This window comes from Castellaniella sp. FW104-7C03, assembly GCF_040276085.1.
Lineage (GTDB): Bacteria > Pseudomonadota > Gammaproteobacteria > Burkholderiales > Burkholderiaceae_B > Castellaniella.
In genome coordinates this window covers 56,813-113,851 of record NZ_JBELOK010000001.1, presented here as the reverse complement: position 1 = coordinate 113,851, position 57,039 = coordinate 56,813, and the positions used below count along the sequence as shown (strand labels likewise).

At 60.6% G+C, this 57,039-nt stretch carries 50 protein-coding genes and 2 riboswitches (2 of these 52 only partly in view); of the genes, 32 read left to right on the top strand and 18 right to left on the bottom strand.

Features of this window, described 5'->3' with window-relative positions; all coding sequences use genetic code 11:
- From ABS758_RS00510 to ABS758_RS00465, 10 genes are all read left to right on the top strand, one after another.
- Window positions 1-255: the 3' portion of an autotransporter assembly complex protein TamA gene (locus ABS758_RS00510; protein ID WP_417251826.1), read on the top strand. It extends 1,563 nt beyond the left edge of the window; the window shows 255 of its 1,818 coding nt (coding positions 1,564-1,818); its start codon lies off the left edge, out of view; its stop codon occupies window positions 253-255.
- Complete coding sequence (locus tag ABS758_RS00505) at window positions 252-3,887, top strand: translocation/assembly module TamB domain-containing protein (RefSeq protein ID WP_350379651.1); 3,636 nt, start codon at window positions 252-254, stop codon at window positions 3,885-3,887. Before ABS758_RS00510 ends, ABS758_RS00505 begins: the two co-directional genes overlap by 4 nt.
- Before the next feature lie 32 nt (window positions 3,888-3,919).
- Window positions 3,920-4,483, top strand: coding sequence for a dCTP deaminase (gene dcd / locus ABS758_RS00500; RefSeq protein WP_350379649.1), 564 nt, complete (start codon window positions 3,920-3,922; stop codon window positions 4,481-4,483).
- Between the two features lie 78 nt (window positions 4,484-4,561).
- Entirely contained in the window at window positions 4,562-6,826 is a 2,265-nt protein-coding gene (locus ABS758_RS00495; protein WP_350379648.1) for an Orn/Lys/Arg family decarboxylase, read from the top strand.
- Between the two features lie 52 nt (window positions 6,827-6,878).
- Window positions 6,879-8,285 carry a BaiN/RdsA family NAD(P)/FAD-dependent oxidoreductase gene (locus tag ABS758_RS00490; protein ID WP_350379645.1) on the top strand — a complete coding sequence of 469 codons (1,407 nt, stop codon included), beginning with the start codon at window positions 6,879-6,881 and terminating at the stop codon, window positions 8,283-8,285.
- 75 nt (window positions 8,286-8,360) lie between these two features.
- Window positions 8,361-9,578, top strand: a complete 1,218-nt coding sequence (locus tag ABS758_RS00485) for a CaiB/BaiF CoA transferase family protein (RefSeq protein WP_350379643.1) — start codon at window positions 8,361-8,363, stop codon at window positions 9,576-9,578.
- 113 nt (window positions 9,579-9,691) lie between these two features.
- A riboswitch (glycine riboswitch) is annotated at window positions 9,692-9,786 on the top strand.
- A 12-nt stretch (window positions 9,787-9,798) separates the two neighbouring features.
- A riboswitch (glycine riboswitch) is annotated at window positions 9,799-9,903 on the top strand.
- A gap of 42 nt (window positions 9,904-9,945) precedes the next feature.
- Entirely contained in the window at window positions 9,946-11,025 is a 1,080-nt protein-coding gene (gcvT, locus tag ABS758_RS00480; RefSeq protein ID WP_350379641.1) for a glycine cleavage system aminomethyltransferase GcvT, read from the top strand.
- A gap of 71 nt (window positions 11,026-11,096) precedes the next feature.
- Window positions 11,097-11,468, top strand: coding sequence for a glycine cleavage system protein GcvH (gene gcvH, locus ABS758_RS00475; protein ID WP_350379638.1), 372 nt, complete (start codon window positions 11,097-11,099; stop codon window positions 11,466-11,468).
- A 92-nt stretch (window positions 11,469-11,560) separates the two neighbouring features.
- Window positions 11,561-14,446: an aminomethyl-transferring glycine dehydrogenase gene (gene gcvP, locus ABS758_RS00470; RefSeq protein ID WP_350379636.1), complete on the top strand. Its 2,886-nt coding sequence runs from the start codon at window positions 11,561-11,563 to the stop codon at window positions 14,444-14,446.
- 17 nt (window positions 14,447-14,463) lie between these two features.
- Complete coding sequence (locus ABS758_RS00465; RefSeq protein WP_350379634.1) at window positions 14,464-14,676, top strand: tautomerase family protein; 213 nt, start codon at window positions 14,464-14,466, stop codon at window positions 14,674-14,676.
- A 77-nt stretch (window positions 14,677-14,753) separates the two neighbouring features.
- Here the strand turns inward: ABS758_RS00465 and ABS758_RS00460 are convergent, their stop codons facing one another.
- The 5 genes from ABS758_RS00460 to hda form a co-directional block, all read right to left on the bottom strand.
- Window positions 14,754-15,266, bottom strand: a complete 513-nt coding sequence (locus ABS758_RS00460; RefSeq protein ID WP_350379632.1) for a dihydrofolate reductase — start codon at window positions 15,264-15,266, stop codon at window positions 14,754-14,756.
- Between the two features lie 69 nt (window positions 15,267-15,335).
- On the bottom strand, window positions 15,336-15,809 hold the full coding sequence (folK, locus tag ABS758_RS00455) for a 2-amino-4-hydroxy-6-hydroxymethyldihydropteridine diphosphokinase (protein ID WP_350379630.1): 474 nt from the start codon (window positions 15,807-15,809) through the stop codon (window positions 15,336-15,338).
- Window positions 15,806-17,188: a polynucleotide adenylyltransferase PcnB gene (gene pcnB / locus ABS758_RS00450; protein WP_350379628.1), complete on the bottom strand. Its 1,383-nt coding sequence runs from the start codon at window positions 17,186-17,188 to the stop codon at window positions 15,806-15,808. The genes folK and pcnB overlap by 4 nt, the downstream gene beginning before the upstream one ends.
- Before the next feature lie 12 nt (window positions 17,189-17,200).
- A complete protein-coding gene (locus tag ABS758_RS00445) occupies window positions 17,201-17,905 on the bottom strand; it encodes an HAD family hydrolase (RefSeq protein ID WP_350379626.1) in 705 nt (234 codons plus the stop codon).
- Window positions 17,902-18,585, bottom strand: coding sequence for a DnaA regulatory inactivator Hda (hda, locus tag ABS758_RS00440; RefSeq protein ID WP_350380201.1), 684 nt, complete (start codon window positions 18,583-18,585; stop codon window positions 17,902-17,904). Before hda ends, ABS758_RS00445 begins: the two co-directional genes overlap by 4 nt.
- 83 nt (window positions 18,586-18,668) lie before the next feature.
- Here hda and purM point away from each other — a divergent pair, with 83 nt between their 5' ends.
- Complete coding sequence (gene purM / locus ABS758_RS00435; RefSeq protein WP_350379623.1) at window positions 18,669-19,718, top strand: phosphoribosylformylglycinamidine cyclo-ligase; 1,050 nt, start codon at window positions 18,669-18,671, stop codon at window positions 19,716-19,718.
- A gap of 124 nt (window positions 19,719-19,842) precedes the next feature.
- Here the strand turns inward: purM and miaA are convergent, their stop codons facing one another.
- Window positions 19,843-20,790 (bottom strand): tRNA (adenosine(37)-N6)-dimethylallyltransferase MiaA, encoded by a 948-nt coding sequence (gene miaA, locus ABS758_RS00430; protein ID WP_350379620.1) that lies wholly within the window; start codon window positions 20,788-20,790, stop codon window positions 19,843-19,845.
- Window positions 20,791-20,935: 145 nt separating this feature from the next.
- On the bottom strand, window positions 20,936-22,960 hold the full coding sequence (gene mutL, locus ABS758_RS00425) for a DNA mismatch repair endonuclease MutL (protein ID WP_350379618.1): 2,025 nt from the start codon (window positions 22,958-22,960) through the stop codon (window positions 20,936-20,938).
- A gap of 58 nt (window positions 22,961-23,018) precedes the next feature.
- On the opposite strand from mutL, the gene ABS758_RS00420 reads away from it, so the two are divergent.
- On the top strand, window positions 23,019-23,666 hold the full coding sequence (locus ABS758_RS00420) for a VTT domain-containing protein (RefSeq protein ID WP_350379616.1): 648 nt from the start codon (window positions 23,019-23,021) through the stop codon (window positions 23,664-23,666).
- On the opposite strand, the gene ABS758_RS00415 is transcribed toward ABS758_RS00420, so the two are convergent.
- Genes ABS758_RS00415 through ABS758_RS00405 form a run of 3 tightly spaced genes read right to left on the bottom strand, consistent with a single transcriptional unit; the run spans window position 23,663 to window position 26,478 of the window.
- The gene (locus ABS758_RS00415; protein WP_424299597.1) at window positions 23,663-24,958 is read right to left on the bottom strand and encodes an N-acetylmuramoyl-L-alanine amidase; all 1,296 of its coding nucleotides are present in this window, start codon (window positions 24,956-24,958) and stop codon (window positions 23,663-23,665) included. The two genes, ABS758_RS00420 and ABS758_RS00415, sit on opposite strands and share 4 nt — an antisense overlap.
- Before the next feature lie 44 nt (window positions 24,959-25,002).
- On the bottom strand, window positions 25,003-25,530 hold the full coding sequence (gene tsaE, locus ABS758_RS00410) for a tRNA (adenosine(37)-N6)-threonylcarbamoyltransferase complex ATPase subunit type 1 TsaE (RefSeq protein ID WP_350379614.1): 528 nt from the start codon (window positions 25,528-25,530) through the stop codon (window positions 25,003-25,005).
- Between the two features lie 54 nt (window positions 25,531-25,584).
- A complete protein-coding gene (locus tag ABS758_RS00405; RefSeq protein WP_350379611.1) occupies window positions 25,585-26,478 on the bottom strand; it encodes an AEC family transporter in 894 nt (297 codons plus the stop codon).
- Window positions 26,479-26,738: 260 nt separating this feature from the next.
- Here ABS758_RS00405 and ABS758_RS00400 point away from each other — a divergent pair, with 260 nt between their 5' ends.
- The 16 genes from ABS758_RS00400 to ABS758_RS00325 all read left to right on the top strand — a co-directional run bounded on the left by ABS758_RS00400 (window position 26,739) and on the right by ABS758_RS00325 (window position 43,484).
- On the top strand, window positions 26,739-27,941 hold the full coding sequence (locus ABS758_RS00400) for a porin (protein ID WP_350379609.1): 1,203 nt from the start codon (window positions 26,739-26,741) through the stop codon (window positions 27,939-27,941).
- 364 nt (window positions 27,942-28,305) lie between these two features.
- Complete coding sequence (locus ABS758_RS00395) at window positions 28,306-28,665, top strand: NADH-quinone oxidoreductase subunit A (protein ID WP_350379606.1); 360 nt, start codon at window positions 28,306-28,308, stop codon at window positions 28,663-28,665.
- A 15-nt stretch (window positions 28,666-28,680) separates the two neighbouring features.
- Entirely contained in the window at window positions 28,681-29,157 is a 477-nt protein-coding gene (locus ABS758_RS00390; protein ID WP_066457841.1) for a NuoB/complex I 20 kDa subunit family protein, read from the top strand.
- An 84-nt stretch (window positions 29,158-29,241) separates the two neighbouring features.
- Window positions 29,242-29,859: an NADH-quinone oxidoreductase subunit C gene (locus tag ABS758_RS00385; RefSeq protein WP_350379603.1), complete on the top strand. Its 618-nt coding sequence runs from the start codon at window positions 29,242-29,244 to the stop codon at window positions 29,857-29,859.
- A 1-nt stretch (window position 29,860) separates the two neighbouring features.
- The gene (locus tag ABS758_RS00380; protein ID WP_350379600.1) at window positions 29,861-31,114 is read left to right on the top strand and encodes an NADH-quinone oxidoreductase subunit D; all 1,254 of its coding nucleotides are present in this window, start codon (window positions 29,861-29,863) and stop codon (window positions 31,112-31,114) included.
- Between the two features lie 27 nt (window positions 31,115-31,141).
- A complete protein-coding gene (nuoE, locus tag ABS758_RS00375) occupies window positions 31,142-31,627 on the top strand; it encodes an NADH-quinone oxidoreductase subunit NuoE (protein WP_350380199.1) in 486 nt (161 codons plus the stop codon).
- On the top strand, window positions 31,624-32,994 hold the full coding sequence (gene nuoF, locus ABS758_RS00370) for an NADH-quinone oxidoreductase subunit NuoF (RefSeq protein WP_350379599.1): 1,371 nt from the start codon (window positions 31,624-31,626) through the stop codon (window positions 32,992-32,994). Before nuoE ends, nuoF begins: the two co-directional genes overlap by 4 nt.
- 14 nt (window positions 32,995-33,008) lie before the next feature.
- On the top strand, window positions 33,009-35,339 hold the full coding sequence (nuoG, locus tag ABS758_RS00365; RefSeq protein ID WP_350379596.1) for an NADH-quinone oxidoreductase subunit NuoG: 2,331 nt from the start codon (window positions 33,009-33,011) through the stop codon (window positions 35,337-35,339).
- The gene (gene nuoH / locus ABS758_RS00360) at window positions 35,339-36,412 is read left to right on the top strand and encodes an NADH-quinone oxidoreductase subunit NuoH (RefSeq protein WP_350379593.1); all 1,074 of its coding nucleotides are present in this window, start codon (window positions 35,339-35,341) and stop codon (window positions 36,410-36,412) included. Before nuoG ends, nuoH begins: the two co-directional genes overlap by 1 nt.
- A 10-nt stretch (window positions 36,413-36,422) precedes the next feature.
- On the top strand, window positions 36,423-36,911 hold the full coding sequence (gene nuoI / locus ABS758_RS00355; protein ID WP_350379591.1) for an NADH-quinone oxidoreductase subunit NuoI: 489 nt from the start codon (window positions 36,423-36,425) through the stop codon (window positions 36,909-36,911).
- Window positions 36,912-36,927: 16 nt separating this feature from the next.
- On the top strand, window positions 36,928-37,557 hold the full coding sequence (locus ABS758_RS00350; RefSeq protein ID WP_350379589.1) for an NADH-quinone oxidoreductase subunit J: 630 nt from the start codon (window positions 36,928-36,930) through the stop codon (window positions 37,555-37,557).
- A complete protein-coding gene (gene nuoK / locus ABS758_RS00345) occupies window positions 37,557-37,865 on the top strand; it encodes an NADH-quinone oxidoreductase subunit NuoK (protein ID WP_350380196.1) in 309 nt (102 codons plus the stop codon). Before ABS758_RS00350 ends, nuoK begins: the two co-directional genes overlap by 1 nt.
- Before the next feature lie 7 nt (window positions 37,866-37,872).
- Complete coding sequence (gene nuoL / locus ABS758_RS00340; RefSeq protein WP_350379586.1) at window positions 37,873-39,903, top strand: NADH-quinone oxidoreductase subunit L; 2,031 nt, start codon at window positions 37,873-37,875, stop codon at window positions 39,901-39,903.
- Between the two features lie 11 nt (window positions 39,904-39,914).
- Window positions 39,915-41,402 carry an NADH-quinone oxidoreductase subunit M gene (locus ABS758_RS00335; protein WP_350379584.1) on the top strand — a complete coding sequence of 496 codons (1,488 nt, stop codon included), beginning with the start codon at window positions 39,915-39,917 and terminating at the stop codon, window positions 41,400-41,402.
- A 12-nt stretch (window positions 41,403-41,414) separates the two neighbouring features.
- A complete protein-coding gene (nuoN, locus tag ABS758_RS00330) occupies window positions 41,415-42,899 on the top strand; it encodes an NADH-quinone oxidoreductase subunit NuoN (protein ID WP_350379582.1) in 1,485 nt (494 codons plus the stop codon).
- An 18-nt stretch (window positions 42,900-42,917) separates the two neighbouring features.
- On the top strand, window positions 42,918-43,484 hold the full coding sequence (locus ABS758_RS00325; RefSeq protein ID WP_350379581.1) for a DUF2818 family protein: 567 nt from the start codon (window positions 42,918-42,920) through the stop codon (window positions 43,482-43,484).
- Here ABS758_RS00325 and ABS758_RS00320 read toward each other — a convergent pair.
- Window positions 43,420-44,595, bottom strand: a complete 1,176-nt coding sequence (locus ABS758_RS00320) for an alpha-hydroxy acid oxidase (RefSeq protein ID WP_350379579.1) — start codon at window positions 44,593-44,595, stop codon at window positions 43,420-43,422. The two genes, ABS758_RS00325 and ABS758_RS00320, sit on opposite strands and share 65 nt — an antisense overlap.
- On the opposite strand from ABS758_RS00320, the gene serB reads away from it, so the two are divergent.
- Window positions 44,594-45,445, top strand: coding sequence for a phosphoserine phosphatase SerB (gene serB, locus ABS758_RS00315; protein WP_350379578.1), 852 nt, complete (start codon window positions 44,594-44,596; stop codon window positions 45,443-45,445). The two genes, ABS758_RS00320 and serB, sit on opposite strands and share 2 nt — an antisense overlap.
- Before the next feature lie 11 nt (window positions 45,446-45,456).
- On the opposite strand, the gene ABS758_RS00310 is transcribed toward serB, so the two are convergent.
- The 6 genes from ABS758_RS00310 to ABS758_RS00285 form a co-directional block, all read right to left on the bottom strand.
- Window positions 45,457-46,173 (bottom strand): Fe2+-dependent dioxygenase, encoded by a 717-nt coding sequence (locus tag ABS758_RS00310; protein ID WP_350379576.1) that lies wholly within the window; start codon window positions 46,171-46,173, stop codon window positions 45,457-45,459.
- Window positions 46,167-46,883 carry a tetratricopeptide repeat protein gene (locus ABS758_RS00305; RefSeq protein WP_350380194.1) on the bottom strand — a complete coding sequence of 239 codons (717 nt, stop codon included), beginning with the start codon at window positions 46,881-46,883 and terminating at the stop codon, window positions 46,167-46,169. Before ABS758_RS00305 ends, ABS758_RS00310 begins: the two co-directional genes overlap by 7 nt.
- A gap of 107 nt (window positions 46,884-46,990) precedes the next feature.
- Complete coding sequence (locus ABS758_RS00300; RefSeq protein ID WP_350379574.1) at window positions 46,991-49,210, bottom strand: TonB-dependent receptor; 2,220 nt, start codon at window positions 49,208-49,210, stop codon at window positions 46,991-46,993.
- A gap of 188 nt (window positions 49,211-49,398) precedes the next feature.
- Window positions 49,399-50,502, bottom strand: coding sequence for an NAD(P)/FAD-dependent oxidoreductase (locus tag ABS758_RS00295; protein ID WP_350379572.1), 1,104 nt, complete (start codon window positions 50,500-50,502; stop codon window positions 49,399-49,401).
- A gap of 14 nt (window positions 50,503-50,516) precedes the next feature.
- Window positions 50,517-51,197, bottom strand: a complete 681-nt coding sequence (locus ABS758_RS00290; RefSeq protein WP_350379569.1) for a GntR family transcriptional regulator — start codon at window positions 51,195-51,197, stop codon at window positions 50,517-50,519.
- A complete protein-coding gene (locus tag ABS758_RS00285; protein WP_350379566.1) occupies window positions 51,194-51,886 on the bottom strand; it encodes an MBL fold metallo-hydrolase in 693 nt (230 codons plus the stop codon). The genes ABS758_RS00290 and ABS758_RS00285 overlap by 4 nt, the downstream gene beginning before the upstream one ends.
- 246 nt (window positions 51,887-52,132) lie before the next feature.
- Between ABS758_RS00285 and ABS758_RS00280 the strand changes: the two genes are divergently transcribed.
- Genes ABS758_RS00280 through ABS758_RS00270 form a run of 3 tightly spaced genes read left to right on the top strand, consistent with a single transcriptional unit; the run spans window position 52,133 to window position 54,962 of the window.
- The gene (locus tag ABS758_RS00280; protein WP_350379564.1) at window positions 52,133-53,107 is read left to right on the top strand and encodes a TRAP transporter substrate-binding protein; all 975 of its coding nucleotides are present in this window, start codon (window positions 52,133-52,135) and stop codon (window positions 53,105-53,107) included.
- Window positions 53,104-53,658: a TRAP transporter small permease gene (locus ABS758_RS00275; RefSeq protein WP_350379563.1), complete on the top strand. Its 555-nt coding sequence runs from the start codon at window positions 53,104-53,106 to the stop codon at window positions 53,656-53,658. Before ABS758_RS00280 ends, ABS758_RS00275 begins: the two co-directional genes overlap by 4 nt.
- The gene (locus ABS758_RS00270) at window positions 53,658-54,962 is read left to right on the top strand and encodes a TRAP transporter large permease (RefSeq protein ID WP_350379561.1); all 1,305 of its coding nucleotides are present in this window, start codon (window positions 53,658-53,660) and stop codon (window positions 54,960-54,962) included. The genes ABS758_RS00275 and ABS758_RS00270 overlap by 1 nt, the downstream gene beginning before the upstream one ends.
- A gap of 103 nt (window positions 54,963-55,065) precedes the next feature.
- Here ABS758_RS00270 and mfd read toward each other — a convergent pair whose 3' ends face one another.
- Window positions 55,066-57,039: the 3' portion of a transcription-repair coupling factor gene (mfd, locus tag ABS758_RS00265; protein WP_350379560.1), read on the bottom strand. It continues 1,500 nt past the right edge of the window; the window shows 1,974 of its 3,474 coding nt (coding positions 1,501-3,474); the start codon falls outside the window, past its right edge; the stop codon is at window positions 55,066-55,068.

Genomic DNA, 57,039 nt, shown 5'->3' with positions numbered 1-57,039 from the left:
GACGCCGTGATCGGTGCACCGACACTGGGTGTGCTCAGTGTTGAATACACGCATTACTTTACCGAGGTGTTGGGGGCCAATGTGTTTGTAGATGCAGGGGATGCAGCGCCCGCCTTTGATCAGTTCGACTGGCACCTGGGTTATGGCGCCGGGCTGGCGGTGAGAACCCCGGCAGGCCCCTTCTTTGTCGATTTGGCTTGGGCACAAAAAGACCGGCGCTTGCGTCTGCAGTTTTCTTTGGGGATCGCGTTTTGAGCCGGCTGTTGCGCATGCGCCGTGCGCTGGCCCGGGGTCTGCGCATGTTTGGGCTTTGGGTTCTGCCGCCGCTGGTGCTGCTCTTGGCGCTGGCGGTGGGCCTGGTCTGGTGGTGTGCTGCCAGCACGTCGGGCACCCAGTGGCTACTGCGTACTGCCGTCGGGCAGCTGGACGGTCGGATCCATGGCGTGCGGGGTACTCTCAGCGAGGGCATTTATGTGGATGGCCTGCATATTGTGCTGCCGCAGGCCGACATCCGCGTCACTGGTTTGCACCTGAAGGTATTATGGCCCGAGCTTCTCAACCGCCGTTTGCATCTTAATGACCTTTCCGTGGTTCGTGTCGATGTGGTGACGCAAGCGTCAGATCCTGATGCAGCCCCTTCCGAACCATTCAAGATGCCGGCTTTGCCGCTTACCGTGCAGGTGGATCATTTGTCGTTGGGTGGTCTGGGTCTGCGCCTGGATGGTGCCGAGCTGCCTGTCCAGATCCTGGGGGTCTCCACCGCACTGACAATCAATGCAGACACTGCCAGCCTTGCCTTAAACCAGCTGCAGCTGGCCCATGGCAGCACGCTGGTATCGGCCAGTGGCAACCTTGCCTTGCGTGGCTTTGCCGCGCCCTGGCCCTTCGAACTCAATTTGCATGCGCGCGGCCAGGATCGCGCCGCGGGCTCGCCCGTGTGTGTGCGGGCTGCTCTGCAAGGCACCCGCACAGCCCCGGTTCAAGACAAGCAGGCGGCCTCTGTAAAAAACACAGTCACCCATACGGCCAAGGACGCACCGGCTGGCTCTGTTGCGGATGCCCCCGGCCAGACCCCCGGAGCGCCGGATTTCACGGGCCGACCCAGTTGCCAGCTGGATCTCGACCTGCAGCTGGCGGGCTCTCTGGATGCGATGCATTTGCAAGCCCGGGGTGAGGGCGAAGGCCTGTCATTGATGGCCGAGGCCGAGCTCCTGCCCTCCCAGGCGTTTCCGCTGGGTCGCAGCAAGGTGCATCTGGCCTTGTCCGAGAGCGAGGGCCTTGATCTTCAGGTGCTGCCTGGTGCGGCGGACAGCCAGGGCGTGCGGCCCGTGGACGTGCAGTTATCTGCCCGTGACCTTGTGCTGGATCCCTGGTTGCCCAGGGACGTGGGCGCGACACGGCTTAATCTCCAATCCACGGGAACACTGCACCTGACATCCACCCACCAGTTGAAAGATGTCTCTTTGTCTGTGGATGTGGGCAAGGGCAGTCGATGGAATGGCGAGCCTTTGTCCGGCCACGTGCGGCTGGGACAGTTGGGCCGTGCGCAGGGGGTACTGCTGGATCCCGCCACCGGCCCGCTGGACTGGCTCAGTTTGCGCGCGGACGACCTGGATCTGGCCCTGGATTTGGGGCCGGATCATCTGCGGCTATCCGGTGGTCTGGCTGCCGATCAGAGCAAACTGGTGGTGGACGCAAACATCCCGAAGCTGGCAGCCATCTGGCCTGGCTTGCCCGGCACGGGCCGCCTGAAGGTCGACACCTCGGGCTCTGTGGCCAAGCATCAGCTCACCTTGCAGGCACACTATCAGCCGCCTGATGCACAGGCCGATATCCCTGGCCGGGCCCCGGTGGATGTCCAGCTGAAAGTCCAGGGCGGCTGGCAGGCGGATGCCGGCTGGGCGGGGCAAGTGGCCAGCATCCAAATCGATCATGCCTCGGCCCGTCTGCGCACTGAGCGGCCTGTTGCCGTGCGGCTGGACCCCCATGGGCAGTGGCAGGTGGGCCAAGGGGTTGTTGATATTGCGCTCAAGGGTGAAATCCTCCTGAAACTGCAGCATCAGGAATCTGGTGGCTTGGCCGGGCAGTGGCACACACAGGGAAAAATCAATCCGCTGGTGATTACACCCAAGCGGATCAGTCAGTTGCAGGCGTGGCTGGGCCAGGCCAAGCGTGATCAGGGCGGTATCGAGACGGCATTGGCCAAACAGGCTGAAAATAGCCAGTTACGCATGGCGCTGGACTGGAACCTCAAGCAAGACAAGGCGCTCGAAGGTGCGATCCATCTGGTGCGTCTGGATGGCGATTTGCTGGTACCGGGCGACATCCCCATTCAGTTGGGGCTCGAGACTGCCCGGGCTGATCTCGTTATTCAGCCTGGCGGTGGTGGCAACAGCAAGGCGTCCATGGACGTGCAGGTGGCTACCCGCGATATGGGCAAGATGCGGATTCAGGCTGATACGCCCATCCGCCGCACCGCCAGTGGTGGTTTTGGCATCTCCATGCAAGACGAAAAGCACATCCACGTCCAGGCCGAGTCCGAAGATCTGGCATGGGTCAACCTCCTGCTGGACGGCTCCATGGAGATCGGCGGCACCGTCCATGCCGATATCCGCGGGCACAGCCTGCCTGGCGGGCGCTGGTCTTTTAGCGGCCCCTTGCGTGGCGAGAACATGAGTTTTCTGATGCTGGATCAGGGGATCCGCCTGATCCAGGGCACGCTGCAGGCGCATATGGACGGCACAAACGTGGTGCTGGATCAGCTGCGGTTTCCTGCGGTGCGCCGGGTAACCCCCAAAGAGTGGCGCACGGCAACATGGATCGCAGAGGATCCAGATGCGCAAAACGGCTACCTCAAGCTTAGCGGGCAATGGAGTTTGCTGGAGCAAACCGGCGCGGTACGGATACAGTTTCACCGCTACCCGCTCCTGCAGCGGGCGGATCGCTACGCGATGGTCAGTGGACAGTTGGATATCGATGCCACGTTGCCGCGTATCGGCCTTCAAGGCAAGATCGTGGCGGATGCTGGCTGGTTTGATCTGGACATGCTCAACAATATTCCGGCGCTCGACAGCGATGTCGTGATCCTGAAAGCCGGAGAAAAAGAAGCGCCCAAGCCAGCGGCGCCTTCGCTGGACATGCAGGCCAATCTGGAGATTGATCTTGGGCCGCGTTTTTATCTCACAGGTTATGGGCTGGATTCGGGCCTGGTGGGCAGCCTGCAGCTGCAATGGGCGCGGGACAAGCTGACAGCCCTGGGTGCCTTGCGCACGCGCGGTGGCGCGATCAACGCTTATGGTCAACATCTGCAATTGCGCCGTGGCCGGATTACGTTTCAGGGTGATATCGCCAATCCGGTACTGGATATCCGGGCCCTGCGCACCGATGTGGCGGTTCATGCGGGGGTGCAAGTGGTGGGTACCGCCCGTCGCCCACGCATCGACCTCATCTCCGAGCCCGATGTCAGCGAGACAGAAAAACTGACCTGGTTGCTGCTGGGGCATGGGCCTGATAATGGTGGAGCGGACATGTCTTTGCTATTGTCTGTGGGCAGTTCGTTTTTGTCCAAGGGCGAGCCCTTTTACAAGCGCTTTGGTTTGGACGAGCTCAGTATGCGCTCGGGCGAGCTAGGCAGCAGCGGCAGCATCTTGCCGGTAGAAAGTGTGGTTCGCAGCCTGGATACAGGAGCAAGCCCCATCGAGCAGCAATTTGTGCGGGCCAGCAAAACCTTGAGCACGGATCTCACCGCCAGCCTGGAGCAGGCCCTGGCACAAACCGGCACGGTGGCCCGCTTGAGTTATCGCCTGATGCGCGGGCTTCAGGCAGAGGTGACAGCCGGTACGGTCAGTGGTTTGGCATTGGTCTATCGCTGGTTCTCCATGGATTGATAAAATGACGCAATACTGAACAGAGGATGTCCATGAGCATCAAAAACGACCGTTGGATCCGCGGTGCGGCGCAAGCCGGCATGATCGAGCCTTTCGAGCCCGGGCAAGTGCGCTCCGTCAATGGCCAGAAGATTGTCAGCTATGGCACAAGCAGCTATGGCTATGATGTCCGCTGTGCCCGCGAATTCAAGATTTTTACCAACATCAATTCCTCGATTGTCGATCCCAAATCCTTTGATGCCGGGTCGTTTGTGGATTTTGAAGGCGATGTGTGCATTATTCCGCCCAATTCATTTGCATTAGCGCGTACAGTCGAATACTTCCGTATCCCGCGCAGCGTGCTTACCATTTGCCTGGGCAAAAGCACCTATGCGCGTTGTGGCATCATCGTCAACGTCACGCCCCTCGAGCCCGAATGGGAAGGCCATGTAACGCTCGAGTTTTCCAATACCACGCCCCTGCCGGCCAAAATTTATGCCGGCGAAGGCTGCGCCCAGATGCTGTTCTTCGAAAGCGACGAGGTTTGCGAAACCTCCTACGCCGATCGGGGTGGCAAATATCAGGGGCAACACGGGGTGACGCTGCCGCGCACCTGATCATTCACATTTAAAGCCCTGGCCAGGCATGTGCCAGGGCGGTTTCGGGCTGCGCAAGCATCCCACACGGTGGTTGCCATGAAATTTCGCTTTCCCATTGTCATCATCGACGAAGACTACCGGTCTGAAAATGCGTCGGGTTTTGGTATCCGTGCGTTGGCTTCGGCCATCGAAGCCGAGGGTGTCGAGGTGCTGGGGGTTACCAGTTACGGCGACCTCAGCTCGTTTGCGCAGCAGCAAAGCCGGGCCAGTGCCTTCATTTTGTCGATCGATGACGAGGAATTTGACGAAGACTCGCCCGAGGATGTGGCCAATGCCATCAAAAACCTGCGTACATTTATTGGCGAGCTGCGTTTTCGCAACGAAGACATTCCCATCTATCTGTATGGCGAAACCCGCACGTCGCAGCATATTCCCAACGATATCCTGCGCGAGCTGCATGGCTTTATTCACATGTTCGAGGACACCCCCGAGTTTGTGGCGCGCCATATCATTCGCGAAGCCCGCGCCTATCTGGATAGCCTGGCGCCGCCGTTTTTCCGCGAGTTGCTGGATTACGCCTCGGATGGCTCTTACTCGTGGCACTGCCCGGGGCACTCGGGGGGCGTGGCGTTTCTGAAAAGCCCGGTGGGGCAGATGTTCCACCAGTTTTTTGGTGAAAACATGCTGCGCGCCGACGTGTGCAACGCGGTAGACGAACTTGGCCAGTTGCTCGATCACACCGGCCCGGTGGCCGAGTCCGAGCGCAATGCCGCCCGCATCTTTCATGCGGATCACTGCTTCTTTGTCACCAATGGCACCTCCACTTCCAACAAGATTGTCTGGCACGCCAATGTGGCGGCCGGTGATGTGGTGGTGGTCGATCGCAACTGTCACAAGTCGATCCTGCATGCCATCACCATGACAGGTGCAATCCCTGTGTTTCTGCGGCCTACGCGTAATCACCTGGGCATCATCGGGCCCATTCCTCTCGAGGAATTCGACCCCGAAAACATTCGCAAAAAGATCGAGGCCAATCCGTTTGCCCGCGAGGCTGTCAACAAGCGTCCGCGCATTTTGTCGATTACGCAGAGCACGTATGACGGCGTCATCTACAACGTCGAGATGATCAAAGAAAAACTCGGCTCGGAGATCGACACCTTGCACTTTGATGAAGCCTGGCTGCCGCATGCCGCATTTCATGAGTTCTACGAGGACATGCACGCCATCGGGCCCAACCGTCCGCGCAGCCACGACACCATGATCTACGCCACGCACTCCACGCACAAGTTGCTGGCAGGGCTGTCGCAGGCCTCGCAAATCGTGGTGCAGGATGCTGAAACCCGCCACCTCGATCGCAATATCTTCAACGAAGCCTTTCTGATGCACACCTCCACATCGCCGCAGTACGCCATCATTGCGTCTTGCGACGTGGCTGCGGCCATGATGGAACCCCCCGGCGGCACCGCCCTGGTCGAAGAATCCATCCGTGAAGCACTGGATTTCCGCCGCGCCATGCGCAAGGTTGAGTCCGAATTCGGTAAAAACGACTGGTGGTTCAAAGTGTGGGGCCCCAACCGCTTGGTGGCAGACGGCATCGGTAACCGCGAAGACTGGATTCTGGGATCCGGCGACGAGTGGCATGGCTTTGGCGATCTCGCCGAAGGCTTCAACATGCTCGATCCCATCAAGGCCACCGTCGTCACACCGGGCCTGGATATCTCGGGCACTTTTGCCGAAAGCGGGATCCCGGCTGCACTGGTGTCACGCTATTTGGTCGAGCACGGTGTGGTGGTCGAAAAAACAGGCTTGTACTCGTTTTTCATTCTCTTCACCATTGGCATCACCAAAGGCCGCTGGAACACCCTGCTGACCGCCTTGCAACAGTTCAAGGACGACTACGATCGCAACCAGCCCCTGTGGCGCGTATTGCCCGAGTTCAGCCGCTCGCACAAGCGCTACGAGCACATGGGTTTGCGTGATCTCTGTCAGGAAATCCACGAAGCCTATCGCCTGTACGATTTTGCCCGCCTCACGACACGGGTGTATCTTAGCGACATGGTGCCGGCCATGCGTCCGGCCGATGCCTATGCCCATATGGCGCACCGTGAGGTTGAGCGCGTACCCGTCGGCCAACTGGAAGGCCGTGTCACCGGGGTGCTGCTCACGCCGTATCCGCCGGGCATCCCCTTGCTGATTCCGGGCGAGCGCTTCAACCGCGATATCGTCGATTATCTGGAGTTCACCCAGGCGTTCAATCAGCAGTTTCCTGGCTTTGAAACCGATGTCCATGGCCTGGGCTGCGAAACCGACGCCCAGGGCGAGCGCCATTACTACGTGGATTGCATCCGCGAAACCTCCTGATATGGCCTGCCGTGCGTTATAGTGAGTCCGGCGTGCCGGCAGGCGGGGCCGCATGAGCCGCGCCCCATTCGATGTTGCAGTGATTGGCGCCGGGGCCGCCGGCATGATGGCGGCTGCCGTAGCGGGCCAACGCGGCCTGCGCGTTGTGCTGGTCGATCACGCCAAGCGTCTGGCCGAAAAAATCCGCATCTCGGGGGGCGGACGCTGTAATTTCACCAATCTGGGGGCCGGCCCTGCTCAGTTCCTGTCGCGTAACCCAGATTTTTGCCGCTCGGCACTGCGGGGCTATGGGCCACAGGACTTTCTGGATCTGCTGCGCACGCATGGTGTGTCCTGGCACGAGAAACACCGCGGCCAGCTCTTTTGCGACGATTCCAGTGAATCCATCATCCAGTTGCTGCAACGCGAGTGCCAGCAAGGGCAGGTGGCCTGGCGCATGCCCTGCACCGTGCAGGCGGTTCACCGTGAAGCGGCTGCCTTCGTGCTGGATACGGATAGCGGCCCGATTGCCGCCACCCAGGTGGTGCTGGCCACTGGCGGCATGGCGATCCCCCAACTGGGAGCCACCGATTTCAGCCTGCGTGTTGCCCGCCAGTTTGGCTTGAAGATCGTCGAGCCGCGCCCGGCTTTGGTGCCGCTTACCTTTGATGTGGCGCACTGGCAGCCGTATGCGGCGCTCTCGGGCGTAGCCCTGGAGGTCTGCCTGTCTCACGAGATGCGCCCGGGCGCTAAAGACCTTGCGTTGCCTCCATCGGAAGACTCATCGCCAGTGGCTGCGCAAGATGGCAAGGCGGCGGGCAGGCGCTCGCAGGCGAACCGCAAGCATCGGCGGGGTTCCGCGCGGGCAGAGTTTCTGGAAGATCTGCTGTTTACCCATCGGGGCCTGTCCGGGCCCGGCATCCTGCAGATCTCCAGCTACTGGCAGCCGGGCGACCCCATCCGAGTCGATCTTGCCCCAGGTCAGGCCATGGGTGAGGCTTTGGTGGCCGCCAAATCGGGCAGCCGCCAAACCTTGCTGACGGCCCTGTCTGCCATCTGGCCCCGGCGTCTGGCAGAGGCCTGGCTGGCGCAAAGCGGTGCTGCTTGGGCGGGCAAGGCTGCAGCCACGGGCGGCGCGGGTTCCGGGGCAGATGCTGCCGGCAACCTGGGCAGCCTGGGCAGCCTGCGTCTTGCCGATGTGTCCGACCGCAATCTGCGCGCCCTGGGCGAAGGCATCCACGGCTGGACACTATGGCCCACCGGGACGGCGGGCTATAAAAAGGCCGAGGTCATGCGCGGTGGTGTGGATACTGCCGAGCTGGATCAACGCAGCCTGCAGGCGCAGCGCTGCCCTGGCTTGTACGTCATAGGCGAAGCGGTGGACGTCACTGGCTGGTTGGGGGGATACAACTTTCAGTGGGCCTGGGCGTCCGGGGTGGCCTGCGGGCGCGCACTCGTATCTGGTGCTGTCCAGGCATAAGAAGACGCTGCGCTGGTCGTAGGGGCGGCATGCGGCCGCGCTAGAATCAACGGCATCTGCTTTTCAGGATCTGCCATGAACGCTTCCGCCGCTACTCCCACCACTTCGCGTCAAAAACCGCTGGCGGGTATCCGCGTATTAGAGCTCGGCCAGCTGATTGCCGGGCCCTTTGCCGCCAAGATGCTGGGCGAGTTCGGCGCTGAAATCATCAAGGTTGAGCCCCCCGGGCAGGGTGACCCCTTGCGCAACTGGCGCTTGCTGCATGAGGGCACCTCTGTCTGGTGGCAGGTACAGTCGCGCAACAAGCAGTCGGTTACGCTGGATCTGCGTCAGCCCGAGATCCAGGCACTGGTTCGGCAGTTGGTGGCCGAGTGTGATGTTGTTGTCGAAAATTTCAAGCCTGGCACGCTTGAGGCCTGGGGGCTGGGCTGGGGCGATCTGCATGCCATCAATCCACGGCTGGTGATGCTGCGGGTATCCGGCTATGGCCAAACCGGGCCTTATCGCGACCGTCCCGGCTTTGGCGTGGTCGCCGAGGCCATGGGTGGGCTACGCCATTTAAGTGGCGAGCCTGGCCGTACGCCGGTACGCGTGGGAGTGTCGATTGGCGATTCGCTCTCGGCCCTGCATGGAGTGATAGGTGTCTTATTGGCCTTGCGTGCGCGTGATCGTGACGGCGAAGGGCAGATGATTGACGTGGCTTTGTACGAATCCGTCTTTAATATGATGGAAAGCCTGTTGCCCGAATACGCCGTATTTGGCGAAGTGCGTCAGCCCGCTGGCAGCAGCTTGCCGGGTATTGCGCCCAGCAATGCCTATGCCTGCCAGGATGGTTATGTGTTGATTGCCGGCAATGGAGACAGTATTTTCCAACGTCTGATGAAGGCAATTGGCCGTGACGATCTGGGCCAGGATCCTGTGCTGGCACACAATCCTGGCCGGGTGGCACAGATAGCGCGCATCGATGCGGCCATCGGCCAGTGGGCGGCTGGGCGCACGCAGGATCAGGCACTTGAAGTGCTGAATGCGGCGCGCATCCCAGCGGGCCGCATCTACGATATCGCCGATATTGCCGCCGATCCGCATTACCAGGCTCGCGAGATGATTCTTGAAGACACTTTGCCAGATGGTACGCCCTGCCAGGTACCCGGCATTGTGCCCAAGCTGTCGGCGACGCCCGGTGGGATTCAATCAGCTGCACCGGCGCTGGGTGCGCATACAGAGCAGCTGCTGGACCATCTGGGTGTCAGCCCCGAGACGCGGGCACGCTGGCGCGAGCAGGGATACATCTGAGCCTGCCTGAGGAGTCCTGGCAGGCCAACGTATCTTGCCGGTGGCAAGTCCTGGTCTCTATTGCGGATTGTTGACCTGGCCTGTTTCAGGGTATATTTTGCCTTTGCTGTCACCCGATGTGGGTGGGAGAGCGCCGTCTGTTGTTTGACGGCCGCCGAAGGCGCAATTCGCCCAGAATCGCTCAGGCACCCCGTACCATCCCCATGATGCCGCACGCGCATCGCAGCATTCTGGAGAGACTCGCCCGGTTTTACCTGGGGCGGGCGCCGAAGGTGAACCCCCGCTGTGTGGGGCAACTCTCAGGCAAAAGGACAGAAGGGCGCTGCCGGCAACCCTGCCGTTCTATCGCAATGGAGCCCTTCTCACCATGTCCCGGACACCTCTGTTTGATACCCACGTTGCACTTGGCGCCAAGATCGTTGATTTTGGCGGCTGGGATATGCCACTGGCCTATGGCTCGCAACTCGAAGAACACCACGCCGTGCGTCAGGCCGTGGGCATGTTCGATGTCTCGCACATGCTCAACGTCGACGTCACGGGTGCCTCCGCCCCCGATTTCCTGCGCCATTTGCTGGCCAATGATGTGGGCAAGATTGCCGGCACACCGGGCAAGGCTCTGTACTCGTGCATGCTGCTGCCCAATGGCGGCGTCATCGACGACCTCATCGTCTACTTCTTTGCCTCCGACCGCTGGCGCGTGGTGGTCAATGCCGGCACTGCCGACAAAGACATCGCCTGGATGAAAGAGCAGGCCCAGCCATTTGGTGTCACCATCACGCCGCGCCGCGATCTGGCCATGATCGCCGTGCAAGGCCCCAAGGCGCGTGACACCGTCTGGGCCGTGCGCCCCGAGTGGAAAGCCGCCACCCAGGACCTCAAACCTTTCAATGGCACCATGGTCGACGAAAACACTCTGGTGGCCCGCACGGGCTATACCGGTGAAGACGGCTTTGAAATCGTCCTCCCTGTCACAGCGGTGCAAGCTTTCTGGGAAGCCCTGGCGTCCGCCGGCGTGCATCCCTGCGGCCTGGGTGCACGCGATACCTTGCGCCTCGAAGCCGGCATGAATCTCTACGGCCAGGATATGGACGAAACCGTTCATCCCCTAGAGTCCGGCCTGGCCTGGACCGTCTCGCTTAAAGACGAAACCCGCCGTTTCGTGGGCCGTGACGCCCTCGAGTCCGCCTCGCGTGATCACCAGCTTCTGGGTCTCAAGCTGCTTGAGCGCGGCATTATGCGCGGCCACATGAAAGTGCGCACGCCACAGGGCGAAGGCCAGATCACCAGTGGCACTATGGCGCCCACGTTGGGCTTTTCCATTGGCCTGGCACGCGTACCGGCCGGCTGCGAGCCGGGCGAGCACGTCGAGGTTGAAATTCGTGGCAAATGGCTGCCGGCCGAGCTCGTCCGCCCACCGTTTGTGCGCAACGGCCAGGCGCTGGTCTGATTCCCCGGCAGGCGTCAGGCCGGCCGGTTCATTTTTCTTGTTTGTTATCCATCACGATCACGGGGTACACCATGTCCATTCCCAACGACCGCAAATACACGGCTTCCCACGAGTGGGTCAAGGCCGACGGCGACTGCTTTCTGGTTGGCATTACTGACGATGCCCAAGACCAGCTGGGCGATCTGGTTTTTGTCGGCGATGTCCAGGTGGGTGCCCATCTGGCCGCGGGCGAAACCGCTGCTGTTGTCGAGTCCGTCAAGGCGGCCTCCGATATTTATGCGCCCATTGCCGGCGAGATCATCGCCTTCAACGAGGCCCTGAACGACGAGCCCGCGCTCATCAACCAAGGTGCATTCGATCAGTGGATCTTCAAGATCCGCCCCGATCACGCAGCTGATGTCGATGGCCTGCTGGACGCCCAGGCCTATCAGGCCCAGGCCTGATGCGCACCTGCCCGCGTGCACGTCTGTGTGCCGGGCGGCAGTTTGATTTGGCGGGGTGTTAACTCCGCCCTTGTTTGTTCCCGGAGATTTCCATGTCGCGCGATGTTGCTTCGCAATCCGAATTTGTTGCCCGTCATATTGGGCCGTCCGAGTCTGATCAGCAGGCCATGTTGGCCGCTATCGGCGTATCCAGCCTGGATGCCCTGATCGACGAAGTGGTACCTCAAAACATTCTGTCCGAAGCACCTTACCTGGATCTGCCTGATGCCATGGATGAGGTTGAAGCGCTGGCGGATCTTAAAACCATTGCGTCGCGCAACCAGGTGCTGCGCAGCTTTATTGGCCAGGGCTACTACGGCACCCATGTGCCCCACGTGATTTTGCGCAACATTCTCGAAAATCCTGCCTGGTACACCGCATACACACCCTACCAGCCGGAGATCTCCCAGGGGCGCCTCGAGGCCTTGCTGATTTTCCAGACCATGATCACCGATCTCACCGGCCTGGATATCGCCAACTCATCCCTGCTGGACGAAGCCACTGCCGCCGCCGAAGCCATGACACTGGCCCGGCGCGTCTCACGGGCAAAATCCAGCCAGTTTTTTGTGTCGCAGCACGTGCATCCGCAAACCCTCGAGGTTGTGCGTACCCGGGCTGCCGGCCTTGGCATTGATGTGGTGGTGGGCGATGAGTCCGCCGGCCTGCCCGATTGTTTCGGCGTCTTGTTGCAATATCCGCATAGCCTGGGCGGAGTCGCCGATTATCAGGCTTTGGCACAACAGGCCCATGAGGCCGGGGCCATTGTGGCCGTGGCCACCGATCTTCTCGCACTGGCCTTGCTGGCGCCTCCGGGCCAGTGGGGCGCGGATATTGCCGTGGGCTCCAGTCAGCGTTTTGGTGTGCCCATGGGCTATGGCGGTCCGCACGCCGGTTTTATGGCGTGCAAGGATGCCTACAAACGCAACTTGCCCGGCCGTCTGGTGGGTGTCTCGCAAGATGTGCGCGGTGCGTCCGCCCTGCGCCTGGCCTTGCAAACGCGCGAGCAACATATCCGCCGTGAAAAAGCCACCTCCAATATCTGTACCGCGCAAGTGCTGCTGGCCGTGATGGCCGCCATGTATGCGGTGTGGCATGGCCCCGTTGGCATCCGGAAAATTGCCCAGCGCGTGGCCACCCGCACCACTCAGTTGGCTGCAGCCTTGCGTGCCATGGGCGTTGAGGTGTGCAACGACAGTTGGTTTGATACCTTGCATCTGCAGTGCGGCAGCCATACCCAGGCGGTGCTGGACGCTGCCGTGGATGGTGGGCTGAACCTGCGCCGTGTCAATGACACCCACGTGGCCTTGTCGCTGGACGAAACCGTAACGCCCGATGATATCGAGGTGCTGCTCAGCGTATTTGCCGCCGGCACGGCAAAAACCCGCGTGGCCCCCGATTTCACCGCAGCAGGCGATGGTATCCCCGCGTCGCTGCATCGCCAGGGCCCCATTCTTGCGCATCCGGCGTTCTCGCGCGTCAAGTCCGAAACCGATATGCTGCGCTATCTGCGCGCCCTGGCCGACAAAGACCTGGCCCTGGATCGCACCATGATCCCGCTGGGTTCGTGCACCATGAAACTCAATGCCGCGGCCGAGATGATTCCCATCACCTGGCCCGAGTTTGCCAACATGCACCCGTTTGCCCCGGCCGGCCAGGCCCAGGGCTACCAGGACATGATCGAGCGTCTTTCCTCGGCACTGTGCGAGATCACCGGCTACGATCGCGTCAGCCTGCAGCCCAATTCGGGCGCCCAGGGCGAGTACTCCGGTCTGCTGGCCATCCGTGGCTATCACCAGGCCAATGGCAATCATCAGCGCAATGTCTGCCTGATCCCCGCTTCGGCACACGGCACCAATCCCGCCTCGGCGCATTTGGCCGGGATGGATGTGGTGGTCGTGGCTTCCGATGATCACGGCAGCATCGATATGGCTGATCTGCGCGCCAAAGTGGCCGAAGTCGGCGACCATCTGGCCGCCCTGATGATCACCTATCCCTCCACCCATGGCGTGTTTGAAACCACGGTCACCGAGATCTGCGCGCTCATCCATGATGCCGGCGGCCAGGTGTACCTGGATGGTGCCAACATGAACGCCATGGTGGGTGTGGCCCAGCCTGGGCGCTTTGGGTCGGATGTCTCGCACCTTAATTTGCACAAAACCTTTTGTATCCCCCACGGGGGTGGCGGGCCGGGCGTGGGCCCTGTGGCCGTGCGCGCGCACCTGGCGCCCTACCTGCCCGGGCTGGTGGGCGAAGACGGCCGCTTGCCTGCCGGCCAATCGGGGCCGGTGTCGGCGGCCCCCTATGGCTCGGCCAGCATTTTGCCAATCTCAACCCTGTACATCACGATGATGGGTGCCAGCGGCCTGCGTCGCGCAACACAGGTGGCCATTCTTAACGCCAATTATCTGGTCACACGCCTGGCGCCGCACTATCCCATCCTGTACGCGGCCGGCCCCAAGTCGCGCGTCGCGCACGAGTGCATTCTGGATATCCGGCCAATCAAGGATGCCAGCGGGATCGGCGCCGAAGATATCGCCAAGCGCCTGATGGATTACGGCTTCCATGCGCCCACCATGAGCTTCCCGGTGGCTGGCACGCTGATGGTCGAGCCCACCGAATCCGAAGGGGTCGAAGAGCTGGATCGCTTTATCGATGCCATGATTGCCATCCGGCAAGAGATCGCGGCAGTCGAGCGGGGTGAACAGCCGCTGGAAGACAACGTACTGGTCAATGCGCCGCACCCGGCAGCAGTGTTGCTGGTACAAGACTGGACGCACCCCTACACGCGTGAGCAAGCAGCCTATCCCTTGCCCGGTATGGCAGACCGCAAGTACTGGCCACCTGTGGCCCGGGTGGATAATGCCTGGGGAGACCGCAATCTCAGTTGCGCCTGCCCGCCGGTCGAGGCCTACGCGTCACCTGTGCCGGCAACCGTCTGACTACCAAGGAAAGCACCATGCCGTATGTAAATATCAAGATTACCCGCGAGGGCGTCACCGCTGATCAAAAAGCCCGCCTGATGCAGGGTGCCACGCAGTTGCTGGTTGATGTCCTGGGTAAAAATCCCAAAACCACTTTCGTGGTCATCGAGGAAGTGGATACCGACAACTGGGGGATCGCTGGCGAGCCCGTGACCGCTATTCGGGCGCGCGCAAAGGCTGCCAGCTAAGCGGGCAAGATGCCAGCCAGTTGATCTGGCTGGCGTGCGCCTGGCGCAGGCCGCCTTTGCTTAAGGCAGCCAATACATCACGCAGGTTTTGTGCCGGGTATCCGCTGATATGTCACAAAGTCGTAGCTAAGCGGGTTCTCGCCCGCCGGCTGAGGCAGGCGTTCTGTCTCTTGCCATTGGCCTGCCGGCAGCGCCGGAAACCAGGTATCACCAGCTAAATTGGCATGGATTTCAGTGGCAATTACCTGGTCGGCCAGTGGCAGCGCCTGCTTGAAAATCTGTTCGCCGCCAATCACGCAGACAATCTGTGCGTCCTGGCAGCTTGCCAGTGCCGCATCCAGAGATTCAAAACATTCCACGCCAGGCACGCTAAACGAGGTGTCCCGGCTAAGCACCAGATTGCGTCGGCCCGGTAGCGGGCGGCCAATTGACAGCCAGGTTTTGCGGCCCATGATCACCGGATGGCCCAGCGTGCTGCGTTTAAAGTGCGCAAGGTCGCCCGGCAAATGCCAGGGCATGCCGCCATCGCGCCCGATCACGCGTTCATCGGTGTAGGCAACCACCAGCCGGATGAGGGGAGTATGAGGCATGGTCAAGGGTAGGGCAGTAGGGAAAGCGCCCAGTGTAAACCAGCTGATGCGCTTGATTGCCACCCGTGCTTACAGTGGGTGGATGTCCTGATCTGCGCAGCGTGCAAGCAGATCTGCCAGATTGCCTTGGGGCAGCACCAGATCAGGTGCCAGATCCCGCAGGGGCTGCAGCACAAAGGCGCGCAGATGCATGCGTGGATGCGGCACTGTCAAGGTTGGCGTGTCGATGGTTTTTCCGTCAAACCACAGCAGATCCAGATCCAGCGTACGCGGCGCATTACGGTAGGGACGTTCGCGGCCGTGTGCCTGTTCGATGGCTTGCAGTGCTGCCAGCAGCGCGGCTGGTTGCAGTGTTGTATGGATTTCTGCCACTGCGTTGACGTAATCGGGGCCTGTGCAGCCCACCGGTGCGCTGCCGTATAGCGGCGACAGGCGCAGGGCCTGGATGTCGGGCGTGGCCGCCAATTCTTGGGCAGCGCCCTGGATGGCCTCGGCCGCATCACCCAGGTTGGCCCCCAGGCCAATGTAGGCTGTATGGCTCATTCAGCAGTGTCGGGGGCGCTATCCTGCGCTTCTTTGTGGCCGCTGGATTTGCGCCGCCGCCGCCGTTTGCGGGTGGTGCCGGCCCCGATGCGCCGGGCACCGGCGTGCCCTGCCTGCCAGGTGTCGATCATCTGGCTGCGGTGGTCGTCGCCGCTGTTGGCCAGATCCATCCACCATTGCGCCAGCACGCTGTCCACTTCGCGGGATTCGGCGCGCAATTGCAGAAAATCCACCGAGGCACGAAACCGCGGCTGCTCCATCATGCGCCAGATCGAGCGCACGGTAGCACGCTCAAAACGTGCCTGCATCAGCCAGATTTCGCGCATGTCCGCCTGATGCCGGCGCTGGATGGCCAGCTTGTCCATTTGCTCGTCGATGACGGAGTCGGCCGCCCGGATCAGGGCCTCGTTGCGCTGTACGTCTTGTGCCACCAGCCGTACCCAGCGCTTTTGCACCAGACGCCACAGCAGTGCCGCAAACAGAAAGCTGGGGCTGACAGGCTTGCCCGAACGCACCCGTGCGTCTGTGCGTGACAGTGCGATTTCGACAAAGGCCTCGCCGCCTTCTTCTTCAAAAATGCGGTCGATCAGGGGGATCAGGCTTTTGGTGAGGCCCGAGCGCCGAAGCTCGCGTAGGCAATCCATGGCATGGCCACAGGTAAGCAGCTTGAGGGTTTCATCGAACAGGCGTGAGGCTGGCACGTGCTCGATCAGCGAAGCCAACTGGCTGATGGGAGCCTCGGTGGCGGGGTCGATGCGCGCCCCCAGCTTGGCCTGAAAGCGCAGGGCCCGCAGCATGCGGACCGGGTCTTCGCGAAACCGGGTTTCGGGGTCGCCAATCATGCGAACCACCCGGTTTTTAAGATCGGCCACACCCTGGTGGAAGTCGATCACTTCTTCTTTGAGAGGATCGTAGTACAGCGCGTTGATGGTGAAATCACGCCGCGCGGCGTCTTCTTCATGGGTGCCGAATTCGTTGTCGCGCAGGATGCGCCCGTGCTCGTCGGTTTCTTGTGTGCCCGAGGCCGGTGCGCGAAACGTAGAGGTTTCAATGATCTCCTGGCCAAACACCACGTGCACCAGCTGAAAGCGCCGGCCGATGATGCGCGCCCGGCGAAACAGCGGGCGGATCTGGTTGGGTGTGGCGTTGGTGGCCACGTCGAAGTCTTTGGGTTGCAGGCCAACGATCAGGTCGCGCACGGCGCCGCCCACAATGTAGGCGTCAAAACCGTGCTGGTTCAGGACTTCGCAGACCTTGATCGCGTGACGGGAGACCAGTCGGCGGTCGATGCCGTGCTTGTCGTGTGACAGGCGCACCGGGCCACTGGGCGGCGCGGCGAAAAGCCGCGAGACGAAATGTTTGATGGTCTGCTTAAGCATATGGCGCGTATTTTAAGACTTTGTATCCTGCATGTCCGCAAACAGATCCAGCACACGCCAATGACGGCTTTCTGCAAGCTCGCGCAGGGCAGGGCTGGGGTTGGTGGCCACCGGGTGGGTCACCACCTCGAGCAGCGGTAAATCATTCAGTGAATCACTGTAGAACCAGGATTCCGCAAAGTCTTCCAGCTGCCTGTCTTGGGCGGCCAGCCAGCTGCGCACCCGCAGTACTTTGCCGGCCTTGAAGCTGGGAGTGCCTTCAAAACGGCCGGTGTAGCGGCCATTGGCATCTTGTTGTGGCACGGTGGCAATCAGGTGGCTGATGCCCAGCGCCTGGGCGATGGGGGCAGTCACAAAGGAATTGGTGGCTGTCACGATGGCACACAAGTCGCCACGTGACTGGTGTTCGGCCACCAGGGCTTGCGCGGCAGGCAGGATCCCCGGCAGTACCACTGCGGCCATGTAATCCTGATGCCACTGTGCCAGCTGGGTGGGCTCTGCCAGTGTCAGCAGCCCCAGCATGAAGTCGGCGGCTTCTTCGGCCGACAGCACCCCTTCGTTGTATCGGCGCATCAGATTATCGTTGCGCGCCTGGGCGGCGGCGGGGTCGCCCGCCCGGCCGGTGCGGGCCAGGAAATCGGCCCACTGATAATCGCTGTCAAAGGGCAGGAGGGTGTGGTCCAGATCAAACAAGGCCAGATGAGAAGGTGCGGTCATGGATGGTGTGTCAGCAGTTCTTTAAGTAAGGGTAGGGTAATCGGGCGATGGTGTACCAGTGAGTATTGATCCAGGCGATCCATCAAGGCCATCAGCCGCCCCATGTCGCGGTCGTGGTGCACCAAAATCCAGTGCAGCACTTCGTCGGGCAGTTTCAGGCCGCGTTGTAAGGCCTGGTCGCGCAAGGCCTGGGCGCGCTCTTCATCAGACAGTTGCTGGATGCGAAACACCAGGTCCCAGCCCAGGCGGGTGCGCAGGTCTTCGCGTAGCGGCATGGTCAGGGGCGCGCGGTCGCCCGCTGTCAGCAGTGCAAACGCATCCGGGGTGCTGGCCGAGGCCCGCCAGCGATTAAACAGGGCAAACAGTGCAGCCTGGGCGTCTTCGCCCAGATTATTGACATCGTCCACCGCCACCAGGGTCAGGGCGCGGTCTTCGTCGGTGGCCAGTGCCTGCAGCCAGTGTGCAGGCGTGCGTGCATCCAGGTAAAGCCCCTGTTGTGCATGGGCGCTGGCCCGCAACAGATGGCTGCGTCCGGTACCCACGCTGCCCCACAGGTACACCGCGCGGCCGGGCGATAGGGCTGACACCGCGTCTACGGCAGCACGGTTGGTACCGGCCACAAAACGCTCCAGGCTTGGGAGTGCTTCTGGCAGGATGTCCAGTAACAATTGCTGCGTCATGCTCATGGGGCCGGAGTTCATCGTAAAATCAGGCCACTCTATTGTCCAAACCTGCAATTTTTGCACATTCGGCGGCTTTTCTCATGACATCAGGCAATCCCCCCTCCTTTACTTATCGCGAAGCCGGCGTCGACATCGACGCGGGCGACGCACTGGTCGACCGCATCAAGCCCCTGGCCGCACGCACCATGCGCCCGGGTGTGATGGCTGGCATTGGTGGTTTTGGAGCTTTGTTCGAGTTGCCCAGTCACCTCAAGCAGCCGGTGCTGGTGTCTGGCACCGACGGGGTGGGCACCAAGTTGCGCCTGGCCTTCGAGTGGCAGCGACACGACACCGTGGGTATCGACCTGGTCGCCATGAGTGTCAACGATATCCTGGTTCAAGGGGCCGAGCCCCTGTATTTCCTGGATTACTTTGCCTGCGGCAAGCTGTCCGTGGATACCGCTGCGCAGGTGGTGGGCGGCATTGCCCGTGGCTGCGAGCTTGCCGGCTGTGCCCTGATCGGTGGCGAAACCGCAGAGATGCCTGGCATGTATCCCGATGGCGAATACGATCTGGCCGGGTTTGCTGTGGGCGCAGTCGAAAAATCCGCCATCATCGACGGCGCTGATATTGCCGAGGGCGATACGGTCCTGGGCTTGGCCTCCAGCGGGGCGCACTCCAACGGGTATTCGCTGGTGCGCAAGATTTTGCAGCATGCCGGTGCGCAGCCCCAGCAAGAGCTGGACGGCCGCCCGCTGGGCGATGTCGTCATGGCCCCCACGCGTATTTACGTCAAATCAGTGCTGGCTGCGCTGGCTGCGCATGGTCGCGCCATCAAGGGCCTGGCGCATATCACGGGCGGCGGCCTGCTCGAAAACATCCCCCGCATCCTGCGTCCGGGGTTGTGTGCCCATCTGCACCGAGACGCTTGGCAATGGCCGGTGCTGTTTCAGTGGCTGCAGGCCCAAGGCGGCGTGGCCGACGCCGAAATGGCCCGCGTATTCAACTGCGGCATCGGTATGGTGCTGGTGGTGGATAACGCCCAGGCCGATGCCATCACCGCCACCTTCAAGGCCCAGGGCGAAACCGTTTATACATTGGGCCAGATCCAGCCCCAGACAGCCGGCGGGGCGCAAACCCTGGTGGATTAAGCGGCAAGCAAACCGGTGTGGATCACCGGTTTGCAGTATTCCTGTCAGTAGGCGGCCTGCGCATTGCAGCGATTCCTTCAGGCCAAACGATGCGGGAGCCCTCGGGCAACCAAGGTCTGCCTGATCACACTTTCAGAACCTGTGCGCAGTGTCGCAAAACCTGCCCGGCCGCATCATCGGCCAGGCAGTCCACCGTTAGCCGCTCGGGTAAGGCGCGCAGCCAGGTAATTTGCCGCTTGGCCAGCTGGCGGGTGGCTGCAATCGCCCGCTCGACAGCCTCGTCCAGCGATGTGTCACCATCCAGGTACGCCCACAGCTGGCGGTAGCCCACGCAGCGGATCGAGGGCAGCCCAGGGTGGAGATCGGCGCGGGCGTGCAGGGCACGCACTTCGTCCAGCAAGCCGGCGCGCATCATGGCCTCGTAGCGTTGCGCAATCCGGCGATGCAGCACCAGCCGGTCGGAGGGCTCCAGGCTGATAGTCAGAAATTGCCAGCCCGGCAGCACCGGCTGGGAGGCCTGCGCCAGCCAGTCGCTCATCGGGCGGCCGCTGGTGCGCCAGATCTCCAGGGCGCGTTGCAGGCGCTGGCTGTCGTTGGGTGCCAGACGGGCGGCGGTGATTGCATCCACGCGCGCCAGCTCTTCATGCAATGCCGGCCAGCCGCGCTCGCGGGCTTCGTCATCCAAGGCCTGGCGGATGGCGGGGTCGGCCGGTGGCAGAGCATGTAGCCCTTCGCGCAGCGCCTTGTAATACAGCATGGTGCCGCCGCACAAAATCGGAATCCGGCCGCGCTGGCGGATGGCTTGAGCCAGCGCCGCAGCATCATGGGCAAACTCGGCAGCGGAATACGCCTGCGCCGGGTCGCGGATATCCAGCAGATGGTGAGGCACTTGTGCTTGTTCCTGGGGATCCGGCTTGGCCGTGCCGATGTCCATGCCCCGGTAGATCGTGGCCGAATCCATCACGATGATTTCGATGGGCCAGCGTGCGGCCAGGGCCATCGAGGCCGCCGATTTGCCCGAGGCCGTGGGCCCGGCCAGGCAGATCAGCAGGGAAGAGGCGTTTGAATTCATTCAGTCAGTACAGAGGCAGTCAAAATGAGGGCGGTCGTTGTCAGGAGCAGGCAGCGGTGGTTAAAAATCGGTGGGGTGGCCGTCAGCATCAGGACGGTCGTTGTCAGAAGGGAACAGTTGTTATAGGTGCCAGGTTGGTCTGGTTCTATTGGCCCCGCATAAACAGCTTGTCCAGGTCGGCCAGGCTCCATTGAAACCAGGTGGGGCGCCCGTGGTTGCATTGGTCGGCACGTTCGGTGCGCTCCATTTGCCGCAGCAAGGCGTTCATTTCATCCAGCGTCAGGCGGCGGTTGGCACGGATGGCGCCATGGCAGGCCATGGTGGACAGTAACTCGTTGCGTTGTTCGGTGAGGCGGGCTGATTGCCCAAAGCGTTCGACATCGGCCAGCACACCGCGCGCCAGGGATTCGATATCGCCCTGGGCCAATAGGGCAGGCACCGCCCGCACGGCCAGCGATGCCGGGCCGGTGGCACGGATGCGCAGGCCCAGTTGATCCAGGGTGTCCTGGTGTTCCTGGGCAATCGCCACCTGGGTCTCGCTGACGCTAAGCACCACGGGTACCAGCAGATCCTGGGCGGGCAAGGATGCCTGATCCAGGCCAAGCTTCAGGCGCTCGTACACCACGCGCTCGTGCGCGGCGTGCATGTCCACCAGCACCAGCCCATGCGCGTTTTGCGCCAGGATATACACACCGTGCAGTTGGCCCAGCGCCATCCCCAGCGGCATGTCGTCGGCTGCGCCAGTTTGCTTGCCTGCTATCCCCCCGCTTGTTGCGGCCCCCGGTGATCGCTCGTTCGTGGGCTTAATCAGGCCGCCAGATGGCCATCCAACTGTGGGTTCGGTCTGGCCGCCTGGCAATGCCCGGCCCGCCTGCGCCGATTGTTCGTTAGTGCTCAATGGCCGATAAAGGCTGCGCCAATCAACACCTGGCGTGGTGTCGTGCATGGCAAAGCGCTGCTGCACCGGAACCTGCCCCGGATAGCGGCCCGGCCTGCCCTCATTGGCTGGCGTCTGCCATGCAGTCGATGCGCCATGCTGCCCGCCCGCGTTGTCAGCACCAGAACCGGTGCCGCCTCCGGACGGCAACACGACGGTGTTCCAGGCTGAGCCCGGTATAGCCGCCCCTCCCAGGGGTGCATGGCCACCACCAGGCGCAGGCAGCGTATCTGCGGCCTCGCCGGCTGCGCCACCGCGCTGTGCCAGCACTTGCCCCAGCGATTGCGCTACATAGCGGTGCACCGCCCCGCTGTCGCGAAACCGCACCTCGCTTTTGGCGGGGTGCACGTTCACATCTACCCCGGTGGGATCCACCCCCAAAAACAGCACATACGCGGGCTGGCGGTCGCCATGCAGCACGTCGGCGTAGGCTTGGCGCACAGCGTGTCCCACCGTGCGGTCGCGCACAAAGCGGCCATTCACGTACAAATACTGGCGATCGGCCCGGTTGCGGGCAAAGGTGGGGCGCGTAATGCAGCCCTCCAGGGTGATCAGGCCTTGTTCACAAGACACCGGCAGGCTTTGTGCCTGAAACTCGGCTCCCAGCACGTCGCGGATGCGGCCCTGGATATCGGTGGCCAGCCAGTTGCGTTGTGGTTTGTCGTTATGAAACACCCGCAGGGCAATCTCCGGATGCGAGAGCGCAATCCGCTCGATGGCATCCAGGCAGTGGCCATATTCAGTGGCCTCGGAGCGCAAAAACTTGCGCCGTGCGGGGATATGGTCAAACAGCTGGCGCACGTCTACGCGGGTGCCCACGGGGCCCGCCGCGGCCGAGGGCTGCGTCTGCCCGGGGCTGAGCTGCCAGGCTTGCTCGCCATCCGCTGTGCGGGATGTCAGCGTCAGCTGGGCCACCGACGCAATCGACGCCAATGCTTCACCCCGAAACCCCATGGTGGCCACGGATTCGAGCTCGGCCAAAGAGCCAATCTTGCTGGTGGCGTGCCGTTGCAGCGCCAGCCCCAGTTGCGCCGGGGCAATGCCATGGCCGTCGTCGGCCACCAGGATGCGTCGGATGCCACCGCCGTCCAGCCGGATTTCGATGGCGCGCGCGCCCGCATCCAGTGCGTTTTCCAGCAATTCTTTAAGTACGGAGGCTGGGCGTTCGATGACTTCGCCGGCAGCAATCTGGCTGATCAGCGTGTCGGGCAGGGCAGTGATGGGTCGCGTCATGAAAACGATTATAGTGACGGTTTTGCCGCGCACTAACTTCTAGAGGTTGCACACGGCCATGGCCGAATTCTTTCATCTGCTGCTTAATATTGATCAGTCTCTGGGTGTGTGGGTGGCCCAATACGGCGCCTGGATCTACCTGATCCTGGCCCTCATCATTTTTGGTGAAACCGGCCTGGTGGTCTTGCCCTTTTTGCCGGGCGATTCTTTGCTCTTTATCGCCGGTGCATTTGGGGCCACGGGCCATCTGGATCCCGTGCTGATGGCCGGTATTTTGGTGGTGGCAGCCATTTTGGGCAACACGGTTAATTACTCGGTGGGGCGCTACATCGGGCCCAAGGTGTTTTCGCACGATTACCGCTTTCTCGATCGCAAGGCCTTGCTTAAAACCCATGCCTTCTACGAAAAACACGGCGGCAAAACCATCGTGCTGTCGCGTTTTTTGCCGCTGTTTCGCACCTTTGCCCCGTTTGTGGCCGGTGTGGCCGGCATGCGTGTGGGCCTGTTTCAGTTTTATAACGCCGTGGGGGCCGTTGGCTGGATCGTTGGCCTGATCACGCTGGGGTATTTTTTTGGCAACGTGCCCATCATCAAAGAGCATCTCGATACCATTGTGCTTATTGGTATCGGGGCGGCCGCCATCCCGGCTGTGCTGGGGGTGCTGTGGAAACTCCTGCGCGGTAAGGATTCGTCCAAGGCCACCTAGGCGCGTCGCGCCAGCGCCGGATTGGCCGCGAAGTAATCCTGTACGCCACTGAGCACCGCCCGGGCAATCTTTTGCTGGTGCGCCGGGGTGCGCAGCAGCGATTCTTCTTCGGGATTGCTGATAAACGCGGTCTCCACCAGGATGGACGGAATGTCGGGTGCTTTTAGTACGGCAAACCCGGCGCGCTCGATATGATTTTTGTGCAGGCGGTTGATCTTGCCGATCTCGCGCAGCACCCGCGTACCCACGTTGATCGAGTCGCTAATCTGCGCGCCGGTGGATAGATCCAGCAACACCTTGGCCACCTGGGCGTTGTGCGCACCCAGGTTGACGCCGCCAATCAAATCGGCATCGTTTTCTTTCTTGGCCAGCCAACGGGCCGCCGAGCTGGTGGCGCCGTGTTCAGACAGGGCCCATACCGATGACCCGCGCGCCGAGGGCTTGATCCAGGCGTCGGCGTGGATGGAGATAAACAAATCTGCCTGCACGCGCCGGGCCTTTTGTACCCGTACGTTAAGGGGCACAAAATAATCGCGATCTCGCGTCAGATACGCGCGCATATTGGGCTGCGCATCGATCATTTTTTTCAAGCGCTTGGCAATCTGCAACACGATGTCTTTTTCGTGCGTGCCGCGCCGCCCGGTGGCGCCGGGATCTTCGCCGCCATGGCCGGGATCCAGTGCAATCAACACCGGGCGATCCTGCCGCTTGGGCAGCCTGGGCTTGGGTGACAAGGCCACGGGTGGCGGTTGCTTGGCCGACGGGGGCAGCTCTTGCCCTTGCACCGAGGGCACGGGAGCCTCGGAGGGGCTGTTTTGCGCCAGGCTCTCGAGAATACCGGCCAAAGGATCGTTTTGCGCATCCTTCAGCAAGGCCATCAGCGGGTCTTGGGCAACCTTGGGGTAAAGATCAAGCACCAGCCGGTATTTGTATTCGCCAATTGGCTTAAGCGTAAACACTTGTGGTGCCACATCCTGCTTCAGGTCGAACACCAGGCGCACCACATCGGGGCGGTTTTGCCCCACCCGCACCGAGCGGATATAGGGATCGTTGGGTTTGATCTGTGAAATCAGGCGGTTGATGCCGGCATTCAGCCGCAAGCCGTCGATGTCCACCACCAGACGAAACGGGTTCTGCAGCATAAAGTGCTCGGCCTTGAGATCCGAGTCCATCTCAAGCGTTACCCGCGTGTATTCGTCTGCGGGCCAAGTGCGCACGGCCACAATCGTGGCCGCGTTGGCATGCCGTGGCATCACGGATAGCGCCAGCAGGGTGCAGCCGGCGGTAATCATCGTCCGGCGCAAAGGCTTGGCCACCGTGTTCGGGGCCGGGGGGATCAGGTTTGCAATGGGGGTAGGTGCGTCAGCCATAGCTGTCCTTTTTCGCTGCAGGCGCTTAGCCATGCACGGCGTCCCGCCCCCGCGTATTCCAGCAAAATATCCAGATCCGGAGGAGGCAGGCGGGTGCCCGCTTGTTCGGGCCATTCGATCAGAACCACTGCATTTTCGGCCAGCAGTTCGCCAAAGCCCGCGTCCCGCCATTCGTGCGCATCGCTAAATCTATAGAAATCAAAGTGATAGAAGTATAAGTTAGAAACATTATAGCTTTCAAGCAAGGTGTAGCTAGGGCTTTTGATTCGTCCGCTTACACCGCAGGCGCGCAACAGGGCCCGCACCAGGCTGGTTTTACCCGCGCCCAGATCGCCGCGCAGGTGGATTCGCCCCCCGGGCGCCCCCTGCGGGCCGCCGGGCGCGCCAGGCTTGGGCGGGTGGCCCGTCAGCAGTGGCGCCAGGCGTTGTGCCAGCGCCACGGTGGCATCCTCATCCGGCAACAGAATTTCACGGGGGGCAGCGGGCAGGGTCATGGTTATATGGCAGGTAGAGATCAAAAACAGGCCAGGGGTCAGCGGATGATAGCCCTACCGCATAAGCCCCAGCCAGATCGGTAGGGTGATGGCCGACAGCACCGTGCCCAGAGACATGGTTACCGCCACCAGCCGGCCGTCGCCGCCCATGCGGGCTGCCAGCACGTGCGCCGCCGAGGACGTCGGTACGGCCGAGAACAGTAGCAGCACCAGGCGGGTCTCGGCCCCCAGGCCCATCATCCATGCCAGGGCCAATGTCCATATTGGCAACAAAACCAGCTTGGCGGCAATCATCCAGGCCATCAGGGGTGCGTGCTGGCGCCCGCCCTGTAATGACAAGGTGGCGCCCACGCACAGCAAGCCCAGCGCAATGGCACACGCGCCCAGCCGGCTTAACGCCACCTCGGCTACATGCGGCACCGGGATCCCCAAGAAGTTGAACGCCAGCGCCGCCAGCGTGGCCAGGATAAACGGATTGCGCGCCATCTCCGCCAGCGCGTGTCCGCCGTTGCGGCTGGCCAGCGCATGCACCGCACCTACATTACTGATAGGGATGGCAAACCCCAAGATCACAGCCATGGTGGATTGCGCCTCGGGCCAGCCCAGGCTGGCCGCCAGGGCCAGCGCCAGATAACTGTTGAACCTGAATGCGCACTGTGCCGTCGCGGCGTGCGCAGCCGCGTTGGGACGCACCACCAGACGGCCCAGCCAGGCCAGGGCAATCCCGCCCAGCATCACCCCCATGGTGGCAGCCAGCAACACCGTCGCGGTATTGAGTGCCATCGGCGCCTGCGTGATCGAATGAAACAGCAGCGCCGGAAACAGCACAAAATAAACCAGCTTCTCGGCCTGCCTGAAAAACGATGCGTCAAAACCAAAGCGGTGCAGCAGCAGCCAGCCCAGGGCAATCACAAGAAAATCCGGCAAGATCAGCAAGAAAACAGACATAGGCACCACGCAACAGGTCTTTGGCGGCCTCTGCTTTAATACAAAGCGCCGCCCAGCCGCGATTGTACGGTTACGAGCCCATCTGTTGTGGTTCTGCAACGGCTTTTAAGGAAACTGGGCCCTTTAAGACCCTCAACATGGCAATTGCGCCGGATTTTTGATGCAATACCAACAACTTCCCTTCGCGGAGTTAGAAAGAGCAGCAGCACAGGATGTTGTTGGCCTGCTCTGATTCACACAAATCTACGGAGATTTCTTACATGAAAAAGACTCTGCTCGCTGCTGCTCTGCTGGCCGGTTTTGCTACCGCTGGCGTTGCTCAAGCAGAAACGTCCGTGACGCTGTACGGTATCCTGGATACCGGCTACGGCTATCAGAACTTCAAATACGACCACGATGGCGCCGATCAAACTGCCAAGACCTCCGGTCTGCGTAGCGGCACCGTCAACGGTAACCGTTTCGGCCTGAAGGGCTCCGAAGATCTGGGCAATGGCCTGCGCGCCATTTTCCAATTGGAGCAAGGCTTTGATCTGGGTAACGGCCAGCCTTCCAGCGACCGCCAATTCCATCGCCAAGCGTTCGTCGGTCTGTCCAGCGACAGCTGGGGTACCTTCACGATGGGCCGTCAGTACAGCGCCGGTGTCGAAGTCGGCAACCTGATCTCCAATGGCTGGAACATGGGTGATGTGGATAAGGTCTTCGGTGGCGTGGGCTACGGTAACCGTATCGACAATTCCTTCAAGTATGTCTCGCCTGATTTCGCTGGCTTCAAGCTGATCGCTTTGTATGGCTCCGAAGGTAATGACTCAATTGATCGCGTAGATGGTCAAGGTTGGGCCAAGATCAAATCCCACCTGGATAGTGACGGAAAAACCGTGGTTTCGGAAGTTGCAGGTTCCAGCGAGCGTACTTCCCGTACCTCCTTGGGTCTGACGTACGCCAACGGCCCGATCAGCGCCGGTGCCAGCTACGACCGTAGCGGCCAGACTGCAAACAACGACCCCATCACCAGCTGGAACTTGAATGCTGCTTACGACTTCGAAGTCGTTAAGCTCTCCTTGGCTTATGGCCAAGACCGTCATGGCAAACTGGGCTGGGGCAGCAACACTGGTGGCCTGACCGGATTTGGTGCTGCTAAGACCGTTTACGCCTTTAACAAGTTCGGTGTCTCTAGCTATTCCGACTTCAAGTCCAACAACTACCACGTTGGCCTGAGTGCTCCTCTGGCTGGCGGCAAGCTGTACGCTGGCTGGAACTACTCCACGTCCAATCTGGATGATGCTATCGCTGATGGCGCCAAGGGCGATTATGCTGGCAATATCAGCACCTATCAGATCAACTACTTCTACCCGCTGTCCAAGCGTACTGGCGTCTACGCCTATGGTACCTACGGCAAGAACCTTGGCTACGTCAAGGATCTGAAGGGTACCGAAGCCGGTATCGGTCTGAACCACAAGTTCTAATCGCTACGCGTGGCTTGTCCACGCGGCGATGTGGCCTGGCTTGCCGGGCTGCACAAAACTTGGGAGGGCTTCGGCTCTCCAACAAAAAACCACCTTCGGGTGGTTTTTTGTTGTCTGGTGGTTCGGGGTGCTGGCGCTGCATGCTTGCCTGTGTGTGCTGACTTTGCCCGCTGATCTGGCCGGCCTTGATCCGGTTTGTCATTGCGGGGAAATCTGATCGCCTCATTTCAGGTGCCTGAAAGCCGATCTGTGCTTAGCTGGGTTGACCCATATCAAATGTGTTTCAGGCACGGGTTTTCCCTGCGAATAAGCTTGTCGAAATGATACAATCCCGTAGTTTGATCTTCTGGAGCAGGGGCCTATCATGAATCTGGAACAGTACTTTCCTGTGCTGCTTTTCATCATCGTCGCCACCTTGATTGGCGCGGCCCTGCTGGTGGCGGGGCGTTTGCTGGGCCGCAATGTGCCCGATGCCGAAAAGCTTTCCGTGTACGAATGCGGTTTCGAATCCTTTGGCGATTCCCGCATGAAATTCGACGTGCGCTATTACCTGGTCGCCATCCTGTTCATCATGTTCGATCTCGAAATCGCGTTTCTGTTTCCCTGGGCTATGGCGAACGACGCCGTGGGCATGGTGGGGTTCTGGGCGGTGGCAATCTTCCTGGGCATCCTCACGGTGGGATTCATCTACGAGTGGCGCCGCGGCGCACTCGACTGGGAATAATTGGGGGTAAGCAAAATGGCTGTAGAAGGCGTCATGGAAAAAGGCTTCATGACCACCAGTGCGGACAAGTTCCTCAACTGGGCTAAAACGGGCTCTCTGTGGCCCATGACATTTGGTCTGGCCTGTTGTGCCGTCGAGATGATGCACGCCGGTGCGGCGCGCTACGATCTCGACCAATTCGGCATTATTTTTCGTCCCAGCCCGCGTCAGTCCGATCTGATGATCGTGGCTGGCACGCTGTGCAACAAGATGGCTCCGGCACTGCGCAAGGTGTACGACCAAATGCCCGAGCCGCGCTGGGTGGTTTCGATGGGCTCCTGTGCCAACGGGGGCGGCTACTACCACTACTCCTACTCGGTGGTGCGTGGTTGCGATCGTATCGTGCCGGTGGATGTTTATGTGCCGGGCTGTCCGCCCACGGCCGAGGCGCTGGTATACGGCTTGCTGCAGATGCAAAACAAGATCCGTCTTACCAACACCATTGCGCGCTAGCGGGTTTGCCGGCGCGTCGCCACAAGGCGGCCTGTGTTTCATCACCCGGCACTCCCATCCCTGATCCGAACCCACGATCTGCATATGACACGGCTACAGACACTAGAAACCAATCTGCGCGATGTCCTGGGGGCCTCGGTGCTGGTTACCGAATCCCTGGGCGAGCTCACCCTGCAGCTGCCCCAGTCTGCCTGGGCAGACACCTGCCGCATCCTGCGCGATCACGCCAGCCTGCGCTTTGAATCCTGTATGGATCTCTGCGGGGTGGATTACTCTGCCTGGAAAGCGCCCACTTACCACCCGGGCTACTCTACGCAGCATCCGCACCGCTTTGCAGTGGTCGTTCATTTGCTGTCGGTTACCCATAACTGGCGGCTGCGTGTGCGGGTGTACGCCGAGCACGATGAATTCCCCGTGGTGGCCTCTTTGGTGGATGTCTGGCCGTCGGTCAACTGGTACGAGCGCGAAGCCTTTGACCTCTACGGCATTGTGTTCGAGGGCCATCCCGACTTGCGCCGCATCCTGACCGACTACGGTTTTATTGGCCATCCCTTCCGCAAGGATTTCCCCATCTCCGGCCACGTCGAGATGCGCTACGACGCCGAGCAAAAGCGCGTGATTTACCAACCGGTCACCATCGAGCCCCGCGAGGTGACCCCTCGCGTGGTGCGCGACGATCACTACGGAATCGAACGGTACTGATATGGCAGAGATTCAGAACTACAACCTCAACTTTGGCCCGCAGCACCCGGCCGCCCACGGGGTGTTGCGCCTGGTGCTCGAGCTCGACGGCGAAGTCGTCCAGCGCGCCGACCCTCACATTGGTCTGCTGCACCGCGCCACCGAGAAGCTCGCCGAGACCCGCACGTTTTTGCAAACCTTGCCCTACATGGATCGGCTCGATTACGTCTCCATGATGTGCAACGAGCATGCCTACTGCATGGCTGTCGAGCGTCTGCTGGGCATCCAGATTCCGGTGCGTGCGCAATACATCCGCGTGATGTTCGACGAAATCACCCGCATCCTTAACCACCTGATGTCGTTGGGCTCGCACGCCCTCGACGTCGGTGCCATGGCGGTGTTTTTGTATGCCTTCCGCGAGCGCGAAGACCTGATGGACTGCTACGAGGCTGTCTCCGGTGCGCGCATGCACGCCGCTTACTACCGGCCCGGTGGTGTGTACCGCGATCTGCCCGACACCATGCCGCAGTACGCGGGCTCCAAGTATCGCTCCGACAAAGAAACCAAGGCCATCAACGAAGCCCGCTCGGGTTCCCTGCTTGATTTCATCGAAGACTTCACCAACCGGTTTCCCACCTGCATCGACGAATACGAAGTCCTGCTGACCGAAAACCGCATCTGGAAGCAACGCCTGGTGGACATCGGCGTGGTTTCTCCAGAGCGCGCCCTGGCGCTGGGCTTTACCGGCCCCATGCTGCGTGGCTCGGGCATCGAGTGGGATCTGCGCAAGAAGCAGCCCTACGAGGTTTACGACAAGCTTGATTTTGATATTCCGGTGGGCAAAAACGGCGATTGCTACGACCGCTATCTGTGCCGCATTGCCGAGATGCGCGAATCCAATCGCATCATCCGCCAGTGCATCGAGTGGCTGCGCAACAATCCCGGCCCCGTCATTGTGGGCAACCACAAGGTGGCGCCGCCCAAGCGCGAGCGCATGAAAACCGGGATGGAGGACATGATCCACCATTTCAAGCTGTTTACCGAGGGCATGCACGTGCCCGAGGGCGAGGCCTATGCCGCGGTAGAACACCCCAAGGGCGAATTCGGCATTTATCTGATCTCTGATGGTGCCAACAAGCCTTACCGCCTTAAAATCCGGGCGCCGGGGTTCGCCCATCTGCACTCGCTCGAAGAAATGTCCAAGGGGCACATGATTTCCGACGTGGTCACCATCATTGGTACCCAGGATATTGTGTTTGGCGAAATCGACCGCTAAGGCCCGGACATCACAGGAACCATGACGATGCTGCTTTCCGAACAAGCTTACCGGGACATCGACCGGGAAATCACCAAATACCCGGCGGATCAAAAGAAATCCGCCGTGATGGCGGCGCTGACCATTGCACAAACCGAAAAAGGTTGGGTCTCCCAAGAAGTCATCCGCGATGTGGCGGCTTATCTTCAGATGCCCACCATCGCAGTGCAAGAGATTGCCACCTTTTACTCCATGTACAACACCCAGCCGGTGGGACGCTTTACGCTTACCATCTGCACCAACCTGCCCTGTGCGCTGCAAGGCAGCGGCCAGGCAGCCCAGTACCTCAAAGAAAAACTGGGGATCGATTTTCACGAGACCACGCCCGATGGCCTGTTTACCCTCAACGAGGGCGAGTGCATGGGTGCCTGTGGTGATGCGCCGGTTATCCTGGCCAACGACAAGCACATGTGCTGCCGCATGCAGCCCGAGAAAATCGATGCCCTGATCCGCGAACTCAAGGAGTCGGCATGAGCGCACAGGACGTCTTGCAGAAATTTGGCACGGATGCGCTTAACCCCGAGTTAGGACAAGATCCTTCACGCAGCATGATTTTCCACAACCGGCACATCAAGCCGCTGCTGCTGGCGGGGCTGGACGGCAACAACTGGGGGATCAACGACTACATCGCCCGCGGTGGCTACGAATCCCTTAAAAAGATTCTCACCACCGGGATGACGCCCGACGATGTGATCGCCGAGCTCAAGGCTTCCAGCCTGCGGGGCCGGGGCGGTGCAGGGTTTCCCACGGGGCTCAAGTGGTCGTTCATGCCGCGCAACCTGCCGGGGCAAAAGTACGTCGTCTGCAACTCCGACGAAGGCGAGCCAGGCACGTTCAAAGACCGCGACCTCCTGCGCTACAACCCGCACTCAGTGATCGAAGGCATGATCATCGGCGGCTTTGCCATGGGCGCGTCGGTGGGCTACAACTACATCCACGGCGAAATCTTCCAGATCCACGAGCGCTTCGAAGAAGCCTTGCACCAGGCGCGCGAGGCCGGGTTCCTGGGCGAGAACATTCTGGGTTCGGGCTTTTCGTACCAGTTGCATGCGCACCACGGTTTTGGCGCCTACATCTGCGGCGAAGAAACCGCCTTGCTCGAGTCTCTCGAAGGCAAAAAAGGCCAGCCGCGATTCAAGCCGCCGTTCCCGGCCAGCTTCGGTCTGTATGGCCGGCCCACCACCATCAACAACACCGAAACCTTTGCCGCGGTGCCCTTTGTGTTCCAGATGGGTGCGCAAGCCTATCTAGAGCTTGGTATCGAGAAAGCCGGCGGCACCAAGATCTTCTCGGTGTCCGGCGACGTCGAACGCCCCGGCAACTACGAAATCCCGCTGGGTACGCCGTTTTCCAAGCTGCTCGAGCTTGCCGGCGGGGTCAAGGGCGGGCGGGCGCTCAAGGCAGTGATTCCGGGGGGCTCGTCCTCTCCGGTGCTGCCTGCCGACATCATGATGAACACCAACATGGATTACGACTCCATTGCCAAGGCCGGCTCGATGCTGGGCTCGGGGGCCGTGATTGTGCTGGATGACACCCGCTGCATGGTCAAATCGCTGATGCGCCTGTCGTACTTCTACATGGAAGAATCCTGCGGCCAGTGCACGCCATGTCGCGAGGGCACGGGCTGGCTGTATCGCATGATGCAGCGCATGGAGCACGGCCAGGGCACGATGGAAGACATCGAAACCCTGGATTCGGTGGCGCACAACATGATGGGTCGTACCATCTGTGCGCTGGCCGACGCGGCCGCCATGCCGGTACGCAGCTTTATCAAGCATTTCCGCGACGAATTCGTCCACCACGTCGACCACAAAGATTGTGTGGTCGCCAAGTATCTGTAGGGTCAGGACACGCCATGGTAGAACTCACCATCGACGGGCTGAAGGTTCAAGCCGAAGAAGGCAGCATGGTTATCCAGGCTGCTCACGCGGCGGGGCTGTACATCCCGCATTTCTGCTATCACAAGAAGCTCAGCATTGCCGCCAACTGCCGCATGTGCCTGGTCGAGGTCGAAAAGGCCCCCAAGCAACTGCCGGCCTGTGCGACACCGGTTACCAACGGCATGGTGGTGTATACGCACTCCGAAAAAGCCGTGGCCGCCCAGCGTGCCGTGATGGAGTTTCTTCTGATTAATCACCCCCTGGATTGCCCGGTATGCGATCAGGGTGGCGAATGCCAGCTGCAAGATCTTGCCATGGGTTATGGCGAATCCGCCTCGCGCTACAAAGAACCCAAGCGCGTGGTGTTTCACAAGCCCATGGGGCCGCTGATTTCGGCCGAGCAAATGCAGCGCTGCATCCACTGCACGCGTTGCATACGCGTCGGGCAGGAGATCGGTGGCATCATGGAAATCGGCATGCTCAATCGGGGCGAGTTCTCCGAGATCACCACGTTTGTGGGCGAAGCGGTCGAGTCCGAACTCTCGGGCAACATGATCGACGTCTGCCCGGTGGGTGCCTTGCTGTCCAAGCCCTTCATGATGAGTGCCCGCACCTGGGAGCTTGCCCGTCGCCGCTCCGTCAGCCCGCACGACAGCGTGGGCGCCAATCTGGTGGTGCAAACCAAGATGGACCGCGTCTTGCGCGTGGTGCCCTTCGAAAACGAGCCCGTCAACGAATGCTGGATCAGCGACCGTGACCGCTTCTCGTATGCCGGGCTGTATGTCGAGGATCGCCTGCAGCACCCGATGGTGCGCGGCTGTGACGGCCAGTGGCACGAAGCTTCGTGGTCGGATGCCTTGCAGTCGGTGGTGACCGGCCTTAATCAAGTGCGCGAAGACGGTGGCGGGGCACAGATCGGTGCCTTGGGTACCGAAACCGCCACCCTCGAAGAACTCGCCCTGCTGGCGCGCCTGACGCATGCCCTGGGGTCTGACAACATCGATTTCCGTCTGCGTGGCGAGGGTGCTGCCCTGGATGCCGTACGCAGCGGCGCCCCCTGGCTGGGCATGCCCATCGCCGATCTCAACACGCTAGACCGCACCCTGGTGGTGGGTTCGTTCCTGCGCAAGGATCATCCGCTGATGGCTCAGCGCCTGCGCCAGGCTGCCAAGCGTGGCATGCAGCTTTCGCTGGTCGATAGCGTGGCAGTCGATCCTTTGGTGCCGGTCACGGGCCGCATCACGGTCAAGCCTTCGGGTCTGGTCAATGCCCTGGGCGAGATCGCCGTGGCGCTGGCCGGGCTCAAGTCTCAGCCGGTGCCTGATGTCCTGGCCGGCCTGCAAGCGGGTCAAGGCGCGCAGGATATCGCGCAAAGCCTCGCCTCCGGCGAGCGCGTGGCTGTGCTGATGGGTAATCTCACCCTTACCAGCCAAGACGTCGCCTTGCTGGCCGCCAATGCGCAGCTGATTGCGCAACTGGCCGGTGGCCGCTTTGGCTTCCTTACTGCTGGTGGCAACACCGTGGGTGGCTATCTGGCGGGCGCGGTGCCTGCCAATGGGGGCCTGGATGCCCGGGCGATGCTCTCGGGCGATCCCCTGAAAGCCTATCTGGTGTTGCATGCCGAACCCCGTCTGGACAGCGATCTGGGCGATCAGGCGGTGCGAGCCCTGCAAGGCTCGGCCATGGCCGTGGCATTTACCGCCTTCCGTTCTGCGGCAGAAGACTGGGCCGATGTCATGCTGCCCATTGCGCCGTTTACCGAAACCTCCGGCTCGTTTGTCAACGCCGAAGGCCGGGTGCAAAGTTTCAAGGGTGTAGCCGCGCCGGTGGGCGATACCCGTCCTGCCTGGAAAGTCCTGCGCGTGCTGGGCAATCTGCTGGGCCTGGCCGGGTTTGACGACGACACCTCCGAATCCGTGCGCGACACCGTGATGGTGGGTGGTCTTGAAGGCCGCCTGTCCAACGAAATCCGTCACCAGCCGGGTGTGCGCCAGGCGTCCACGTCGGTCGAGCGTGTGGCCGAGTTGCCCATCTACCGTACCGATGCGCTGGTACGCCGTTCGCAACCGCTGCAAGAGCACGTCAATTCTGCACCGCCGCAGGCGGCTGCCAATGCCGCCACCCTGCAGTCTCTGGGTGTGGCGGATGGCCAGCCGGTTACCGTGCGCTCTGCACACGGCGAGATCCAGCTGACTGCGGCCCTGGATGACACCGTGGCCGATGGCGCAGTACGGATTGCCGGTGCCTTCGAACAGACCGCTGCCCTGGGCATGGGCTCGGGCGCCATCCAGCTGGAGCAACGCTAATGGACTGGTTGAATACTCTCAACGCCTACGGCACCGGCCTGATCGGCGAGACCCCCTGGCTGGTGGTCTGGACGTTGGTCAAGATCGTCGTCATTGCCGTGCCCATCATCTTGTGTGTGGCCTATCTTACGTACTGGGAACGCAAGATGATTGGCTTCATGCACATCCGTCTGGGGCCTAACCGCGTCGGCTATCGCGGGCTGTTGCAGCCTTTTGCCGATGTGTTCAAGCTGCTCACCAAAGAGCTGATTGTGCCCACCAAGGCCAACCCGGTGCTTTATGTGGTGGCCCCAGTGGTTACCCTGATGCCGGCCCTGGCCGCCTGGGCGGTAATCCCCTTCCAGCCCGAAGTCGTGCTGGCCGATATCAATGCGGGCCTGCTGTTCATCATGGCCATTACCTCGTTGGGGGTGTATGGGGTCATTGTTGCCGGCTGGGCGTCCAACTCAAAGTATGCGCTGCTGTCGGCTTTGCGGGCTTCGGCGCAGATGGTGTCCTACGAGCTGGCCGTGGGCTTTGTGCTGGTTACTGTGCTGCTGGTCTCGGGCACGCTTAATCTGTCGGGCATTGTTCAGGGGCAGGGTACGGGCTGGTTTGCCAGCCATGGCATCAGCATTTTGTCCTGGAACTGGCTGCCGCTGCTGCCGCTGTTTGTTATCTACGTGATTGCCTCGGTGGCTGAAACGAACCGCCACCCCTTTGACATGGCCGAGTGCGAGTCCGAGATCGTGGCCGGCCACATGGTCGAATACTCCGGCATGGGTTTTGCCCTGTTTTTTCTGGGCGAATACGCCAACATGATTTTGCTGTCGGCCATGGCGGCAGTGATGTTCCTGGGGGGCTGGCTGCCACCGCTGGATGTCGCGCCATTTACCTGGGTGCCGGGCTGGCTCTGGCTGGGCATCAAAACCTTTTTCGTGGTTTCCCTGTTTATCTGGTTCCGCGCTACCTTCCCGCGCTACCGCTACGACCAGATCATGCGTCTGGGCTGGAAGGTGTTCATTCCCCTCACCGGGATATGGCTGGTGGTTGTGGCTGTCTGGATGCAGACACCCTGGAACATCTGGCAGTAAGGAGTACGACATGGAAGCAATCAAAGACTTCTTTGGCAGTCTGATGCTGAAGGAAATGCTCGAGGGCATGCGCCTGACGGGCCGGTATTTCTTCAAGCGCAAAATTACCCTGCGCTATCCGGCAGAAAAAACGCCCACGTCGCCACGTTTTCGCGGCCTGCACGCGCAGCGCCGCTACGAAAACGGCGAAGAGCGCTGCATTGCCTGCAAGCTGTGCGAAGCCGTGTGCCCGGCGCTGGCCATCACCATCGAGTCCGAACAACGTGAAGACGGCTCACGCCGTACCACACGTTACGACATCGACCTCGCCAAGTGCATCTTCTGTGGTTTCTGCGAAGAAGCCTGTCCAACCGATGCCATCGTCGAGACCCACTTGCACGAGTACCACGGCGAAAAACGCGGTGATCTTTATTACACCAAAGACATGCTGTTGGCCGTAGGCGATCGCTACGAGCCTGAGATCGCCGCCCGTCGCGCTGCCGACGCACCTTATCGCTGATGCCGGAAGACCGATCATGAGTTTTCAATCCATACTGTTTTATCTGCTGGCCATCGTGCTGGTGGTGGCGGCCTTTCGGGTCATCACTGCCACCAGCCCGGTTACCGGCGTGCTGCACCTGATTCTCACCTTCTTTACTGCTTCCATGATGTGGATGCTGATCCAGGCTGAATTCCTGGCGCTGGCATTGTTGATTGTGTATGTGGGCGCCGTAATGGTGCTGTTTTTGTTCGTGGTGATGATGTTGGACATGAAGCTTGAAGGCCTCACCTCCGGTCTCAAGGTGTATTTGCCGCTGGGGCTCACCATTGGTGGCGTGATGGTGCTGGAGATGGCGTTTGTGCTGGTGCGCTCCTGGGGTGATGCCTCGGCGCTGCCGGTACCGGCCGACGACTTCGACAACACGCTGGCGCTGGGCACCGCGATGTACACGCATTTTGCCTACGCCGTACAAATTGGCGGTCTCATCCTGCTGGTGGGCATGATTGCGGCCATCGCCCTGACCATGCGCAAACGTACCGATTTCAAACGCACGCGCCCAAGCAGCCAGGTACGCGTCAAGGCGTCTGATCGCCTGCGTATCGTCAAGATGTCTGCCGTGGTAGAAACACCCGACGCCCCGGAAACCGAAGGAGCCGAAAAATGATGGAAATCGGTCTAAGCCACTACCTGATTGTCGGGGCCATCCTGTTTGCCTTTGGCGTCTTTGGTTTTTTTCTTAATCGGCGCAATCTCATTGTGCTGCTGATGTCGATCGAGCTTATCTTGCTGTCGGCCAACATGAACTTCGTCGCCTTTTCGGTCTGGTCGGGCAATCCCGATGGCCAGGTGTTTGTGTTCTTTGTGTTAACCGTGGCGGCCGCCGAGGCGGCAATCGGTCTGGCCATCCTGGTACTGCTGTTCCGTAATCTCAGCAATATCAGCGTAGACAAACTCGACCAGTTGAAGGGGTAAGGGCGTCATGACAGCGCAAAGTCTTTATTTGTTGATCGCCCTGGCACCACTGGTGTCCGCAGTGCTGGTCGGCTTTTTTGGCACGGGCTTCATGGGCTCGTGGATTGGCCGCCGCGGCTCGCATGCCCTCACCATCCTCGGGGTGGCCATTTCCTTTATCGGCTCGCTCATTGTGCTGCAGCAGGTGCTGGATGGCCAAACCTTCGATGGCACCATCTATACCTGGTCCATGATCGGGCCGTTCAAGTTCGAGATCGGGTTCCTCATTGATTCGCTTACCGCATTGATGATGGTGGTGGTAACCGGTGTGTCCCTGATGGTGCACATCTACACCATTGGCTATATGGCCGAAGACCCCGGTTATAACCGGTTCTTCTCGTATATCTCCCTGTTTACCTTCTCCATGCTGATGCTGGTGATGGCCAACAACATGCTCCAGCTGTTCTTTGGCTGGGAGGCTGTCGGCCTGGTGTCGTATCTGCTGATCGGCTTTTATTATTCCAAGCCCTCGGCCGTGTTTGCCAACTTAAAGGCCTTCATGGTCAACCGCGTGGGTGATTTCGGCTTCGTGCTGGGCATCGGCCTGTTGTATGCCTATGGTGGCAGCCTCAATTACGCCGAGGTCTTCGCGCAAGCCGACAAACTCGGCGCCATTGTTTTCCCGGGCACCGATTGGCAAATGCTTACCGTGGCGTGTCTGTGCCTGTTTGTGGGTGCGATGGGTAAATCGGCACAAGCCCCGCTGCATGTGTGGCTGCCCGATTCCATGGAAGGCCCCACACCAATTTCTGCCCTGATCCACGCGGCCACCATGGTGACGGCCGGCATTTTCATGGTGGCACGTTTCTCGCCCGTGTTCGAGCTCAGCGAAACCGCCTTGTCCGTGATCATGGTGATCGGTGCGTTTGGCGCGCTGTTCCTGGGCATTCTCGGGGTGGTGCAAAACGATATCAAGCGCGTGGTGGCGTATTCCACCTTGTCGCAGCTGGGCTATATGGTGGTGGCGCTGGGCGCCTCCGCATACTCCGTGGCCATCTTCCACCTGATGACGCACGCCTTCTTCAAGGCCCTGCTGTTCCTGGGTGCGGGTTCGGTCATCATGGGGATGCTGCACGACCAGGACATGCGCCATATGGGCGGGCTCTGGAAACGCATGCCCATCACCTGGATTACGATGCTGATTGGCACCCTGGCCCTGGTAGGGACGCCATTTTTCTCGGGCTTCTACTCCAAAGAAAGCATCATTGCGGTGGCCCACGCGGCCAATATCCCGGGTGCCGGCTTTGCCTATGTGCTGACGCTCAGCGGCGTGTTCGTTACCTCGCTGTACTCCTTCCGTCTGTACTTCCTGGTGTTCCACGGCAAAGAGCGCTATCCGCAGGATGTCGAGCACGATCACGATCACGCCCATTGGGTCAGCCACGGTGACGGCCCGGCCATCCATGCCTTGCATGGTGCCAAGCCTAAAGAGTCACCCTGGGTAGTCACTTTGCCTTTGTCTGTCCTGGCTGTCATGTCAGTGGTGGCCGGGGTGTGGTTTGTCGATCCGCTCTTGTTCAACGGCTATTTTGGCAAGTCCATCACGGTGCTGGCCCAGCACCCGGCCATGGCCGCCCTGGCGGAAGAATGGCACGGCTGGGTAGGCTTTGGCTTGCACGGGCTTACCTCTGTACCATTCCTGCTGCTGCTGGCTGGTTTTGTGGTGGCCTGGTATTGCTGGCTGGTCAATCCGTCGGTACCGGCGGCGATGGCGCGTCGTTTGGCGCCGATCTATCGCTTGCTCGACAACAAGTACTACTTCGACTGGTTTAACGAACAGGTGTTGGCACGCCTGGTACGCGGCCTGGGCCACGGTTTGTGGCAGGGCGGCGATCGCGGCATTATCGATGGCCTGATCGTCAACGGCAGTGCGCGTCTGGTGGGGGCCACGGCCGCTACTGCGCGGTTGCTGCAGTCGGGCTACATCTATCACTACGCCTTCGCCATGATCATCGGCATCATGGTGTTTCTCACATTCTTCGTCCTGATGGTTCATTGATGGCTAGCGAAATGGCGTCTTCTACACTCCCCTGGCTGACTCTCTCGATTTTTGTCCCGATCTTTTTCGGGCTGCTGGTGTTGCTGGTTGGCCGCGACGACAACCCCGGGCCTGCCCGCGTGCTGTCGCTGGTGGGCTCGATTATCAGCTTTCTGGTCACACTGCCGCTGTACACCGGGTTCAATCCGCGTACGGCCGACATGCAGTTTGTCGAGAACACTCCCTGGATCGAGGCTTTCAACCTCAATTACCACCTGGGGATCGACGGCATCTCCGTGTGGTTTGTGCTGCTCACAGCCTTCATCACCATCATTGTGGTGCTGGCGGGCTGGGAGGTTATCAAGTCTCGCGTGGCGCAGTACATGGCGGCCTTCCTGATTTTGTCAGGCCTCATGGTTGGCGTGTTCTGTGCGCTCGACGGCATGCTGTTTTACGTGTTCTTCGAGGCCACGCTCATCCCGATGTACATCATCATCGGTGCCTGGGGCGGCCCCAACCGCGTGTATGCGGCCTTCAAGTTCTTCCTGTACACCTTGCTGGGTTCTCTGCTCACCCTGATCGCCTTCATCTACCTGTGGCATGTGTCGGGTCAGTCGTTTGATATTGCCACCTGGCATCAGGTGCGCCTGAGCTACACCGAGCAGATGTTCATCTTCGTGGCGCTGTTTGCCGCGTTTGCGGTCAAGATCCCGATGTGGCCCATCCACACGTGGTTGCCCGACGCGCACGTCGAGGCCCCCACGGGCGGCTCCATCGTGCTGGCGGCCATCATGCTCAAGCTCGGTGCCTACGCTTTCCTGCGCTTCTCGCTGCCGATCGCACCCGATGCGTCTCATAGCCTGGCAGGCATCATGATTGCGCTGTCGCTGGTGGCTGTCATCTACATTGGCCTGGTGGCGATTGTGCAAGACGACATGAAAAAGCTGGTGGCGTATTCTTCTGTGGCGCACATGGGGTTTGTCACCCTGGGCTTCTTCGTCTTTAACATCACCGGCCTCGAAGGCGCCATCATCCAGATGATCTCCCACGGCTTTGTGTCCGGGGCGATGTTCATGTGTATTGGCGTGATGTACGATCGCCTGCACACACGGCGCATTGATGCATATGGCGGTATCGTCAATCGCATGCCGCGCTTTGTCACGTATTTTGTGCTGTTCTCCATGGCCAATGCGGGCCTGCCGGGCACCAGCGGCTTTGTGGGCGAGTTCACCGTCATTCTAGGGGCTGTTCAGTACAACTTCTGGATCGGCTTGCTGGCAGCCTCGGCGCTGATCTGGGGCGCGGGTTACTCGCTGTGGATGGTCAAGCGCGTGGCCTTTGGCCCGGTGGTCAACGAACAAGTAAACGGCATGCAGGATCTGTGCCGCCGCGAGTTCCTGATCCTCGGGCTGCTGGCCATTCTTACCCTCTTCATGGGGATCTACCCCAGCTTCTTCACCGATCTGATGCACCCGTCCGTGCAGGCGCTGCTGGATCACGTCGCTCAATCGAAACTGTAGACCGGAATCACGATGCAAAATCTTTTCGACTTCGCGCTGGCGACTCCCGAGATCGTCCTGCTGGTGTTGACCGGAGCCGTGCTGCTGATCGACGCCTTTGGCAACGAGCCCCAGCGGCGCATGACCTTCATGCTCACCATGGCCACGCTGGTCATTGCGGTGCTGGTGTCCTGGGGCCAGTGGAGCGAGGGCGTGCAGGGACGCACCTTCAGCAGCCTGTACGTGGCCGATTCGCTGGGCCACTTCCTGAAAATCCTGTCGGCCATCGCTGTGGCGGTCACGCTGATCTATGGCCGTGCCTATGCCGAGAAGCGTGACATGATGGCCCGGGGCGGCGAGATGTATTCGCTCACGCTGCTGATGTTGCTGGGCGAGTTCGTCATGATCTCCGCAGGCAGCATGCTCACCGTGTACCTGGGCGTCGAGCTCATGTCTTTTGCGCTGTATGCGCTGGTGGCCTTGCGCCGAGATCATGTCGCCTCCACCGAGGCCGCCATGAAATACTATGTGCTCGGGTGCTTGGCCTCCGGTATTTTGCTCTATGGCATGTCCATGATTTACGGTGCCACAGGCCAGTTGGGCCTGGCCGAGATCGCCCAGGTGATCCGCGACGGCGGCGCTCAGCGCCTGCCGCTGGTGTTTGGTGTGGTGTTCATTGTCTCGGGCCTGGCGTTCAAGCTTACCGCCGCACCGTTTCATATGTGGACACCCGACGTCTATCAGGGCGCGCCCACCACGGTTACCCTGCTGGTTGGCTCGGCACCCAAGTTTGCGGCGTTTGCCATCACCCTGCGCCTGCTGATCGAAGCCCTGCACGGTATTGCAGTGGATTGGCAGCCGATGCTGCTGATCATGGCGGCACTTTCGCTGGCTATCGGCAATATCGTGGCCATCGCGCAAACCAACTTCAAGCGCATGCTGGCGTATTCCACCATCTCCCATATGGGCTTTGTGTTTTTGGGCCTGCTCTCGGGCGTGTTCGAGGGTCAGGCCGGTGCCAGTGCGGCGGCGTACGGTGCGTCACTGTTCTATATCGTCATCTATGTGCTCACCACGCTGTCCACCTTTGGCCTGATCATGCTGATGTCGCGCCAAGGGTTTGAGTGCGAAGAAATCGCCGACCTCAAAGGCCTGAACCGGCGCAATCCTCTGCTGGCCGGTGTGCTGCTGCTGGCGATGTTCTCTTTGGCCGGGATTCCCCCGCTGTCTGGCTTTTACGCCAAGCTGGTGGTGCTGCAGGCCCTGATCAGCGCCGGCCATGTGCCTCTGGCTGTGTTTGCGGTGATGATGTCCGTCATTGGTGCCTTCTATTACCTGCGCGTGGTCAAAACCGCCTATTTCGACGAGCCCGACGACAACGTCACTCTGGGCGCCGGCACGCTGGCTACCCGTGGTGTGATGTCCCTGAATGGCCTGTTGGTAATTGGTTTGGGTATCTTGCCTGGTGGTCTAATGGCATTGTGTATCAATGTCATCCAGCAGTCGCTGCGATTCTGACCCCCCGTAAAGGTATTCATGACCCTCACCATCTCTGTCTGGCTGGTTATCCTCGGCGCCTTGCTGCTGGCCAACCTGCCTTTCGTGCTGGATCGTCCGCTGGCGCCCTGGCCTTGGGCGCAGGCGCTGCAGGCCTGGGGTGACGGCATCCGATGGTTGTTTGGCCTGGGGTTTCTGGTGCTTCTGGCAGCGTGGTCATGGGGCACCCTGAAACTGGTGGGCAGCTCATTCGGCGGCGTCGGAGATACCCTGTTTATCTTTAAATTACTGATCAGTATCGGGTTGGCGGCAGCCTTGCTGTCCGCTGCGGGCTGGCTGGCCGCATTGCGTCAGCCGACGGCATCGGATACAGCCGCTCGTCAGGCAAAACCCGCGGGCTCCGGCAAGCTGTTCATCGACCGCTTCCTCGAGCTGCTGGTAGGCTATGTGCTGGTTGGCATGCTGGGCTTTGCCATGGAGCTAGATCTGGGCAATGCGTTTCCCCAGGGTTGGGAGTTCTATGCTGTAACGCTGGCCCTGTTTATGGTGCTGGGTTACCCGGGCTTTGTGTGGTGCTACATGCTGCAAAGACGCCGTCTTCGTTAATATCGGCCAGTGTGCGACAGCCCGTCAGGGCCATCGCCACCTCCAGTTCTCCTCTCAGTAGCTGTATCAAATGCGCCACTGCAGGTGCGCCGCCCACGGCCAGTGCGTGCAGCACAGGCCTTCCAATCAACACCCCCCGAGCCCCCAGTGCCAGTGCCTTGAGCACATCGGTGCCTCTGCGGATGCCTCCATCCAGCAACAGGGGCACGCGGCCTTTGACTGCGGACGCAATCGCGGGCAGCGCCTCCAGCGTGGCGGGCAGGGTGTCCAGGCAGCGCCCGCCGTGGTTGGAGACGATCAGGCCATCGGCCCCGCTGGCAATGGCGATGCAGGCGTCTTCGGCGTCAAGAATCCCCTTTAACCAAAGCGGTGTATCGGGCAGTTGCGCCTTGAGCCATGTGACGTCTTCCCAGGTGGGGGCGGCATCCAGCAAGCCGCTGTCAAACAAGGGGCTGCCACCGGGCGGTACCGGGCGCATAGTGGGTGGTGGCAAACCATCCAGATGCACGGAACGTATGCCGGCAGGCAGTGCAAATCCGGCCCGTTGCTGGGCATTGCGCACACCGTTTACCGGCGCATCCACCGTCAGCACCAGGGCCCGGGCGCCTGCCTGTAACGCTCTTTGCGCCAGCGCCAGGGTATCGGCCCGGCGTCGCTGGGCATACAGCTGAAACCACAAGTGCGGTGGCCCGGGCAGGGTGGCCAGTGTCTCGATGGGCGTGCCGGATTGTGTACTGACCACCAACGGTGTGCCGGTTGCGGCGGCAGCCAGTGCGGTGGCCTGTTCGGCCTCGGCGTGTACCAGCCCGTGCCAGGCCATGGGCGCAATCAGAATTGGGTGTGCAAGATTCTGGCCAAGCAGTTGGAGACGGGTGTGGGCGCCGGCTAAAGGCCTGAGCACGCGGCTGCGCAGGCGCAGAGCCGCGTAGGCCCGGTGGTTTTCCCGGGCGGTGATCTCATCGGCACCGCCGGATTGCAGCCAGACCCAGATGGCCGGGTCCAGCCGCGCCTGGGCCTGATCAGCGTAATCCTGAGCGCACAGGGGCGCCGGGGCGCGAGGGGGCTGTGTGGCAGGTAAAATAGCCGCGCACGACTGGGAGACAGGATTCATGGCACACCTTATTTTGCAGGCACCGCGCCTGGTGGCAGCGGACGTTGAACGGCTGGCAGCGGTTGCCTGCGCCGATGGAGTACAAGAGCTCAAGCCCACCGCGATTCGTCTGCTGAATGTGGATGAGTCTACCCGCGACGAGGTGCTGGCCATGGCGCAGGCTGCGCATCTGGATGCGGCGTGGCTGGCGTCCGTCCATCGCCTGGCCGAGTGCAAGGTGCTGGCCATGGATATGGATTCCACACTGGTCAATATCGAGTGCATCGACGAAATTGCAGATGCCGTGGGCCGCAAGGCCGAAGTGGCGGCCATTACCGAAGCCAGCATGCGCGGCGAAATCAAGGATTTCTCCGAAAGCTTGCGCCGCCGTGTCGCCCTGTTGCGAGGCGTGCCCGAAACCGCCCTCGAGCAGGTATTCTCGCAGCGGCTTCGGCTTAATCCAGGGGCTGAAAACCTGATTGAAACCATGCGTTCGCATGGGGTCAAAACCATTTTGGTCTCGGGCGGCTTCACCTTCTTTACCCAGCGCCTGCAGCGCGGGCTGTTGCTGGACGAATCCCATGCCAACGTGCTTGAAGTGGTGGATGGCAAGCTGACGGGCCAGGTGCTGGGCGATATCGTGGACGGGGCCGCCAAGGCGCGCCATGTGCAGGCCCTGGCACAGTCGCTGGGTGCGTCGCCCGAGCAGCTCGTTGTCATGGGCGACGGCTCCAACGATTTGCCCATGATGGCGCTGGCACATTATTCCGTGGCCTACCGTGCCAAGCCTGTGGTGCGTGCCCAGGCGCGTTTTGCGCTGGACGTCAGCCCCTTGGATGCTGTCCTGAACTGGTTTCGGCTGCAGCATTAAGCAATTGCTGCTCAAGGGTTTGCCCATTGACGCAGGAGGTTGTGATACACCCCGGTGAGTTGGCTGATGATCTCCGGGTTGGCGCCGTCCCGGATCAATCGCTGGATGGCGACATCCTGCTGCAGCAGGAGGCTGCGTTGGGTGTCGTCGCGTACCAGGCTTTGCGTCCAGAAAAACGCGGCATAGCGCACCCCACGGGTAACTGGGGTTACCTGATGCAGGCTGGTGCCGGGATACACCACCGCCTGGCCTGCCGGCAGCTTCACGCGCTGCTCGCCATAGGTGTCCTGGATGATCAGCTCTCCGCCGTCGTAATCGTCTGGATCGCTGAAAAATACGGTGGTGGAAATATCCGAGCGCAGCAGCCTGGGCGTCAAGGCAGAGGGGGCCAAAGCCTGGCTCGCATTTTCAGCGGGTAATCTGAAAATCGAATTGTCGATATGAAATCCGTAGTGTTCACCGCCTTCGTAGCGGTTAAATCGCGGAGGCAGAATCCGGGCTGGCAGCGCTGCCGACTGAAACACTGGGTGCTGGCGCAGTGCCTGGGTGATCAGCGCACCAATCTGCAGGGCAACAGGGTCATCCTGCGCCAGCTGGCGGTTGGCTTTTACATGGGCGGCCACGTGCCCGGCGCTGGCTCGTCCGTCTATCCAGGTGGCGGAGGTCAGCATTTCACGGCATTGAAGTACCTGTTCGGCCGGCAGCAGGTCGGGGAGGGTGATCAGCATGATGAGGGTGCGGCCAGGGTTGCAGTCGCGGCCGCCGCCAGGCTTTGCGGCAGGGGCAGGTCAGGAAAATGATCCTGTAACCAGGTGATGGCCTGGCGGATAAAGGCCGGGGTTGCGGTTTCGGGCACGCGCGCCAGCCACTGCAGCGCAGCGGGTGTCTGGCCCTTGGCCATCAGCAGCCGGGCCAGATTGAACTGTCCGCGAAAATCACCCGCCTGCGCTGCCTGGCGGTACCAGACCAGCGCATCCTGGCTGCTTTGTGCTACGACCCAGCCGTCCTCGTAAAAGCTGCCAATCATATTCATGGATTTGGCGTGGCCCAGTGCTGCCGCCTGCCGAAACCATGTAAGCGCCGCATCGCGGTCGATATCGGTGCCCAGGCCCAGGGACAGCGCCGTGGCGTAGTTGTACATGCCCCAGTCCAGCCCGCCCAAGGCGGCCAGGCGAAACCAGTAGGCAGCCATCACCAGGTTTACCGGTACACCCCAGCCGTGTGCATGGCACTGGCCCAGCATGTTCAGTGCCATGGGTTCGCCCTCGCGGCTGGCATGGCGAAACCATTCGTATGCCTGGGGTGCGTCTGGCACGACGCCGTGGCCATCCAGCAGCCATTGCCCATATACCAGCTGTGCCTGCACCACCCCGCCTTGTGCAGCTGCCTTGAGTGTGGCGGCTGCCGCCTCAGGCGGGCCGGCCAGCAGTTGTTCCATCTGCCTGGCCAGCGCCTGAGGCGCGCTTTGATTGATGGTGTGACTGTCCAGCGCGCCCGCTTGTGGGCTGCCGTGTGCAGCCATGGCAAACGATGTGTCGCTGCACATCAGAAATGCAGGTTCAGCGTGGCCATGGCCGAGCGTCCCGGGGCAATCGAGGCGTAATGGTTGGCGTAGGCCTGGTCATAGTAGGTTTTGTCAAACAGGTTGTTGATGTTGATCTGCAGATCCACCGTCTTGTTGAAGCGGTATGCCGCCATGGCATCAAAGCGCCAGTAGGAGGGGATGCTGATAGTATTGGCTTCGTTGCCGTACTGCTGGCCTACGTAATAGGCACCCATCCCGGCGCTGAATTTGGGCGTAAAGGCGTAGGTGTTCCAGAGGCTGAAGCTGTGTTCCGGCGTATTGGGAAACGCGTTGCCAGCGTAATCCTGGCTGCCCTTGGCGCTGCCGTTATCCACGATCTTGCTTTTCAGGTAGGTGTAGCCGCCGTATACCTGCCATTGCGGTGTGACATTGCCCGAAAACCCCAGTTCAAACCCGTCCACATGCTTTTTGCCGGCCATGGTGTACAGGCCATTGGCGTCGGTAACCCGCGCATTGGTGGTTTCAACCCTGAACACTGCCGCCGTCAGGCCCAGACGTCCATCCAACACGTCCCATTTGGTGCCAAACTCCATCGTGCGGTTTTTCTCTGGGGCGGTGTCGGCCGCGTTGATCGGAACGCGCCTGCCTGGTACAAGGCTGTTGCCGCTGCCTTCGTTCAGTCCGGCGCCTGCCGGGGTGGACGACGTGCCGTATGAGGCATATATGCTGCCATTGGGCGCAGGCTTGTATACCAGGCCCAGTTGGTAGTTCAGCAGGGTGTCGTGGCGATCAATACGGTTTCCTCCGGTGGGGTCTACCCGGGTGGTGTAGTCGTCCAGGCGCAGGCCCAGCGTGGTTTGCCAGTGCTTGTTCCATTCGATGGTGTCAAAGCCGTACAACGATTTGGTCAGCGTGCGCGAGTAGGTGATCTCGCCCAGAGGCCCACCGCTGCCGGTGTTGACCCAGGGATCGCCTGGAGTAGGGGTATACAGGCTGGTGCAATGGTAAGCAGAGCCTGCTCCAATACCGCCCTTGCACTTGATCTTGTCGCTGTTGTCGCGATCTACATCCAGACTGTCCTTGCGCCCGTCTTCCACCGAGAACTCAATACCAGTGAGAAAACGGTGCTTCAGGCTGCCGGTGCGAAACTCGCCCAGCAGTTCGGTCTGGTTGGCCCAGGTGCTCACGCGGCTGTCGCGGGTGTTGGCACGGCGCCAGACCATGCCATTGTTGACGTAGCCCTTGCTGTCGTCTGGTTGCGTTACGACGTAGCGTTGGGTGCCGCGCGTGTAGCGGGTCTGGTTGCGTACGGTCAGGGTGTCAGCCAGGTCGTGCTCGATCAGCAGCGTTCCCATGTCATTGCGCGTGCGGCGATAGTCGCTGTCCAGCCCATAGAAATTGTCGCGATCCACATCCACCGGGCGGCGGTGGAAGCTGGGATCATTGGATCCCTTGCTGGATATCGTGTAGGGCATGCCACTGTCCGGAGTGTCGTCGCTTTCCAAGTGAAAATAGCTCAGTGTCAGGCGTGTCGGCGTGCCTAGGCCCAGCGACAGCGTGGGGGCCACCCCCCAGCGGCTGGCATCCACAGTATCGCGCCCGGCCACATCCTGGCTGTGGTTCATGGCGTTCAAGCGAAACGCAGAGGACTCTCCAAGCTGCCAGTTGCTGTCCACGGTCTGGCGAAAATAGCGATCCGTGCCAAACCCGGCCGATATATCGGTAAAGTCGCGCAGCTTGGCTGTTTTGCTGATCAGGTTGATGCTGCCGCCCGCACCGCCACGGCCGGCGTAGGCGCCATCGGCCCCTTTGATTACTTCAACCTGTTCCAGGTTGAACACTTCCCGCGAGGTGGCGCCGATGTCGCGCATGCCATCGATAAATGTGCTGGACTGCGCATCGTAGCCGCGAATAAATGGGCGATCCCCCAAGGGGTTTCCGCCTTCGCCTGCGCCAAAAGTGATGCCCGGCGAGTTGCGCAGCACGTCTGTCAGGGTGCTGGCGGCCTGGCTCTGAATCAACTCTTGCGGGATGATCTGTAGTGATTTGGCTGTGTCCAGAACCGGTGCGGTAAATTTGTCGGATGCCGAGTGCTTCACGTTGAAGGGAGCAGGACGGGTACCCTCCACCTGGATCGGCGTCAGCTGTGTGGGCTCGGTGGTTTGACCAGAAGCCGGTGTGGCCAGTAGCAACAGTGACGGCGTCGCCAGCGCGGTTGCCAGGCCGCCTGTCACTTTCATTTTGCTGCTTGAGTGTTCAGCGTGCAGATCCAAGATATCCTCTCCCAATTGATAAAGATCATGAAACTCATTCTCATTTGCTACGAATTCTAAACGAGAATAATTATCAATTCAAATGAGAAAGACCATTTTCTATTTTGAGGTGGAAAGCAGTCAAGTTGATGATGTGCACCAGACTGGCGGCTGGATCATGTCAACCGCAGTACAACTTCATCGGCAATGGCCAGCGCTGCGGTGAGGCCGGGTGACTCAATGCCGTACAGATTAACGAGCCCGTTTACCCCATGCACCCGCGCGTCCTGAATGATGAAATCGGTGTCCCCGGGGCCAGCGTGCGCCAGCTTGGGGCGTACGCCTGCATAATCAGCATGCAGGGTCCCGTCGGGCAGTTGTGGCCAGTACTGACGGATCGAGGTATAAAAGCTATCGGCGCGTGCCGGGTCTACATCGTAGGCGATATCGTCCACCCACTGCACATCTGGGCCAAAGCGCGCACGCCGGCCCAGATCCAGGGTGAGGTGCACGCCGAGGCCGCCTTTTACCGGCACCGGATAGATCAGGTGCGAAAAGGGTGAGGCAACCGAGAGTGCATAGTAGTTGCCCTTGGCCAGCTTGAGCCTGGGGATGGTGTCAGCGGGGATGCCTGCCAGCTTGGCAGAGATTGCCGTTGCCTGCAAACCTGCGGCATTGATCAGCCATCGGGCGCGGATCTCCATGGGCTGTGTGCCGCCCACCTGCAAGACGACGCCTTCTTTGCCATCTGCTGATCCGGACACTACCGGTGAGCACAAGGCCAGCATGCCGCCAGCGGCTTCCAGATCACCCTGCAATGCCTGCATCAGGCCATGGCTATCCACAATCCCCGTGGAGGGTGAATGGAGTGCAGCCACGCACTGTAATGCCGGCTCTTGTGCCTGCGCCTGGGGAGCCGTCAACCATTGCAAGTCGTCCACACCGCTAGCCTTTGCGTTGGCAGCCAGTGCCTTGAGGGAGGGCAGTTGCTGGTCGTCGGTTGCAACGATGAGTTTGCCGCAGCGCCAGTGGGGTACACCGTGTGTTTCGCAATAGGCATAGAGCGCCTTGTGCCCCTGGATGCAGAGCCGCGCCTTGAGTGAACCCGGTGGGTAGTAGATCCCCCGATGGATGACTTCGCTATTGCGCGAACTGGTGCCCGTGCCAATGGCTGATTCGGCTTCCAGGACGATGGTTTCGTGCCCTGCAAGTGCGCACGCCCGTGCAACCGCCAGCCCCACGACACCAGCGCCAATGACAATGCAATCGACTTCTTCCACGCAGCTCTCTCCTGTTACACGTCCGCATGCAGCGGCATTCTGTCGGTGTGCAGCACTTCCCAACGCCGCCGCGTCGGCTGCATATGATCGACCACCAGGTGAGCCAGTGCGGTCCGGTCTTGCCGTTCGACAGCGCGGATCATCGCCGCATGCTCGTGTACAGCCTGTTGCAGCCATGCCGGCTCCACAATGCCGTACGAACGGATGGGATTCGAGACCTCGGTATAGAAAGCAATCGCCTTGCACAGCTCGTGGTTGCAACTTAAGGCAAACAGCTGATCGTGGAACTCATCATTCAATTGATGGATCAGGCTGACATCGGCTTCTACCGACACAGCTGCTGCATGTTTGACATGCGTCTCCTTGAGCGCCGCTAAAGCATTCGCGTCTGCAGGCAAGGGCATGATCATGGCTGCATCGCGCTGCAGCAGCTCGCGCATGTGATAGATCTCGTCCACTTCTTTGCGCGCGAAGTCCTTGACTCGAGCGGATTTTGATCGTGGTTTGACCACAATGCGCCGGCCCATAAGCTCTTGGATGACGGATCGCACGACGTGGCGCTTGGCATCGAAGCGATCCATCAGCGTGTCTTCGGTGAGTTCCTGGTTTGGGCGCAGGCGCCCAAAAATAATATCCGCCTCCAGAATCTCCACGATCTCGGCGACGGAGGCATTGCGGGTTGGTTGGGAGCTCATCGCACAATCAACTCCAGGCGCATCGGTTCGTCCCACATCCAGCCGGCAGGTGTGCGGCGCAGCTCTGGAAAATGTCCCGGCACAACGACATCGGCGTTGTCGGCAATCCAGGCAAGCGTCTGGGCCGAACGCGTGTGTGGATCAAACTCGCTGGCCGAATGGCCGCCCGCCAGTTCTCGGTAGGTTTTGCAGGCATCGCCCGCCAGTACTACCCGTCGGCCATCGTCTGCCGTGTAGTGCAGCAGGTAACTGCCGGGTGTATGCCCGGGGGCATGCCGGTAAAACAGGCCGGGAAGCAGTTCGCCTTCTGGCTGGTCAAGTAAATGCAGTGGCTGGTCTTGCAGGTAGTGGTTCATCCCGGTGCTGCAGAAAGGATCTTCATCGGCAGGTTTGCGGGCGTAAGACCACTCTTCGGCGCCCAGGTAGATGTCTGCCTGTGGGAATAGGTCTACGTTGTTTGCGTGGTCGAAATGCAGGTGTGAAAGGAATACCATGCGGATATCGGCAGGTGTCAGGCCGTGCTGCTTGAGCCCAGAGAGCAGCATGAGGCGCGTGAGGTGATGACCCGTATCGAACAAAACAGGCCCATAGCCATCTACCAGAACAAGCACCGTGGTGGAGAACCCGAAGAAGCCCTCCTTGAAACGCAGGCTGTTGCCTTCGACCAGGATGGCGTGGTGTATTGACATGGCATCCTCCTCAGTAAAATATAAAACTATCAATAACAATATCGATACTATAACTCTAATGTGTGTTCTGGTATGGGAGTAGTGACCATATATCGTGATAGTTAAAGTACGTACAAGAGATTTTTATTAGGGTTTCCGCTAATTCAGCAATAAAAGTTAGCCATCTAAAAATTATTGATAGTATTATCAATTTAGTAGTCAAACAGACGATTCCTTGTATTTTTATTCAAAACTCCGGGGGAGACCATGGCAGCATTCAAGACAATCGCGGCAGGGCTGGCGATCACACTGGCAAGCGTAGGCGCACAGGCCGAGACGTGGCAGATGGCCACTCCCTACCCTGAGTCCAACTTTCACACAAAAAACGTATTGCAGTTTGTCCAGGACATCCAGGCCGCCACCGATGGCAAGCTGGAGATCAAGGTGCACTCCGCGGGGTCGCTCATCAAGCACCCCGAAATCAAAAATGCAGTACGCTCGCGCCAAATCCAGATAGGAGAATTTTTCATCTCCATCCTGTCTAACGAAAATCCCATCTACGCCTTGGATTCCGTGCCTTTCGTGGCTACGTCGTTTAAGGATGCCCGTAAGCTCTATGCCGCATCCAAGCCCGAACTTGAAAAAGAGCTTGGCAAGCAAGGCTTGAAGGTGCTCTATTCGGTGGCCTGGCCGCCCCAAGGGCTGTATGCAGACCGCCCCATCGAGAAGATCGAAGACCTGAACGGCCTCAAATTCCGCGTCTATAACTCACAGCTGGCTCGCCTGGCGCAATTGGTCAATGCGGTGCCTGCTCAGGTTGAGGTTCCGGATCTGGCACAAGCCTTCACCACCGGGCGGGTTAACGCCATGCTGACAGCCACGTCCACGGGCGTAGACTCCAAAGCCTGGGATTACCTCAAGTATTTCTATGACGTAAAGGCGTATTTGCCCAAGAATGTCGTGGTCGTCAACCAAAAGATATTTGACGCGCTGCCTGCAGGCGAACAAAAAGCCATCCTGGATGCTGCCGCCAAAGCCGAAACCCGAGGCTGGGAAATGGCCGAAGCCGACCACCAGGCTAAAAAACAGGTGCTGGCTGATCACGGCATGCACGTCAGCGACGGCAGTGATGCCTTGAACAACTCATTGCACAAGATTGGCGCCCAGATGGCCGCCGAGTGGAGTAAGCAAGCAGGTCAGATGGGCGAAACGGTGCTCAAGGCCTACCATGATGCCCAATGATGCGTAAATCACTGGATACGCTCTATCAAGTGGCCGGCCTGCTGGCGGCCGCGTCACTTGTGGGTATCGTCGTGGTGGTGTTTGGTCAGGTGGTACTCAACATCTTCGATTACACCACCACGCGGCTGTTTGGGGTCAGCTTTGGATTGCTGATCCCCTCCTACACGGCCCTCTCCGGCTATGGCCTGGCATTTGCCACCTTTCTGTCGCTAGGCCTGGGATTACGCCAGGCCGCCCACATCCGGGTCACCCTACTTGAAGTTCGGCTGCCACCCCTGCTGCAGCGCACCACCTTGACAATCATCACGCTGGTCGCCAGCGTCGTGGGCGCACTATTTACCTACGGTCTGGGGCAACTCGCTTTTCAATCCTATCAATGGGGTGATCGCGGTACGGGGTTGCTGCGTGAACCACTCTGGATACCGCAACTGGTCATGTGCGTTGGCGCCCTGGTCTTTACGATCGCCGCGATCGATACGCTTTGCGAAGTGTTGCGCCGCGGACGCAGCGACGCACTTGCCACTGATAACCATGCCGAGGAAGCCACCTGATGTCCGCCTCCTTCATGTCACTTATATTGCTGCTTGTGCTGTTTGGCAGCCTGGCTATTGGGCTCTGGATTTCGATTGCCCTGTTTGTCACTGGGCTGGTGGGTGTGGTGTTGTTCTCCAGTGCGCCGATTGCAGATGTGCTGGGTACCAACATCTGGACCTCCTCCACCGAATGGTCGCTCGCGGCTCTGCCGCTCTTCATCTGGATGGGTGAAATCCTGTTTCGGTCGCGGATGTCCAAGGATCTGTTCACGGGGCTTGCCCCCTGGATGCGTTCCGTTCCCGGCGGCTTGGGACACGTCGGCATCCTGGCCTCCGGCATCTTTGCCGCCGTCAGCGGCTCATCGGCGGCCACCTGTGCCACGGTAGCCAAGGTGGCCGTACCCGAGCTTAAAGCCCGTGGCTACGACGAGCGCCTGGTGCTGGGCACTGTGGCAGGGTCTGCCACCCTTGGGCTGCTGATTCCGCCCTCCATTATCATGATTGTTTACGGTGTGGCGGCCGAGCAGTCCATCGCGCGGCTGTTTATCGCTGGCGTGCTGCCAGGGCTGATGGTGATTGCCCTCTACATGAGCTATGTGGCGCTGCAGTCACTCACAGGGCGTGCAAAAACGCCGCCTAAAGATCCCCCCACCACGCTGCTCCAAAAATTCCAGGCGTCGCGCAGGTTGCTCCCGGTTGTCCTACTGATCGCCGGTGTCGTGGGGTCTATCTATCTGGGCCTTGCCAGCCCTACTGATTCCGCCGCAGTGGGTGTGGTGCTGGCACTTGCCATGAGCTGGTGGTTTGGCGATCTGACCTGGCAGTCCTTCAAGGAAGGGCTGATTGCAGCCACCCTGTCCTCATCGATGATTGCGTTCATCCTGGCCGGGTCTGCGTTTCTGACGCTTGCCATGGGTTATTCGGGGCTGCCCGCTACGATCGCTGGCTGGATCACCGGCATGCAGCTCAGCACGTATACATTCCTGGCGGTGCTTACCGTGTTCTTCATCATCATGGGGTGCTTTCTGGATGGCATCTCCATCGTGGTGCTTACCACGGCGGTACTGCTGCCTGCTGTGCAGGCAGCTGGCATCGACACCATCTGGTTTGGCGTGTATCTGGTGCTGGTCGTCGAGATGGGGCAGCTGACACCGCCCGTGGGGCTTAACCTGTTTGTGCTGCAGGGCATGACTGGCCGCGACATCGTGTTTATTTCCAAGGCCGCGTTCCCCTTCTTCGTCATGCTCATCCTGGCAGCGGCGATCTTTACCGTCTTCCCGGATATCGTGATGGTGCTGCCACACATGATGTACGGTAGCTGATCGTCTTCACGCCCCAAACGCCGATGGCACCTTGGCCGAAAGCCTGGGTGCCATCGGCGTTTGGGGCGACAGGGGTCAGGGTGGGGCGTGTAATGGCGGCTTTTTAAGCGCCGCCCAGGCGTTGCAGCAGGCCGCGCAGTTTTTGTACCCGGCCAGGCACGTCCACACTGCCGCCAAAGGTAATCTTCAGCTTATCCGGTCCATTCAGCTTTACCTGGCGATCCTGCTGTACAAGCTCGATCACACGGATGGGTTCTACCTTGGGTTGGGCCGAAAAATGGATCGATGCCTGGGTATCGCCGGCATCGATCTTGACGATGCCCAGGGATTCGGCCAGCAGGCGCAGGCGGTGCAGTGACAATAGCGTGTGGCCGGCATCAGGCAGCTTGCCGTAGCGGTCGATCAGTTCTTCCTGGATGAGCGTCAAAGTATCGGCATCAGCCGCGTGGGCCAGGCGCTTGTAAAAGCCCAGACGGGCCTGCACATCGGCGCAGTAATCCGAAGGCAGCAGGGCCGGCCCGTGCAGGTTGATCTCGCATTGCGAACCAAACGGCGCGTCCAGATCGGGTTCTTCGCCGGATTTCAACGCCCGTACGGCCGCTGCCAGCATGTCGTTGTACAGGCTGTAGCCAATTTCCTGGATATTGCCGGATTGCGATTCGCCCAGCACCTCGCCGCTGCCGCGAATCTCCAGGTCGTGCATGGCCAGGAAAAAGCCTGATCCCAGTTCTTCCATCGACTGAATCGCCTCGAGACGCTTTTTGGCGTTGCTGGTGATGGCGTCCTCGCCGGGTGTCAGCAGATACGCGTACGCCTGGTGGTGGGACCGCCCCACGCGGCCGCGCAACTGGTGCAGCTGGGCCAGGCCCAGCTTGTCGGCGCGGTGGATGATGATGGTGTTGGCCGATGGGATGTCGATGCCGGTTTCGATGATGGTGGTGCACAGCAGCACGTTGCTGCGTTGCTGGTAAAAGCCTTTCATCACCTCTTCAAGCTCGCGTTCGCCCATCTGGCCGTGGGCCACCGCGATGCGCGCTTCGGGCACCAGCTCCTCAAGCCTGGCGCGGCGGTTGCCGATGGTTTCTACCTCGTTGTGCAAGAAGTACACCTGGCCGCCACGCTTCAACTCGCGCAAAATGGCTTCGCGGATGGTGCTGCCGTCTTCGCGCCGGACAAATGTCTTGATGGCCAGGCGTTTTTGTGGCGCCGTGGCAATCACCGAAAAATCGCGGATGCCTTCCAGCGACATACCCAGCGTGCGCGGGATGGGGGTGGCCGTGAGCGTCAGGACGTCCACCTCGGCGCGCAAGGCCTTGAGGGCTTCTTTCTGGCGCACGCCAAAGCGGTGTTCCTCATCGATGATGGCCAGCCCCAGGTGCTTGTAGCGCACCTCTTTGGACAGCACCTTGTGGGTGCCGATCACAATATCAACAGACCCGTCGGCCAGGCCGGCGATGGCCTTGCTGGTTTCCTTGCCGGTACGAAATCGGGATAGCTCGGCAATCCGTACAGGCCAGTCGGCAAAGCGTGTGGCAAAATTCTGTGCGTGCTGTTCGGCCAGCAGGGTGGTGGGGCACAGCAAGACCACTTGCCGGCCGTTCATCACTGCCAGAAAGGCCGCACGCAGTGCGACTTCGGTTTTGCCAAAGCCCACGTCGCCGCACACCAGACGATCCATGGGCCGGCCTGAGGTCATGTCCTCGATGACGGCGGTGATGGCCGCAGCCTGGTCGGGGGTTTCCTCAAACCCGAATCCTTCGACAAAGGCCTGATAGTCGCGCGTGGGAAACTGAAATTTCAGGCCCTCGCGCGCTGCGCGGCTGGCATACAGGGCCAGCAGTTCGGCGGCGGTATCCCGTGCCTGCCGTGCCGCTTTGCGGCGGGTTTTCTCCCATTGGCCGGAGCCCAGCGGGTGCAGGGGCGCCTGATCGGGGTCGGCGCCGCTATAGCGCGCAATCAGGTGCAGCTGCGATACCGGCACATACAGGGTGGCATCGTGCGCATACTCCAGGTGCAGCAGCTCCAGTGGGCCGTCACCCAGATCCATGCTGACCAATCCCCGGTAGCGGCCGATCCC

Excerpts from the sequence above, each read along its gene's own strand:
- dcd (WP_350379649.1), top strand. The coding sequence starts at position 3,920 with ATGAGCATCAAAAACGACCGTTGGATCCGCGGTGCGGCGCAAGCCGGC.
- ABS758_RS00495 (WP_350379648.1), top strand. The coding sequence starts at position 4,562 with ATGAAATTTCGCTTTCCCATTGTCATCATCGACGAAGACTACCGGTCT.
- ABS758_RS00490 (WP_350379645.1), top strand. The coding sequence starts at position 6,879 with ATGAGCCGCGCCCCATTCGATGTTGCAGTGATTGGCGCCGGGGCCGCC.
- ABS758_RS00485 (WP_350379643.1), top strand. The coding sequence starts at position 8,361 with ATGAACGCTTCCGCCGCTACTCCCACCACTTCGCGTCAAAAACCGCTG.
- gcvT (WP_350379641.1), top strand. The coding sequence starts at position 9,946 with ATGTCCCGGACACCTCTGTTTGATACCCACGTTGCACTTGGCGCCAAG.
- gcvH (WP_350379638.1), top strand. The coding sequence starts at position 11,097 with ATGTCCATTCCCAACGACCGCAAATACACGGCTTCCCACGAGTGGGTC.
- gcvP (WP_350379636.1), top strand. The coding sequence starts at position 11,561 with ATGTCGCGCGATGTTGCTTCGCAATCCGAATTTGTTGCCCGTCATATT.
- ABS758_RS00465 (WP_350379634.1), top strand. The coding sequence starts at position 14,464 with ATGCCGTATGTAAATATCAAGATTACCCGCGAGGGCGTCACCGCTGAT.
- ABS758_RS00460 (WP_350379632.1), bottom strand. The coding sequence starts at position 15,266 with ATGCCTCATACTCCCCTCATCCGGCTGGTGGTTGCCTACACCGATGAA.
- folK (WP_350379630.1), bottom strand. The coding sequence starts at position 15,809 with ATGAGCCATACAGCCTACATTGGCCTGGGGGCCAACCTGGGTGATGCG.
- pcnB (WP_350379628.1), bottom strand. The coding sequence starts at position 17,188 with ATGCTTAAGCAGACCATCAAACATTTCGTCTCGCGGCTTTTCGCCGCG.
- ABS758_RS00445 (WP_350379626.1), bottom strand. The coding sequence starts at position 17,905 with ATGACCGCACCTTCTCATCTGGCCTTGTTTGATCTGGACCACACCCTC.
- hda (WP_350380201.1), bottom strand. The coding sequence starts at position 18,585 with ATGACGCAGCAATTGTTACTGGACATCCTGCCAGAAGCACTCCCAAGC.
- purM (WP_350379623.1), top strand. The coding sequence starts at position 18,669 with ATGACATCAGGCAATCCCCCCTCCTTTACTTATCGCGAAGCCGGCGTC.
- miaA (WP_350379620.1), bottom strand. The coding sequence starts at position 20,790 with ATGAATTCAAACGCCTCTTCCCTGCTGATCTGCCTGGCCGGGCCCACG.
- mutL (WP_350379618.1), bottom strand. The coding sequence starts at position 22,960 with ATGACGCGACCCATCACTGCCCTGCCCGACACGCTGATCAGCCAGATT.
- ABS758_RS00420 (WP_350379616.1), top strand. The coding sequence starts at position 23,019 with ATGGCCGAATTCTTTCATCTGCTGCTTAATATTGATCAGTCTCTGGGT.
- ABS758_RS00415 (WP_424299597.1), bottom strand. The coding sequence starts at position 24,958 with ATGATTACCGCCGGCTGCACCCTGCTGGCGCTATCCGTGATGCCACGG.
- tsaE (WP_350379614.1), bottom strand. The coding sequence starts at position 25,530 with ATGACCCTGCCCGCTGCCCCCCGTGAAATTCTGTTGCCGGATGAGGAT.
- ABS758_RS00405 (WP_350379611.1), bottom strand. The coding sequence starts at position 26,478 with ATGTCTGTTTTCTTGCTGATCTTGCCGGATTTTCTTGTGATTGCCCTG.
- ABS758_RS00400 (WP_350379609.1), top strand. The coding sequence starts at position 26,739 with ATGAAAAAGACTCTGCTCGCTGCTGCTCTGCTGGCCGGTTTTGCTACC.
- ABS758_RS00395 (WP_350379606.1), top strand. The coding sequence starts at position 28,306 with ATGAATCTGGAACAGTACTTTCCTGTGCTGCTTTTCATCATCGTCGCC.
- ABS758_RS00390 (WP_066457841.1), top strand. The coding sequence starts at position 28,681 with ATGGCTGTAGAAGGCGTCATGGAAAAAGGCTTCATGACCACCAGTGCG.
- ABS758_RS00385 (WP_350379603.1), top strand. The coding sequence starts at position 29,242 with ATGACACGGCTACAGACACTAGAAACCAATCTGCGCGATGTCCTGGGG.
- ABS758_RS00380 (WP_350379600.1), top strand. The coding sequence starts at position 29,861 with ATGGCAGAGATTCAGAACTACAACCTCAACTTTGGCCCGCAGCACCCG.
- nuoE (WP_350380199.1), top strand. The coding sequence starts at position 31,142 with ATGCTGCTTTCCGAACAAGCTTACCGGGACATCGACCGGGAAATCACC.
- nuoF (WP_350379599.1), top strand. The coding sequence starts at position 31,624 with ATGAGCGCACAGGACGTCTTGCAGAAATTTGGCACGGATGCGCTTAAC.
- nuoG (WP_350379596.1), top strand. The coding sequence starts at position 33,009 with ATGGTAGAACTCACCATCGACGGGCTGAAGGTTCAAGCCGAAGAAGGC.
- nuoH (WP_350379593.1), top strand. The coding sequence starts at position 35,339 with ATGGACTGGTTGAATACTCTCAACGCCTACGGCACCGGCCTGATCGGC.
- nuoI (WP_350379591.1), top strand. The coding sequence starts at position 36,423 with ATGGAAGCAATCAAAGACTTCTTTGGCAGTCTGATGCTGAAGGAAATG.
- ABS758_RS00350 (WP_350379589.1), top strand. The coding sequence starts at position 36,928 with ATGAGTTTTCAATCCATACTGTTTTATCTGCTGGCCATCGTGCTGGTG.
- nuoK (WP_350380196.1), top strand. The coding sequence starts at position 37,557 with ATGGAAATCGGTCTAAGCCACTACCTGATTGTCGGGGCCATCCTGTTT.
- nuoL (WP_350379586.1), top strand. The coding sequence starts at position 37,873 with ATGACAGCGCAAAGTCTTTATTTGTTGATCGCCCTGGCACCACTGGTG.
- ABS758_RS00335 (WP_350379584.1), top strand. The coding sequence starts at position 39,915 with ATGGCGTCTTCTACACTCCCCTGGCTGACTCTCTCGATTTTTGTCCCG.
- nuoN (WP_350379582.1), top strand. The coding sequence starts at position 41,415 with ATGCAAAATCTTTTCGACTTCGCGCTGGCGACTCCCGAGATCGTCCTG.
- ABS758_RS00325 (WP_350379581.1), top strand. The coding sequence starts at position 42,918 with ATGACCCTCACCATCTCTGTCTGGCTGGTTATCCTCGGCGCCTTGCTG.
- serB (WP_350379578.1), top strand. The coding sequence starts at position 44,594 with ATGGCACACCTTATTTTGCAGGCACCGCGCCTGGTGGCAGCGGACGTT.
- ABS758_RS00320 (WP_350379579.1), bottom strand. The coding sequence starts at position 44,595 with ATGAATCCTGTCTCCCAGTCGTGCGCGGCTATTTTACCTGCCACACAG.
- ABS758_RS00310 (WP_350379576.1), bottom strand. The coding sequence starts at position 46,173 with ATGCTGATCACCCTCCCCGACCTGCTGCCGGCCGAACAGGTACTTCAA.
- ABS758_RS00305 (WP_350380194.1), bottom strand. The coding sequence starts at position 46,883 with ATGGAACAACTGCTGGCCGGCCCGCCTGAGGCGGCAGCCGCCACACTC.
- ABS758_RS00300 (WP_350379574.1), bottom strand. The coding sequence starts at position 49,210 with ATGAAAGTGACAGGCGGCCTGGCAACCGCGCTGGCGACGCCGTCACTG.
- ABS758_RS00290 (WP_350379569.1), bottom strand. The coding sequence starts at position 51,197 with ATGAGCTCCCAACCAACCCGCAATGCCTCCGTCGCCGAGATCGTGGAG.
- ABS758_RS00285 (WP_350379566.1), bottom strand. The coding sequence starts at position 51,886 with ATGTCAATACACCACGCCATCCTGGTCGAAGGCAACAGCCTGCGTTTC.
- ABS758_RS00280 (WP_350379564.1), top strand. The coding sequence starts at position 52,133 with ATGGCAGCATTCAAGACAATCGCGGCAGGGCTGGCGATCACACTGGCA.
- ABS758_RS00275 (WP_350379563.1), top strand. The coding sequence starts at position 53,104 with ATGATGCGTAAATCACTGGATACGCTCTATCAAGTGGCCGGCCTGCTG.
- ABS758_RS00270 (WP_350379561.1), top strand. The coding sequence starts at position 53,658 with ATGTCCGCCTCCTTCATGTCACTTATATTGCTGCTTGTGCTGTTTGGC.